The organism is Vibrio sp. R10-SF1-ISO8 (assembly GCF_059833805.1).
This window is the reverse complement of the sequence record NZ_JCBDHL010000019.1, coordinates 461,372-518,735: the sequence shown is the minus strand read 5'-3', so window position 1 is coordinate 518,735 and position 57,364 is coordinate 461,372. Positions and strand designations below refer to the sequence as shown.

Below are 57,364 nucleotides of genomic sequence, written 5' to 3'. Positions count from 1 at the left end.
TTGCCCCAATAGAGAAGCGAGCACTAAAGCTAGGAATAGCGGCTAACTTAGTGATGGCGTTCTCTGGTTGGGCTGCCTACAACTTGTCGGGCTCAGAGGCTTTGCTCCTTGATGGCAACATGTCTTTTATTCTCTTTCTGACGGCTATAGTGGCACTCAAAATCGCTCAGATAAAATCGCTGCGCAGCGAAACCTATCCTTTTGGTTTATACGTGACCGAGGCGCTATACAGCTTGATGAAAGGTTTATTGCTATTAGGTGTTGTTATATCTGCGATAGTGAGTAACGGTTCTAAAATTGTCAGTTACTTGAATGGTGCGCATTTAGCGACAATTAAAACCGGTGTGATTGTTTACTATGCCATTGCTATGGTCTTGATCTGTTGGGGGTTATCCGCTTTCTACTATTTCCAGAATAAAAAGATTGCCAATAGCAGCTCGATGCTCAAGGTCGATCAAAGATCTTCTTTTATTGATGGGGTGCTGTCCGCTTCGACTGGCGCTATTTTGGTTGTTATTGGTTACGTTCAAGTAGGCAGCCAACTTGATTTCCTGCTGTATATTGGCGATGCACTGTTAGTGTTAATTTTGGCACTACTGATGATAGGTCAGCCGATAGGCATAATTCGAGAGGCTTTTGTCGAGCTAGCAGGAGGTAAATTACAAAACGAACAGCAACATCAAGAGATCTCTGATTTAGTGACGGAACACTTTGCCAAGCAGGAAATAGAAAGACTCAATATTAGTAAAACCGGATCGAGCTATTTGGTCGTAATTGGTGTCTCATTGCAGCAGCTTCAACAACAAGACAATACTGTTTGGCGTGAACAAAAAGGTCAACTGACCAAAGTGCTAGCCAGTAAGTACCCCTTTGTGGATGTTGAAGTGGTCGTTGTTTAATACCAACCGGAACAAATATCTGGTCACCCCTGCTGGCTGAAATCGCTGATAGCATCGTTATAGCTATCTTTTCAAAGAATGGTGTAGGTAGAACAAGTAGCTAGCTGCAATCTATGCCTTGCTTTAAGCGATTTTTTCTGTGCAATTATCTGATCATCTATTTATCCCTATTGGTATAACGACAACTCGACACGGAAAAGTTTAAGATGCCAGCAACGGCTTTAATGCGTTTTTTTGATTTAATCTGATCATCGCAGCGACTGCGACAAACATAACGGTGGCGGCGAGCATAAAGCCATATTGAGTTGCGTCATTGTGAGCCAAAGCCGCGATGGCAACATAACTGATGCTTTGAACTGAGGTTGAGAACATTGCCAGCCCCCCATCCACTCGCCCACGTTGATTGACCTCAACGGTATGGTGCATCCAATTAGTACGTGCAATGCGATTTAATGCGTTAAAGAAGCCAAAAAACAGAGTGAACAGTAATATATAACCTGGATGTTGCGAAAAACTCATTCCAACTAGAGTGAATACGACCACGGCCATGGAATACTGCATGGTTGTTTGATGTGAGGTCAATGACAGCAATTTGCTCAGTAGCACACCTGTTAGCAGTGAGCCTAAGCCAAAGGTGATGTTGTATCCTGCATACCAATCACCTGAAACACCGTTCTCCGCAAACCAAATCGGAACCAATTTGCCTAAAAAGGTCAGTATCGGATAGGAAAGGCAAGAAAGCATAACGAAGGCGTAAAAGTGAGGTTCTCTTGCGAAAATGCTTTTGCTCTCTTTCATCTGTTCAATAAAGGGCACGTTGTGAGTACTACGTAACTTTCTTCGGTAGGGTGTCACCATATAGCTAAGCGCAGCGATGCCGGAGGCGCTAGCCGCAAAAGTAGCAAACTGCAACATTCCCCACTCTTGAAGTAATATGACTCCCAATGCGCCTGCACCGAGCGTCGTGCCTTGCATAACGATCTCTTGCTTGCCTGAAATAGAGGCGTATTCGTGCAGATCGTAGTTTTCTTGAGTAAACGCATTATTGGTTGTCCAAGCTAAATTGCTCGTTACCCAGAAGACAAGTTGTGCTGCGGCAAGTAACCAATGTGACCCATCATGCAACCAGTACGCAACGAAAACAGTTATAGCCGTAGTTGACTGAATTAATTGGACTAAAACCAAGAGTGATTTGCGCGAATGTCTGTCGATCAAAGTAGAGAAAAAAGGGGTTAAGACAAACGAGGTTGCGGTGCAGGCGAGTGCGATAAGGGCGACGAAGGTGCCCATGTTGTCCGACTCAAGCATGATCCAAGGCAGAGCCATCATAAACAAGCCTGACGAAATGCCATCAAAAAAGCGCCCGGAAAGATAAGGCAAGGTTCTGCTTTTTGCGAGTAGGTTCATTGAATTTTCCTTATGTATATTCACTAACTTGGGTTACTCTAAAACCTCAAGCTAACTTGAGGTAAAGAACTTTATTCAATTAATTTGGAGGCTTATATGGAAATGAGCGTAGGGGAAGTAGCAAAGCGTGCCGGAGTTAAAGTCTCGGCACTTCACTTCTATGAGCAAAAAGGTTTGATCCACAGTTGGCGAAATCAAGGCAATCAACGGCGTTATCACCGGAGTGTTCTGAGAAGAATTGCGGTGATTAAAGCTGCGCAGGAAGTTGGTTTAACGCTAGAGGAAATTGTCCAATCTCTTGACCAGTTGCCTAAGCATCAAGCGCCAAATAGGGAGCAATGGGATCGCATGGCTTCGGGGTGGAAAGAGATGCTTGAACACAGAATTTTGCAGTTAAAAGCACTTCAAGACGATCTCGGTGGCTGTATTGGTTGTGGCTGCCTTTCTATGGAATCTTGCGCCATCTACAATCCTCAAGACATTCGTGCTGAAACATTTAAAGGCAAAACCTTGCTGACCAACCCTGAAGAGTGGTCACAAGGAGAGAGCGAACCCGAGTAACAAGGGCAGAGTTAAAATACTAAAGAAATTGCCAAATAAAACCATTGAAGCCACCTTGGTGGGCTCTATATGAAAGCGCTCAGCGAACAAGTAGTTCATTACCGCAGGTGGCAGCATGGTGAAAAGTACCATCATTTGTAACTGCATCGTTGGTAGTGGAATAAAGAAGTAAATAACCGCGAAAGCAATCGCGCCAGTAAACAATGATTGTAGTGTGCATAGAATACCAACTTTCAGACCACTGAGTCTCATATTGCACATTTGAGCCCCTAAGGAGAGCAGCATAACTGGAACAGCAGCTTGACCGAGTAATGAAGTTGCTTCATACAGTGGAGACCAAACTCCAATGCCAGCTAAGTTTAGGATCAGCGCTGCGCTTGCCGCAAGAAAGATCGGCATCTTGATGATCTGCTTGAACGGATTCCCTTCACTGAGTAAAGCCAAGCCAAGGCTAATGTGGATACAGGCTGAAACCACAAACAGTAATACAGCGGAAGCGAGAGCAGTGTCGCCAAAGGTGTAAGTAAAAAGTGGAATCGCCAAGTTACCGCTATTGCGAAACATATGCGGTGGAGCCCAAGCTTTATATTTAAGTTTAGACAATTTGCACACTGGAATCATCACCAACCCCGGGAGCAATACCGCGACGAGAGATGCAGTTAGCAAAGGCACTTGCTGTGTATCCAGCGGCATTGCAACCAGTGAAGAAAAGACTAGGGCAGGGGTAAATGCATCCATGTTAATGCGGTTGATCGGCTTGAAGTCGGGTTTTAACCAACGTCCAACCGAGTAACCCACTGCTACCAATGCAAATACTGGAAAAAGTATCCCTACGACTTGTTGAAACATGTCCTGCCCTGAACCGTTTAAATCCTAGTCGCCAAAGTAACTGATTTTTAGACGATTAAACAGAGTAAGTTGGAAGTAATTAGACAAGAGCACATTGCTTAAATGATCGATTTTTCTTAGTGCTGCGTAACAGGTTTCCAGAGCAGGACTGTTGCTCAGTGAGGATCACCCTCCCAATCATTAAGGAAGAAACTATGTTCAAATATTCGCTAATTATTTCGACCGCTCTTATCGCTCTGTTTGCATTTGTGCTCCCTGCTCAGGCGCATGAACACGGTATGAAGAAAGCCGATATCGTTGATGTAGCGGTTGAAAACGGTTCATTTAACACATTGGTGGCTGCTGTTAAGGCCGCAGACCTTGTCCCAGTCCTCAAAGGCAAAGGGCCTTTCACTGTGTTTGCTCCAACGGACGAGGCGTTTGCCAAACTTCCCGAAGGGACAGTTGAGTCACTGCTAAAACCGGAGAATAAAGACAAACTCGTCGCGGTACTTACCTATCACGTGTTGTCAGGAAAAGTTATGGCAGCCGATGTCGTCACTCTTGAAAAGGCAATGACGGTGCAAGGGCAAGATATTAAGATCAAAACTATGAACAACAAGGTGATGGTTGATAATGCCAATGTTGTTGTGACCGACGTGGAAGCGAGTAATGGGGTGATTCATGTCATTGACCATGTGATTTTGCCCAAGTAACGCTGAACACCTAAACGTAAAAGGCAAAGCAATCAACGCTTTGTCTTATTCTTTTGTAAGACCGAACGAAGGTACTGTGATACATATGAGAGAAGAGCTACATATTAGTCGCAAGCAGTTTTCCTTAATGGAAGATAGATACCGAGCGAAGTTAGTCAACAGTTTAACTGGATTCAAAAGTGCAAACCTGATTGGCACTATTGATGATATGGGAAACAAAAACTTGGCAATTGTTAGCTCCGTATTTCACATTGGCTCCAACCCACCTTTGATGGGGTTTATTAGTCGACCTAATTCGGTTGAGAGACATACGTTGGAAAACATCTTAGCCACCAAAGCTTTTACAATAAACTCAGTAGACGCTGATATTGCAGCCATTGCTCATCAAACCTCTGCTCGTTACGGCAAGCAACAATCCGAATTCGAAGCTGTTGGGCTGACACCATTTATTGAAGATGGGTTTAAAGCCCCTTATGTATTTGAAAGTAGTTTAAAAATAGGTCTTAACTTGCAAGAACACCATGTAATAGAGGCAAATGGCACGGTTCTAGTCGTTGGGGAAATAGAACGATGTAGAATTCCCCAAAATGCGATTCAGGCTGACGGTTATGTAGATGCAGAATCGATGGATATCGTCGCGATTAGTGGTTTAGATAGTTACCATGTTACGCAAAGACTCTATCGACTCGGTTATGCAAAGCCCGATAGAGATCTAACCCCGTTGTCGGTTTCAGGCCAGATAATACAGTGGAGTACTAATAAGGCTGAATTAGACTGAGTGTTGTTCAATGATGGGCGAGTTAAGTGCTCGCCACATTAGGGTTTTCTATATTTTCTAAGAAGAACAATGGGAATATGGCAATAGTCATCGGGAAAGCGCGTTAATCTGTCTTGGTGTTCTTCATCGCTTTTGACGTAATTGGTCAGCGGTTTGACTTCGACGGCAATGCTTTCGCTGTCGGGGCGATTGGCAATATACTGTTTGGCGGCAATCAGATGAGCCTTGTTCCGGCTGTATATACCTGTACGATATTTTTCACCCACGTCTTCCCCTTGCTGATTGACACTGTAAGGGTCAATAATTTCGAAAAGATAATCCATTAACTGTTCGACAGAAACTTTATCGGAATCAAATTGGGTGCGAACGCACTCAGCATAGCCGTCATATTCACTCGAAGTGGTATCATTGGTTCCGTTGGCTCGACCTGCTTCGGTGCCTACTACACCAGGTAAGTGTTTCATAAACTCTTGAACGCCCCATAAGCAGCCTCCAGCAATGTATATTTCTTCTAGCAAAGTATTTATCCACTAACTATTTGCAGCGATCTTATTACAGAATACTTGGCTATTGAAAGTTGAAATTCCCTTTGATTCCCCAAGCCTTGCCTATAGCACTGAGTTGAACGAAATTATTTTTTGCATAAGCTCATCTGGTTAAATTGAAATAGGGGGGCTAGAGGTTCATTTTGATGCCTTAAATTAGCGATTTGAAGGGGTATTAAGTTGATGATTTTAAAAGGTTTGTTTTTGTGGAAAAACAGTAACTTAGAATGTTAGTCTTGCGTTCAACAAGGAGACACTATGATTACAAGCGACGCGATTTTTGAATTTGAAGACTTTAGCCACCAAGACTTACAAAATAGCCTATTTGAGCGATGTCAGTTTATTAAATGCACTTTTGACCGAGCTGATTTAAGAGAAGCTAAGTTTGTCGACTGCCGTTTCATTGAACCCCAAGCCCTAGAAGCATGCAGTTTTCAACATGCCAACCTAAAAGATGCGAGTTTTTCCAACTGCATGCTCGCCATGTGCCAGTTCAATGGAGCAGACTGTTTTGGAATAGAGCTACGTAAATGCGATCTGAAAGGCGCTAATTTTCAACGTGCTAACTTTGCGAACCATATTAGCCATAAAGCCTATTTCTGTTCTGCTTTCATTACGGGGTGTAATCTGATTTACGCCAATTTCGAAAGGGCGTTGCTAGAGAAATGTGAACTGTTTGAGAACCGTTGGAATGGTGCCAACCTATTTGGTGCTAGTTTTCTAGGATCAGATTTATCGAGTGGAGAGTTTAGTTCAGAGCAATGGGGGACGTTCAATATGGAACAGTGTGACTTAACCCATGTGGATCTAGAGGGGCTCAACTTACGCAGAGTTGCTATGACTGGGGTAAAAATCTGCGATTGGCAACAGGCTCAATTGTTAGAGCCATTCGGTCTGATTGTGGTTTAATGCTTATTTAAGCCGCATTTCAAGCGTCCAAAAGGCAGGTGGTAGCACACTTGCCTTTTACCTCGCCGCCTATATCTGAATAAAGGTAGCGTATTGCTCGGTAGTGAGCAGTAAATAGCCAAACAAGGCAACGAATGCGCCACCTACAAACTGAATCGCTTTAAACGAGTGTTTTGAAGGGATAAGTTCAGCGATTGAGTCTTTCCCTTTTACCGCTAGACAGGCTATAGCACTGGTGGTAATTGCGGTGCCAAGAGCCATCATAATCGCACTAATAATACCGACTTCCCGTAACCCCACCATATTCGAAAACAGTAGAATCATGACTGCGCCGGTACAAGGTCTAAGCCCGACAGCAGCAATTATGCCGTAAAGTCCATGTCTATTAATCAGCAGTGGTGTTTTTGAAACAGCTTTTATCATAAGAACTACACCAAGGCAGATAACGCAGAAATAGCTGATACGGATAGCCGACGCAATGGCGTTGTGTACTTCTCGCATGGTGGCCGAGAACATCGCTAACATGAATTCGACGATAACTATCGCTACGCATGCTTGTAGCATTGCTGTTGTAATGGTAATGAAGATCGCCTTGGATACGGTGCCGCGATTGGTGATCAAATAGGAGCTAACAAGCACTTTGCCGTGACCTGCTCCAAGCGAATGTAGCAGGCCGTAGCAGAAGCTGACGCCGATAAACCATAGCAAAGCACCTTGCTTGTTTTCTTCTATGTCGTAGATAAGTTCAGCTAGTTCATGGTTAAGAAGACGTTGGACATGAATCGCTTTGACCATAAGCACTGGCCAGTAGCTAATAACGGTATAGGCCAGTACGACGAGTAAACTAGCGAAAAGAATCTTTTTTTTATTCATTGTAATGACAGTCTATATAAACGGTTTCAGTGAAAAGCTGGCCGAGTGCCTCATCTGGGTCAGCATCTATGGGGAGTGCCATTGCGTAGGCCATCTGCTCGGGTGTTGGATTTGGCTTTTCAAGTCTGATATTGCACGCCATATTGTCACTTAAATGGATCGCAGTTGCGCTATTCCAGCTCATATCTACGTAGTATGTAGGGTCGAAAATGAGCAGCTTGAGGTTATCGCTGTTAAGTGGAACGGGCTTTGCCAGAGGAAGATCAAAACGTAGTGTGGCCTTTCCGCGTTTTAACGTGAGATCAGGGTCAATAGCCTTGCGATATTTGATCGGGTTTTCTTCTTGATAGAAGTAGGTGAAGTAATGGTGACCCAACATGTTTTCAGCAATCGAATTCGCTAAGCGTTTGAGCATAGTAGGATCTGACCTATCTTCTCCACCTAACATATAGGCGGTGGTTATTGCGTCGAACTCCCACACCATATAAAGGCTGGTAATCTCTTGTTCATTACCTTGGATATAGGTGTTCATCTCAATCCAAGAATGAGGGTGAGCGAATGCTTGAGCACAGCAAAACAGCAGGACTAAAGTGGCTTTTTTCATGATTTCTTATTGAATGTCAAAAAGATAAAGGCTGCAAACGCAGCCTTATACCAACTTAACGTTGCTTTAAACAGCTGGTTAAACTGTTCGAGATCGACTTCAAGAATGTAAAGTAGCTACCTTTCTCGACATCAATGTCAGTGCCTAATGGATCAAGAGAGCCAATCTTCGCGTTTGTACCGCGAACCGTGGACTCAATAACCGCAGGGGTGAACTGAGGCTCAGTGAAGACACATTGAACATTCTTTTCGTTGATGGTGTTACGAATCTTGTTAAGTTTTTTCGCGCCAGGCTTACGCTCTGGATCAACAGTAAAATGGCCAAGCTTCTTCGTTTTGAAGTAATCTTCAAAGTAGCCATACGCGTCGTGAAATACGTAGTAGCCATCATTTTTGAATGGCTTCAACTCAAAATTAATTGCCGCAGCAGTGACTTTTAGGTTGTATTGGAACTTATCAAAATTCTGCTGGTAGGAGGCGGTTTGTTCAGGATTAATTGCAATCAGGCGTTGCGTAATTAAGCGAGCCACTTCAATCGACTGGCATGGACCAAGCCAAATGTGCGGATCATAAGTGCTATTGTGGTGACCACAGCCACATTTCTTGCCGAACTTTCTTAGCTCAATCGACTCTTGTTCTTGTAGCGTTAAAGCATGGTCAATTTCTGCCATTGGCTTAACAAGAAAGCTTTCTAAATCTTGTCCGAACCAAACGACTAAATCACTCTGTTTAAGGCGGATAAGATCAGAAGGTTTAAGAGCATAATCGTGAGGTGAAGCATTCGCATTTAATAGCGTGCTGGTGGTATCGCCTTCAACGATGATCTCGTGAGCGATCATCTCGATGGGTTTTATTGTTGCAAGTACAGTGACTGCTTGGGCTTGCATTGATGCTACCAATAGGGCAGCGGCTGCTATACGTTTTATCATTGTGTTTTTATTCGATAAAAAAAGGCGGCACGATGCCGCCAAATAGGGGATTAAAGGCTTATCCAGCGGCTTTGAGTTGCTAGGTGTGCAAACAGGCTTTGATTAAGCTGGTAAGTAGAGAAGTTCTGAACATTGGTGCCGATAACTGTAAACATGGTTTCCTCGGTTGTGATAATGGATAACAAAAGACAAGCATTGCTGAGGATTAATAACCTTCCATATATTTCGGTAGGGCTGCTGCCGCTAAAATCCCTAATACGGCCACAACGACAACGAGTTCAATAAGAGTAAAGCCTCTTGCCTGTTTCATTTGCTTTTCTCCGATTAGTATTGGATAGGATCAGCCTAGCTGTTTGGCTACTCCATAGACTCTGATTTGATTAAGATTGAACGCCGCTTAGTTCAATAAGTAGCTGTTCTAATTCAGATAGGCTCTTTAGTGAACCTAGGTTTATGCGCTTATTGCCGTTAACGACAATCGTTGGGGTTGCGTTGATGTAGTATTGCTTGGTCAGCTGATCGAAATTTTCGATATCTTTACGGACATCTTCACAACCACTACGGAAATCTGTCGCGTCACCGCCGCAGCGCTCAATAAGGTCTGCCAAGTCTTCACGGCTTCTTGGCGCAGTGCTTGGACGCATATGAATGCTAGAAATCAACTCGCTGACGTAGTTATCACCAATGTTTTGGTGATTTGCCGTTGCGATGCTTGCCTGAATATCTTTACCTAGTGGACCAAAATCGACCGGAACATCGACAAAGGCAATACCAGCGCGCTCTGCCATAGTACGTAGTGGGGTATGAACAATGGCACATGGGCGACAGAACGGAGTGTAGAACACCTTAACTTGTGGCTCACTGGTCGTTTGTTTGTCGAGAGTGACATAATGAACATTCTCTTCAAAATTGCCCGCGTGCGCTTTTGAAGTGTGTTTTACTACAACGGCAAAGATAACCACAACGCAAAGTAAGTAAAATTGGGCAGTGTTTTTAACTTGCTTACTGAATTTCATAAATGACCTTTAAGGTAACAAAAAAGGCCCGTAGGCCCTTTGTCTAGGAAAAGAAGTGCCATCCATGGCACTCTAGCAGTTGCTCTTTACTTGAATGAGTAAGTTAGGCCAGCTGCAGCCATAGTGTCTGAGCTCTTGTTACCTTTGTTTGATTTAGCGTAACCAAATGAACCTTTAGCCATCCACTGTTTTTCGCTACCAAATGCGTAACCCACACCTACTGCGATTGCGTTAGAACCGTTGAAGTTCGCAACACCAGCACCAACACCAAAACCATCGCGACCGAATTGCATCTGAGTCATCGCACCAGCCATTGCTGCACCGTTCGATACGCGACCTTCAACGCTGTCGATTTTTGCGTCTAGGCGTGCTACTTCTTGCTTGAACTGTGTTTCAGCTTGAGCAGCCCAATTGTTAGCGTATGCTTCAGCTTCTTCGATAGTTGTTTCAGCTTCCATTACGTCGTTGTTGTAGTCCCAAGGATTTCCGCTCTTATCATCAGAAGGGCGAACGTCGTTGCCGTTGTTACCGTTGTTCTTGTTCTCTTCCATATCAACGTTACCGTTAGAATGGATTTTAGCTACTTTCTTGCCTTGAGCGTCGAATACATTACCTTCGCTATCTATGCTACCAGCTTTACGACCTTTAGAGTCACGAACAACACCATTAGAGATATCTAGGTGATGACCTTTCAGATCACCTTTGGTAAACGTTACGTCTTTACCGTTAATAGTTGCGCCGTTATCTTTGGCAATCTTTTCAATTTGGCTCTTACGACGTTCTGGATCAACTGGATCTACGAAGTGCTCAGAATCTTCCATTACATTGTTGTTTGGTTTCCAGTTAGAGCTGTCTTCTCCACTGATAACCACTTTTTGACGACCGTCAGCTTTTGCTTTGTAGTTTAGATCGATAACAGAATCGATTTCGCGCATCTTGCCATCGGTAGGGTTTGCGTCCGGTTTGTAGATTGTTACACGCTCATTGCCATTTGCATCACGTTCGATAGTAGCGACTGTTTGACCAGTCTTTGAGTCAATAATTAAGTTTTCGTTGTGTTCGTGAACTTCTACCCCATTTTCTTTAAGAACATCGCTGATGTAGTCATCGTATACGCCACGATCAATTTCAACGTAATCTGGAGTTGCTAGAGCTGCGCCAGAAAATAGAGTAGTTACAGTAAGAGCTAGAATTGTCTTTTTCATGATTTTTCCAATAAATATTTGTAAAAATGTAAGTGATTGAGTGGAGAGCTAGACCTCTCCTGTTTGAATTTCAAAAATGGAATTAGAAGCTATAAACAACACCGACTTTGAATACGTTGTCGTTTTTGTACTTGCTAGACATGCTGTCTGAATAAGTGTCAGTACCGTTTGAAACAGTGCCGCTGCCTTTTAGGTGAGTGCGAGCTTTGTACGTGTACTGTGCGTATGGCTTAAGGTCACCAAAGGAAGTTAGAACTGCTTTGATCTCAAGCTCTTGAGATTTAGCAGTTGTTTTCCCATTGCCGACTACAGTTTCAGTGCCTGTCATGTCTGCATTTAGGTAACTATTTACGTCACCGCGCTTAACGATGTAGTTTGCTGAAAGGTCGACGGTGTCCATTACGTTGTAGCCTAAAGTGAGGTCAACGCGGTGTACCTTAGATTTATGGCTGCCGTTACCATTTGCTTTGCCTGAGTTGTCGTAAGCAGAAAACTCACCTTTGCCATCAGAAATTTCGTAGCGGTAGCGAGCGGCGGTGTATAGGCCGTTGTCGAATGTGTAGCCACCCTTGATCCCGAACTTAGCAATGTTGCTGTCTTTGTATGTGGCTTCGCCGTTTACACCATCTACTTCTGGAGTAGCGGTGTACTTGTACTCTTTTGAGTAACCCGACGGTACGGTTAGGTCGAACGATGGCATGATGAATGCCTGACCCATATCGATTTTGTAGTCTAAAGAGAACGTAGTCTCTTTGTGGTGCTTAAGGTTTTCTGCACCGACGATTTCGATACCACCTGCTAGTCCGCCAATCACTTGATCGTGGAACTTAAGTGTCGTTTCTTTGTTGTTGCCGTGCGAAGCTTCAATATCTGTAGCTGCGCTTGAGAAAGAAGTTAGTGCTGCTAACACTGCTGTTGCGACTGCTAGTTTTTTCATGTTAATACCTATATTAATTTGATTATGAAAAAACCATCCTTGGGTGGCTCATGTTTGGGTATTTCCGCTCCCCTTTGTTTCATTCTTGAGCTCGAAAAGAATAATACAGTGTTCAAATTCGTTTGTGAACCCAGTGAATCTATAAATGAATCAAATTTGTTTAAAAATGATTAATTATGACATTTCTCTGACATTGTATTATCTTTGGTTTCAAAAGTGATTCTGTGTGTGGGGTTGGCACCGAACGGCGATTTTAATCAGCAAGAATGATCAGATAACAACTCTGGTTGGTGTAAAGCCAGATATGAAAGTACGTGAAATGTAAAAAGCCCTAGAGCGATGCGCTCTAGGGCTAGGAACAAATATATCGGAGGAGGTGGAATTGAGTTGTTGTAAACGTGAGCGATATTGGTTTATTGACTTTCACCAACGACTACGACATCACCGGTTTCTTCGTCAAGGTAGGCGCCAATTGGCTGTAGGTCTTCGTCACTTGCTTGAGCGGTATCATGTTCACCTACCACAACCACGTCACCAGTTTCTTCATCGAGATATGCGCCGATAGGTTGGAGATCTTCATCACTTGCTTGAGTGGCATCTTGTTCGCCGACTACAACGACATCGCCTGTTTCTTCATCTAAGTAAGCGCCAATGCCTTGTTGATCTTCGAGTACGAACTCGTAGCAGACGCGGGCTTCAAACACACCAGACATGCTATTTGAGTCGCCAGCAATTTTGCCCGGTTTGTTCTGTACTAGCCAGTCATTCGCCGCGCCGCGCAGTGGAGCTTCATCGCTTGACCCAAACACACCAGAATCTTGGTAACACGCCAGAATCTTGCCGTCACTAAAGCGGTGTTTAGCCACAATGTATTGATTACCGTCGGTCGCATTGAAGATAGAATCATTTGACGTTACATCGTAGGTGATCGCCTGACGCGCACCTTGTACATCATTATAGATAGAGCATCCGCCAAGAGTAGAAGTAGCGACAAGAGCAACAAGCAGTGTTTTAAAAGTAGTATTCATAATTGGTTCCTAAGAGTAGGTAGTAAGTTGCTAATGGATTTACCGAATCCAACTTAGCATTGCTGTTATTGGTTAGATTTTTTCAATCGGATAACTGAAAGCAAACGACGATAATCGTGTCATATGCAGTTAAGTCTGAAGTTCGAATCAAAAAATAAGCTCTACAACTCGGCCTAGCTGATATTTCATTTTGTCAGACTTGCGCTGTTGAAATAGATAGCGTTCATTCGCTTGTTGCCACCCAGAAGTGAGCAAGCAACTAGTATGGTCACCGGATTCTTTCGACGACTCTATACAGCTTTGGCTGATTGCATGACATTCGCTATAGCTTTGGCTGATCGATTGGTTTACCTCTTGGTAATAATCGGCACACGAGCTAAGGTATGAAGTGCTGACTGAAAATAGGCAGCACCCAACGAGTGCACCAGTCAGCGCAGTAGAAAATACGTTCATTGTTGATTCTCCGCCGCAATAGAGTGAGTCATTGAATTGACCATTTTTCACCTCGATGAACTATGATGATCGAGCGCGCTATCTTCGACTAACAAGATATAAGCGCACACCGGTAGCCATTCCTTCGAGTAATTTATCCATAGAGACAACGTCAATTTCGCCGCCAGATAAATCGCGTAGAGATCCATCGACTAGTTTTAAGCCTTTCTTTCCTTGTTGGATCGTTAATGGGATTCCCCAAATACCTGAAAATCTTTCTGCTTTAGCGCGAACCGTTTTTACGCGATGTTCGTCTATATGAGTCACAGCTAGCATGCCTCTTGTGGCTTGTTTTCGTCGGTCACGTCACTGGCTTGCTGTGAAATAGACTTCGTTGGTGCAAAAAGCAAAGCTAAACCGAGTAGTAGAGAGACGATACCAAATGCGGCATGAATGGCACTGCCAATTAGAACTGTGCCTTGAATGACAAGACTCGAAGCAGTGCCAATCTGGAATGCGGCCTTTAATCGAGCACTGACAATTGCAAAGCTAGTAATCATGCAAAAACTGTAAGGAACTAACAGTAGGGTAAAGGCTGCCATGTGTGAACGTGGCGTGACTAGGTTAACAGTTGCTAACACAATCAATTGGCAAACGACGAGGTTAAGTGCCATTAAGCCAAGATACTGTCGTCGACTTAGCGTCGAATTTTTAAAAGTAAACACAGACTGAACTAACTGTTTCATTGCTCTTCCCATTCTCAATTTACTTAACCTTGAATGCCGCGTGGTGCGCTCTTTAATGAAACCGTCTCAGTGGTTGGTGAAGTGTTTTGATCTTCAACCTGGTCTACCACATTTGAGGTAGGTGTTGCATTAAATAGGGCTAGAACGGCAAGAGTGATGATTTTCATACCTGTGTAATCCTGCGCATCTTGACTATCAAATAGATAAATCTGAGTTGCTTTTGTTTCAATACTTAACTGATGTTCGTACTATAATTTCAACTATGAATCTAAATGTCAGGAAAATGTCAATATCAATCACAAATGAAATGGTTTGTTAGTTTTGTATTAGATGTAGTGAATTGTTATAGGGGTAATTACTCATATTGATGATAAAAAAGAGTAGGTGGTCTCAGCAGAAAAACTGTGAAATGAATTGTTTTACAGAGGAAAGGCGTCGGCGTAAGCTAATTACCTAGTACTCTGGTTTTGTGCTTTATGTTCCAAGAACAAGGCGAACGAAAAAAGAGAACAGAGTAAGTGCCGAGATACTGAGTGACCATATAATCACAAACCAGATTATTCGAGATGTTTTGTTGCTCATCAATGATACCCCTCTCCATGCTTCAATCGTCCTCTAAATACCCAGTAAGAATACGCGCTATAGACGATAATCATAGGTACTAAAAAGACGGCGCCAGCTAATAAGAAATTGAGGCTTGAGTCTGGAGCCGCTGCATCATAATAAGTCAGCGAAAAGGGAATCAAATAAGGGAAGGTGCTAATTCCAAACCCAACTCCAGATATCACAAACAAACCGATACCAAATAGGTAAGCTTTAAGTCCTTTATGTTGCATGAGAGAAGCAAAAAGTTGCCAAATGAAGCCCGCAGCGCAGATTGGTATCAACAGGAACACCAATGTTTTGGGGAATGAAAACCATCTTTCAAAAATGAGTTCATTTATAAATGGAAGCCATATGCTCACAACCACGATACTTGTTGTCATTATTAAGCCACATCGTTTGGCTATAATGTAGTAGCGGGTCGTGAGGTCTTTAGGCATCTTAATTATAAGCCAGCATGCTCCAAGCAGTGAGTATGCAGAGAGCAAAGCGAAAGCACAAAATAAGCTGAAAGGGGTCAACCAATCAAACCAACTGCCACTAAAAGATCTTCCATCGATATCAATACCCTGAAGAAGAGCTCCTAGCATGACTCCCTGCATTAGGGTTGCGAGTAGTGAACCAATAAAAAACGCACCATCCCAGAGAAACTTACCCCGTCTAGTCCTGAACCGGTATTCAAAGGAAACCCCTCTAAGAATTAGCCCCAACAGCATAAGGATGAGTGGCGCGTAAAGCGCAGGCATAACAACCGCATACGCAAGTGGAAACACCGCAAAAAGACCACCTCCACCGAGTACAAGCCATGTTTCATTGCCATCCCACACTGGCGCAATACTGTTCATCATTAAATCTCGTTCGTTTTCACTATGAGCACCAGGAAACAAAATTCCAATGCCTAGGTCGAAACCGTCGAGAATCACGTAGATAAGTACAGCAAAGCTGATCAGTCCGTACCAAATCAATGCGGTATCCATAAGACTCTCCTAGGTTAAGTGATTGGAGTGGGAAACAGGGGAGGACTCAGTGCCATCTGGTAGTCGACTGTCGAGCGGTTGTTCATACTTAGTAGGCGATTTACGCATCAATCTTATTAGATAGAAGAAGCCTGCTCCAAAGACAATGAAGTACACTATGACAAATGCCGTTAAGGAGATGCTTATTGCTGCTGCGTCTATGGGAGATGCGGATTCAGAAGTGGTCAATAACCCGTAGACAGTGTAAGGCTGGCGCCCAACTTCAGTCGTTATCCATCCGGCTAGGACGGCTATGAAGCCAGCAGGGCCGAAATATACGCACATTTTGTGGAACCAAGCAGCCTTGAAAAGCTGGTTTTTTGTACGTAACCAAAGGCTTAAAACGCCAATAATTAGCATGCCAAAACCGATGGCGACCATCACTCTGAAACTCCAGAATACAATTTGTACTGGAGGGTGATCGCCTTCAGGAAATGCATCTAGACCTTTTACTTCGCCATCCCAGTCATGTGTGAGAATGAAGCTACCCAACTTTGGTATCTCAACAGAGAAGTCCACTTGCTTGGTACTATCGTTTGGGACTCCAAACAGTATCAAAGGAGCGCCTTTATGGCTTTGATAGTGTCCTTCCATTGCAGCTATTTTCGCTGGTTGATGCTCAAGGGTGTTAAGACCATGCACATCACCCGCTATGATTTGCACTGGGGTAACAACAGCTGCCATCCACATTGCCATAGAGAACATAGTTCTTGCTAATGGGTTGTGAGGTGCTCTGAGAAGATGGTATGCCCCAACAGCCGCCACGACGAAAGCGGTAGTTAAGTACGCTGCGAGCAACATGTGTACAAGTCGGTAGGGAAAAGAGGGGTTAAAGACAATTTCAAACCAATTTTCAGGAATGAATTGCCCCACCTCGTTGATCGAATAGCCAGCGGGCGTTTGCATCCAGCTATTTACGGAAAGGATCCAAAATGCAGAGAGAAAAGTCCCGAATGCGACGATACAAGTAGAGGCAAAGTGAAGTGTTTTACCCACTCTCTCCATACCAAACAACATCACGCCTAGAAAGCCCGCTTCTAGGAAAAATGCAGTGAAGACCTCGTAACCCATCAATGGACCAAGTATAGGGCCAGTCTTGTCGGCAAATACGCTCCAATTGGTGCCAAACTGATAGCTAAGAACGATCCCACTTACGACTCCCATACCAAAGCTTATCGCAAAAATCTTTAACCAGTACTTGTACAGTTGGATAAATTTGTTGTTGTTGGTTTTCAACCAAAGCCCTTCTAAAACAGCTAGATAGCTTGCCAATCCAATAGTAAAGGCAGGAAAAATAATGTGGAAGGAGACGGTAAAAGCAAACTGGAATCTGGCTAAGTCTACGGCAAGTGAGTCCATAATTTTCTCCTCTGTGTGCTCTCTTGCTTACGCTCAGTCGTCAAGCCCAGTTCAAATAACCACCAACTATTTTTGTTCTTCTTACTGATGAAGTGCGTAGAAATAAGGCGTAACAATGAAGATAAAGGTGTACTCATGAGTTTTAAAAGCCGTTTAGATAAGTTGGCACCTAAATTTGAAGCAGGTGGAAAGTACGAAAAAATGTATCCACTGTACGAGGCGGTAGCGACCATTTTCTATACACCTGGTTTGGTGAATAAAGGACAAACGCACGTACGAGACAGTATCGATCTGAAGCGTATTATGATTTTGGTTTGGTTAGCGACATTTCCGACCATGTTTTGGGGTATGTACAATATTGGTAACCAAACCTCATTGGCGTTGCTAGCAAGCTACTCTGCTGATGGGTTAGCCGATATAGTTAATGACAGTTGGCGCTTTGCTTTGGTATTTGGTGATGCCGAAGGCATAGCGAGCGCTTCTTGGTGGAGTAAACTCGTACTTGGGGCAAGCTATTTTCTCCCCATCTATGTAACAGTTTTTGTCGTGGGTGGTTTTTGGGAAGTGCTTTTCGCAATTGTCAGGAAACATGAAGTTAATGAGGGCTTTTTTGTAAGCTCAGTTCTCTTTTCTCTTATCTTGCCTCCAACGATACCATTATGGCAAGCCGCTTTAGGTATAACGTTTGGTATTGTCGTCGCCAAAGAAATTTTTGGTGGGACTGGGCGTAATTTTCTGAACCCAGCACTCGCTGGTCGAGCATTTCTTTATTTTGCCTACCCTGGCAACATGTCGGGTGGGTTGGTTTGGGTTGCGGCAGATGGTTACACCGGTGCGACCCCTTTAAGCCAGTGGTATGAGCAAGGAAACGCAGGGCTAATCAATAACGCAACTGGCGAGCCCCTTTTGTGGCTAGATGCGTTTCTAGGGAATCTACCAGGCTCGATCGGAGAAGGTTCAACGCTTCTTATAGCTTTTGCAGGGATAATACTTATCGGCATGAGGATCGCTTCATGGAGGATTGTTGCGGGGGTGATCGTGGGACTAGTCAGTACTTCAGTTCTTTTGAATTTTATTGGGTCAGACACCAACCCCATGCTTTCTATGCCTTTTTACTGGCATTTCGTCTTGGGTGGTGTGGCATTTGGTACTTTCTTTATGGCGACTGATCCCGTTTCTGCTGCCTTTACCAATAAGGCTAAGTGGGCATATGGAATACTCATCGGTGTCATGACTATCGGTATCCGGGTGCTCAACCCCGCCTATCCTGAGGGGATTATGTTAGCCATTTTGTTTGCCAATTTGTTTGCGCCCTTGTTTGATTTTATGGTGAAAGAGGCTGCGATAAAACGAAGGAATCAACGTCGTGCCTCATGAGATTAAGAAGCAGCATTTACCTGAAAAGGTTTGTGCTGCCTGTAACCGGTATTTTGCTTGGAGAAAAAAATGGGCAAAGTGCTGGGAAGACGTAAAGTATTGTTCAGAGCGTTGTAGAAAGAGTAGATAAAGCTAACGTAATTATTACCACGGTAGTGTTTTACCGGAATAATCGTAAAAGTTACCGCTTTCGTCGACGCTTTTCGACTCTATGATATCTATCAAATCTTTCGCGACTTTTTCTGGTCTAAATAACTTCTCTTTTGGCACGTTTGCTTGAAATGGTAGGGAAAGGTCGGTGTCTGTCGTTCCAGGGTGAAGTGATAAAACCGTTGCTTTAGGCATCCATCGTTTCCATTCAATTGAAATTGTTTTGATAAGCATATTGAGTGCTGCTTTTGAACATCTATAGCTATACCATCCCCCCAATCGGTTGTCAGATATGCTGCCGACTTTAGCAGACAGTGTTACAAACTTTGGAGCTCCACTAGATTTGAGTTGGGCTGAAAAGTATTTGGCGAGAAGCAATGTTGGCAGGGCATTTATAGCGATATTTTCTAAGAAAAACTCACTAGAGACTGAATTGAGGTTTTTCTCAGGTCCTTGATGTTCATTGTGTAGAAAACCAACGCAATTAATAAGCCAATCTAATTGGTAAAATTTTTCAGAGAAATGCTTTATCGATTCTTCTTCACGAATATCTAACTGGTGCCAATTAATTTGGTCGTCCTTGTATCCCGTGACTGAGTGAAAATAGGTACCATGTATTTCTGCGTCCACATATCTTGATAAACATTCACTAGCTAAAGCGGTTCCAATTCCGCCGCTTGCTCCGACTATTAGTACTCTCATTAGGTCTTCCAATTAAACTCATATAGTTGACTAATACGTTGTAGAGTTCTTCTGACATCAACAACCAAGTAGATAAATACACGTGTTCATTATTTAAGAACCTAATGTTGAATAAGCTTATTTTTGTGATCCAATCCAAATATTTAGTCCGTTTGTACATGAAGTTGATGGAAATGTGAGTAGTGGATGCAAATTTACATATTCATAGGCTAGATTTATATGTGCTAGGTTTCTTATAAGGGCTGGGTGTATCTAGAATGCCGGTTTTCAAAACTAAAAAATTGGCGCTTGGTGTATCTGTGTTAGTGCTATGCACTGTGGTTGCGGGCGTAATTATTGGGATGAAGGTTAATAAAAAGACCTCGTCTTCTCATATTAAAATAGGGGTGTCCTTAACGCCTTCCTCTTCGCCGTTTTTAATTGCCGAGCAGCTTGGCTTATTCAAACATTTTGGCCTAGATGCCACATTATTCCCTTGTTCTAGCGGAGCTGCTTGTACTCAGTTAATGCTGGATCAAAGTGTCGATTATGCCATTGCTTCGGAATCGGTAGTGATGTTTCAAAGTTTTGAAAGAGATGATCTGACCCTTCTTGCAAGCTTCGTTGAATCTGATAACGACCTAAAACTGCTTACGCTTGCCCCGGTTAATATACGCAGCGTTTCTGACCTTGATGGGAAGCGAGTGGGAATAGTAAAAGGGACGGCCAGTGAGTTTTACTTTGATTCTGTGCTAATTAGCAATAGCGCTCACGAGATTAAAGTTGAAAAGATCTACCTGCAGCCTCATGAGCTTGTGCCTGCTCTTCTCTCTTACCGCGTTGAAGCAATATCTGCATGGGAACCTATGGGGTTTGAAGCCAATTTATTGTCTGTCTCTGAAGTCTCCAACTTAGGTACAAAAGGCGTATATCAGCTCTCATTTAACTTAATTACGCGTTCCCCTTACCTTGAGTTTGTAGGAGATGAACCGATTAGATTACTGCGAGCGCTTGATATGGCTAACGAATGGATTAACTCCAACCCAGACAAGGCGCTACGTATCATCTCACAAAGGTTAGATATTCCGCTTAATCAAATTGAATGGTCATGGGACGACTATTTGTTTCGTCTGTCCTTGGGTAATTCGCTACTTTCCAATCTCCAGCTTCAATCACGTTGGGCGATTGAGAATGGCTTTGTTGAAGATACACCGCCTGACTTTCGTCAAGTCTTGTATTCCTATCCATATCAACAAGCCGTGGCATTAAGGGATTAAGCAATGTTGGACTCACTGTTTAAAAAGATGTTTATCTTGTCGACAACCACCATGATTTTGACTCTGTTTATTGTTGTTTCTTTCTTTAAAATCAATGAACAGCAAAAGGTTACTAAAGTCGAGCTTGATCAAATCATCGATTTACAGCTGTGTGTCGACTTGTTGAGGAGCCAGCTATGGGTCTTTAAACAGTTTGGTGACGGTTCTAGCCTTAACCAGGTAGAGTTGGCTCAAGCGGAGCTCTCAACAAAGCTTACTGCATACAAAGGGAGCAATATCCAACTCGACAATATTCAACGGATGAACCATAGCTTGCACACCCTTTTGATTAGGGAAAAGGAACTCTACTTTGTCGAAGCAGAAGGAGGTGTCGATGACGTTGCTTCCATTCTAACGGCAAGGAATCTGCTTCACTCACGCTACAATATGATAGTTCAAAACATGACGGAAGAATTGGCTTACGTTCACCGATTGGTGGTTAAGAGAAATGCTTCTTCGCTTGAAAAAGTCATGTCTACTGCAGCGGCTTGGCTAATCCTTTGTTCGATTTTAGTAAGTGTCACTGCTTGGCTAATTCTGTTCCGCTTTAAATCAGGTGCGGAAGCGATGAAAGCGGCGATTCTTAATTTAGCGCAAGGACGATTGGATACCAAAGTTGAAGCGGTCAAGATGGACAGTGAGTTTCGTGTGATCGCGAATTTCTTTAATCAGATGACGGTCTCTTTGTGTCACTCGACAGTAACGAAGCAAGAGCTAGAAGAAGAGATTATTCGACAAACCAAACAGCTCAAGCATAAGCAAGAACAGTTGCTGTTTTTATCAGAGCATGATCCTCTCACCAACTTAATGAATAGGAGAGCATTCGATAAACAGCTTGAGCAGTCGATTGTTAAGGCCAAGCGAACAGGGCATAAATTCGCGCTACTGTTTATCGACTTAGACGACTTCAAAAACGTCAACGACAATTACGGCCACGACGCAGGCGATTATGTCTTAGTTAAAATAGCCGAGCGCCTTTCAGATTGTGTTCGCGAGTCTGACATAGTAGGAAGATTGGGGGGCGATGAGTTTGTGGTTTGCCTCGATTTGCTAAAAGATTTGGAAGGTGTTCCGGGGAAAATAGAGCAAATTGGTGAAGTCATTAAATCGCCGATCGTGTTTGGTGGGCATTCATTAAGCGTAGGATCGAGTATTGGTATTGCTTGTTTCCCGGAGCAGGGTACAACCAAAGATGAGCTAATCTGTATTGCCGATAAAGCCATGTATGTTCAGAAAGAATGTAAGGATCAAGTACAGGCTGAGCAAGAAGAAAAATCTGAATCGAAAAAGACGCAAAACGTTGTAAAGCTGTTTGCGCAAGGTAATAAGCAATAGCTCAGTGTAAAATAGGATTAACACCTTCAAAACATGTGTTTTGTCACTAACTCTAGACTTCTTTATCAATAATCGACATTTTATGCAGGTTTGATTCACGCTTCTTTTGTGAATCGTAAAGGGATAGGAAGTCTAAGAATGGATAAAGAACATAGCATGCGCGAGAACTTACTCGCGTTGATTCTCGGTAGTGCCTTAGTATCTTTGGGTGTTATCTTTTTCAATAAAGTCGGTTTGTTAACTGGCGGTACAGCCGGTTTAGCGATCTTTTTAACCAAGGTCAGTGACTTTAGCTTTGGTCAGGTTTTTTTCGCACTTAACCTACCGTTTTATCTTCTCTCTATCACTCGTATGGGCTGGCGCTTTACGCTTAATACCTTTATTGCGGTAACGATCGTGTCTTTTGCCGTTGACCATTTGCATCATGTGATCGAAATTGCGCGAATTGACCCGTTTTATGCAGCCTTACTCGGTGGTGGCATGATAGGTATTGGCATGCTAGTTATATTCCGCCATAAAATGAGTCTCGGTGGTTTCAATATTCTTGCGTTGTTCTTACAAGAGCGATTTGGGATTCGTGCTGGAAAAGTACAAATGGCTCTTGACTGCTCCATTGTTGTCATGTCGCTGTTTATTGTTGATATCTCATTGATTCTACTCTCGGTGGTGGGGGCAATAGCGACCAACTTAATATTGGCAATGAACCACAAGCCAGGGCGTTATCAGCCACAGGCAACGACGGTTTAAGGCTACATATTTAAAAGGCTTAGCAACTTGCTAAGCCTTTTAATTTTCTACCTATTGTTCAACGCTTGATTAAACAGCGAAACCTCTTTGGAATCTATTGAGTATCCGTTATTGCAGGCTGCGTGTAGCGTTGCCGCGTATTCAATATTAAAGTAGCGAAAAAGTCCTTCAAAGAAGCTGTGAAAAATCGGACAGATCGCTTGTTTACCTGAACTGGTGAGTACAAAACCGCGTTTAGACTCTAGTGCTCTCGCTTTGGGTTTTAGGTCTGCAACATCTAACAGCTCTGTCATCCTATCAATTAGCGCCTTCATAGGGGCTGTTACTGAATACCAGTAGATGGGTGACGCAAAGACAATATTGTCTGATTCAAGCATCTTTTCAACAAGCGGATAAAAATCATCGGCTGGATAGCGGTTCTCGTATCGATAGGGGGTGATAGTAAGCGAGTCAATATCGACAACCTCGACAGTATGATCTGCTGCTATGTGTTCAATTGTCTTGGCGGTATTACCTTGTTTGTTCGCACTAGAGAAGAGTATTAATGTCTTCATTTATAAGTCCTTTTCAATGTTATCGAGATTCGATGAAAGGACTATAAAACCTCAACCATAGTTGAGGTAAAGCACTTATCTTAGGGTCTGTTGACCTTTTGAGCTGATTTTTGCAGCAGTTTGTGGGTTCTTTATGCAAGGCAGAGGCTTTGAATTGTAGTTGCCCTACCCGATAAAGCCGATAACACAGCAGAAAGGAGCCACAAACGCTGCCCGAAGGGTTCGAGCTGGGCGCCCCCGCTAAAACCGTTTTACTCTTTGTTGAGAGGTGTTTTGCTTAGAATGACTAGGCGACAAACCTCTCGCCGCGATTAAAACGCTTTTATCTCGAACAAAATTTAACCGCAAAAGGTCAACAGACCCTATTTAGCTGCTAACAATTTTGATAGACGCGAAACACTGTTAATGCCTTCTGGCACATGAGTGCGCTTAGGGTTGTAGTAAATCGCCTGCAAACCCGCTTCAAGCGCTGGGTATATATCTTTATCTATGTTGTCGCCAACCATCGTCACTTCTGAAGCGCTGTCACCGAGAGATTCGAGTATTGCTTGGTAAAACTCAGGGCTGTTTTTCTCAAGAGCTAAGTTCGCTTTACAGAAATAGCCATTGATATACGGGTCTAACCCGACACGTTCAAACGCTTGCTGAATTTCAGATTCGGTAGAGTCTTGCGCACTGGTTGCAACGTAGATAGTGTGATTTTTGCTCAGTTCTTTAAGTGTCTCTTCAGCTTCGTCAATAGCTTCGACTTGAGGCCAAAGATACATTTTTCCCTTTTGCTCAGCGAAGTCGACCATGAGGGTGTCCCCCCAATCGAACAGATAGACATGGCTCATCCTAAGCCTCCTATTAGCTTAATTGGTTTATCAAAATTCATTCTAACCTTAGCGAGGTAAATTTCACCACTAATTGTTTATATTTACCATGTGAATACTTCGAGTATGGTTTGGTTCGTATTAAGTGATTGTTTTATAAGATGTAGTGTGTTGGCATTCGATTTGCTCTTACTGCTGATATTATAAAAAAGAATTAGATGTTGGTTTATGTATCATTCATTTTTATAAATTTTGCAGGCTAGCCGGATAGTTTCGAGTAAATTGGTGTCGAAGCACTATCCGCACGTATAAATAACGATAATAGAAAACAAGGATTTCTGATGACGACTAAGCCGTTACGTTGGTTGCTACCTTTTATCATCTTAGGTGGTGCTTATGCTGGTTATTCAACCATTGCCTCTAGTGCGCCTGAATCTATAGAAAGTAAGCCCGCCAAGGCACCTCCAATCGTGAAAGTCTCGAAGGTTGCGTCGAGCGATCACAAAGTAGTGATTACTAGCCACGGAGAGCTTCAACCCGTTGAAGTTACGCAGCTTTCCTCTCAAGTGTCCGGTGAGGTGGTTAGTTGGCATCCGAACTTTGTTGTCGGAGGAATTGTTAAGCGTGGTGAAGTCCTGTTTCGTCTTGAGAGTGATAACTATCAAGCGGCTGTGCTCCAAGCTGAGGCGCAATTAGCGAGTGCTAGAGCGGCGTTAATCGAGGAGAAAGCAAAGGCTGAAGTAGCAAAACGTCAGGCTAAAAACCTGCCGCAAAAACAGGTGACAGATCTGTATTTGCGTAAACCACAGCTGCTTAGTGCTGATGCACAGGTGAAGTCAGCCTTAGCTGCGCTGAAACGTGCAAATCGCGATCTTGAAAACTGCAAGGTGGTCGCTCCCTATGATGCGCTAGTGGTAGCAAAAGATATTGGTGTGGGGCAATTCATCTCAGCGGGTGCTCACGTTGCGACGCTTAATAATGTGGAAGCAGGAGAAATTCACATTCCTATCGCAGGGTTCGACAGTGCGTTCTTACCACGAGATTACGCAGGTATCCCAGCTCAAATCATTCAGAGAGGCATCGTTAGTACCCGTCGTGAAGGCATCATTGATCGCGATTTAGGCGTGGTTGATAGCAGCACTCGAATGATAAACATGGTCGTCAGGGTTGATAACCCCTATGCAATTGATAGTGAACAAGCACCAATGAAGTTTGGCTCTTATGTCGAGGTTCAATTTGCAGGTAAAGAGTTAAAACATATCTACCGCCTTCCACAAGAGCTGGTCAACAATCAACAGGTATGGGTTGTGAATGAACAAAACCAACTTGAGCCACGCGTAGTCAACGTCTTGCGGGCAGAAAAAGAGTTCATGCTGATCAATCAAGGCTTAAGTGATGATGACCAAATCGTGTTGACTGTACCTGAGTATCCGCAAAAAGGGCTGCAAGTAGAAGTCGCGGTTCAAGATAGTTCATCGGATAGGTAGAGGCGAGTCATGGAAGAGAACAAACAGAAAGGTTTGATCGCCTATTTTGCCAATAACTCTGTCGCGGCAAACCTGCTAATGGCCTTTATATTGATCATTGGTACGGTTAGCTTCTTCTTTATACAGCGACAGATGTTCCCAAATATTGAAGTGAACTACATCAATGTCAGTGCTCAGTATCCGGGAGCTTCACCGCAAGAGATTGAAGAAAGCATCCTGATCAAGTTAGAAGAGTCGCTTAAAGATGTTACGGGCATTAAAAAAGCCGTGTCGAGTGCTTATCGAGGCAGTGGCAACATTGAGCTCGAAATCGGTGTCGATGAAGATATTGATGCTGTGCTTGATAAAGTGAAACAGAAGGTCGATTCGACTTCTAATTTCCCAGACGCAATGGAGCCGATTCAAGTTTATCAATATGAATGGCGACAAGATGTTATTGAGATGGCGTTAGTTGGTGATAGAACCCTGCTTGAGCTTAAGCCTATCGCCAAACAAATAGAAGATGAGCTTCTTCAGCTGAATAACGTTGCTCTGGTAGAGCTCGGTGCTCCGGAATATGAAATTGCTGTTGAAATAGAGCCTAAAGTTCTTCAAAAGTATAGCCTGACACTCAATGACGTCAGCAATGCAATCAAGCGTTACTCAGCGAACTACTCTGCTGGTGAAGTGAGAACCAATGCCGGAATGATATCGGTTCGAATAGAGAACCAGTATTACAAAGGCGAAGAGTTCAGAGCCATTCCAGTCAAGATTGGCGCAAATGGCGGTAAAGTGTTGTTGCAAGATATCGCAACGATCAAAGATGGATTTACCGAAGATGATCGATACTTCCGTTACTCAGGCCAAAACGCAATGTATCTCTCGGTTAAAGCAACCAAAGACCAAAATATGGTGACCGTTGCTGAGTCCGTCAAAGCTTACATCGAGCAGAAAAACCAAACTTTGCCGTCTGACTTAAAAATCAAAACACTGGTCGATATGACCTATTACCTTAACGCTCGCCTCGATATGATGCTCAAGAACCTATTGCAAGGTGCAGTCTTGGTTGCACTCATGCTAAGTCTGTTCTTGCGCGTTAAGCTCGCCATGTGGGTAATGATAGGGCTTCCGGTGTGTTTCTTGGGTGCGGTGATGATGATGCCTGCCATTGGCGTGAGCATTAACATCATTTCTTTGTTCGCATTTATCATGGTGCTCGGTATTGTCGTTGATGATGCTATCGTCATAGGGGAGAGCGCCTACAGCGAAATTGAGAAAAGTGGTGGCGGTGTTGAAAACGTGGTTCGTGGCGTAAAACGTGTCGCGACGCCGGCAACATTTGGTGTGCTTACGACTATGGCCGTGTTTGCGCCATTTTTAATGTCAAAAGGTATAGAGCGTGCGTTCTTCTTTGGTATCGCTTCCATCGTGATTCTATGTCTGTTCTTTAGTTTGATTGAGTCTAAGCTGATTTTGCCCTCGCACTTGGCACACTCTAAGTTTAAGCCGATCAAAAAAGGCAGTTGGCGAAATAGATTCAACACGCGTTTTTTTGGTTTTATCAATGGACCTTATAAAAGGTTTGTAAAGTGGTGTACCCACTGGCGATGGAGTGTGTTTGCCACCTTTGTTGGCGTGTTAGCGATCACCGTCGCTATGGTCATGGCAAGTTACGTCAGAATCGTACCATCACCGAAAGTGCCTCATGACTTTCCAAGCATTAAGTTGGTCATGAATGACAATGTTTCCAGTGAGCAAACCATAGAGGCGCTGAAGTTAATTGAGTCGACAGTTTTGACTATTGATCAAGAGATAGAACAAGAAACGGGTCAGAAGATGATTCGTGACATTCTTACTTTCAGCCAGGGAAGAAAAGAAGGTCGGCTTGTAATTCCGCTTGTCGATGAAGAACTGAGACCGTTTAACACCTTTGAACTAGCAAGGCGCTGGCGCGAACGTATACCCAGTATTCCGGGGCTGAAAATGCTCAACGTGTCCGATAACGTCAATGACGACGAAAAGGGCGATGAGTTCGGTTTCCTACTCTACGGTTCTGATATCGAGAGTCTGAATTCGGCGGGTCGTGAATTAATCCTCAACTTGCAACAACAGAAGGGCTTGTTTGATATCTCGTCGTCCATCGATTCTGGTAGTCGGGAAGTGTTACTTTCGCTCGCACCAGTAGCATACGATCTAGGGTTAGATCTGTTTGATATCGCGACGCAGGTGGGTGGTAGTTTCTATGGTGGTGAAGCACAGCGAGTTTTACGCGACGGTGAAGAAATCAAAGTCATGGTGCGCTATCCACAACTAACCCGTGAAGCTTTCTCTTCATTACGTTATGCAGTGATCACCACGCCTGAAGGCAAGAAAGTCATGCTAGGCGATGTGGTTGAGATTAACCAGAAACCCGGTGTCAGCAGTATTCGTCGGGAAGGGGGCTATCGAAGTGTGTATGTTTATGGCTCGATTGATGAAGAACTTGTCGAACCGAACCAAATCGTCGAGCAAATCAATACCGAGGTTATCCCTGATATTTTGACTGCTTACCCAGGCGTTAAAAGCGAATTGGGCGGAACAATCGAAGAGCAGCAAGCTCAACAAGACGAGCAAATCATCTTCTTTATCGCCGGTATGATTATTGTGTACATACTGCTAGCCGTTCCGCTAAAAAGTTACACTCAGCCATTAATCATCATGTCGGTGATTCCATTTAGCCTAACAGGCGCCATATGGGGTCACTATTGGTTTGGCTTAGATCTCAGCATGATGTCGACATTCGGTCTTATTGCAGCGGCAGGTGTTGTGGTTAACGACTCTTTGGTTATGACTGATTACGTCAACCAAGTAAGAGCGCGCGGTGTCGCAATTAAAGAAGCGGTCATTGAAGCAGGGTGTGCTCGTTTCCGAGCGATTACGCTGACGTCAATCACTACCTTTGTTGGTGTACTGCCGATCATGTTTGAAACAAGTCTGCAGGCGAAGTTTGTTATCCCAATGGCGGTGGCACTTGGCTTTGCGGTACTGTTTGCTACCTTGCTAACCCTGATACTGGTACCGTGTTTGTATCTCATGTTGGAGGATATCAAAGGGATATTTGCAAGGTTAAAGAGGCTGGTAACGCGAAGCAAAAGCCAAACTGAAATCTTGTCCTAACGTAAGAAGCGGGTCGAAGTGACCCGCTTTTTTTAGTTAAAGTTCTTCGTGCTTATGAACCAATCCAAAGTCTGCGAGGACGGCATAGGCGGCTGGAATCATAAACAACACGAGTAAAGTTGAGGCGAAGATACCAAAGACAATCGAGATAACCAAAGGCTGAATAACCTGAGCCTGCAAGCTAGTTTCCGTCAATAGCGGGAGCAAACCTGCAGCGGTTGTCATCGAGGTCAGGAAGACGGCTCTAAAACGTTCTCTACTTGCCTTAACAACGGAGTCATGCACACTATCGCCTTCATCAACGTGATGGCGTATGTATTGAACGAGTAGAATCGAGTCGTTGACCACGATACCCGCCAAAGAGACAAACCCCATCATACTAGGCATGCTGAGTGAGTGGCCGAGAAGAATATGCCCCCAAACCACGCCAATGAACGCCAATGGAATAGCTAACATAACAACAACGGGTTCTAGATAGCTTCTGAACTGATAACTCAGTATTGCGAACACCCCAAATAGCCCTAGCAGGAAGCCTTTACCCATTGAGGCGCCTGTCTCAGCGGTGTCTTTTGCTTCCCCTTCAAAATCAAAGCGCAATCCTGGGTACTTGGCTGTTAATTTAGGGGCTTCGTCGCGCTGGAATTGGGCAATAATTGCGGTTGAGTTCGCTTTGGTATTGTCAACGTCACCAAACACACTAATGGTTCTTAATCCGTCGATACGTTGAATTCGCACATAGTTTCGCTGGAAGTCTAGTGTCGCTATTGTTGCAAGCGGAATTTGGCTTCCATCAGACATAATGATGGGGAAATTAGCCAGTTGCTGGAGATCGCCTGCTTGCACTTTGTCTAAACGCACTTCGATAGAGATGTTTTCAACACCCACCTGAATCTCGTCTGCGGTTTGTCCAAAAAAGGCCGCACGAAGTTGGTTAGCGATCAGTTGTCCATTAATACCATACGTTTCTGCGCCCGGACGAAGCTTGACGAGCACTTCTTCTTTACCCATACGCATATCATCGAGCACACCGTGCACACCATCAAACTCATTCAGGTACTGTTGAATATCAATCGAAGCGGCTTTTAGCGCATCGAGATCGTCGTGTTTAGCTCGTATCTCAATCGCTCGTCCGCCCGGTCCCATTGTCGGCTGCTTGAAGACCAGAGAAATAGGGTCAGCCAGTTCACCGATGTCTTGTCTCCAAGCCGCAATAAAGTCATCAATAATAGTGTTACGGCTTTCTGCACCGAGTAAATCGAGTCTTACCGTCGCAATATGAGGGCCTGATTCGTTGGCATCGGCATTCGAATTAAACTGACTGGTAATGTGTTGAATGAGAGGTACACCGTTTTCGACTTTCTCTGTCCATTCCTTATCTAGCTTTTGCGCAGACGCCACTATTCTATCGACTACCGCTTCGGTTTGAGCCAAAGATGAGCCAGGAGGAAGAATGATACGAGCTTCTGCTATGTCTCCGTCTAACTCTGGGAATGGTTGGAACTTAAGCAATCCACCCGCTATTGTCGCGACCGAGACAAGAAGTAGCGCTACTACACCACCTAAGAAGGCATATCGAAATTCAACAACTCTCTCGACCGCGCTAACCAGTGTTGTATTTCTAAAGTTTTCAAATCCATCGAGCAGTTTATTCTTAAACTTCGCTGGTGGCTTCTCTTTTTTCTCTTTATGTAGAGAGTGAGAGAGGTGATTCGGTAGAATTAGGAAGGCTTCGACCAGGCTCAGTGTTAATACCAGAATTAACACTTGAGGCACGGCTTTAAGCACGGCGCCCATTTCACCTTGCAAGAATAATAGACTACCGAAGATGCAGACTGTGGTTAAGAAAGAAGAGATAACGCCCGGGAGCACTTTCTTCACGCCTTTGCTCACCGCGTTGTCGACGTCTTCACCTCGGTCCAAGTGTGCCGCGATTGACTCCGCAATAACGATTGCATCATCCATCATAATACCGATTGCCATCAGTAGACCGACTAAAGACATGATATTGATGGAAAGACCCAGCTGCGCCATCAAAAACAAGCCACCAAGGAAAGCGACAGGCAAGCCCGCAGCAACCCAGAAAGAGTAGCGCAAACTAAAGAATAGCCACATAGTCGCGAAGACAAGAATGATACCCTGCCAACCATTACTGACCATCATGGTTAAGCGATCCCAGAGTACAGAAGAGAGATCGTTGGTCAGCTCTAACTTGACACCATCAGGCGCGATAGCTTGTTGCTCTTCGACAAATTGCGCCACACGCTCTTTAATCCGTAACGCATCATCCTCTTTGTTCTTACTGACTTTAAGCAGGGCGGAAGGGTGTCCATCGAATAATACCTTCTGCTCATCGAGCTCAAAGCGATCTGTGATGGTCGCAATATCCTTAAGGCGAATGAGCGAGCCGTTTGGACCAGAGCCAACGACAATACTTTCCAGTTGCTGCGGTGTAATGCGCCTTTCATCAAAGCGGATCAAAAAGTTTTTGTCTGGCGTCTCAACATTACCGCTCGGTAGCTTGATGTTCTGGCGGCCTATTTGCGTCGCAATATCACCAACACTTAAACCTAACTGACGCATTGCTTGAGAGTCTAACTCGACGCGGAACTGGTGATCAGAAAATCCAGCCACATCGACAAGAGATACGTCATAGTCAAGCTTTAACGTTCGTTTAAGCTGTTCGGCGTAGGCTTTAAGCTCCGGCCATGTGGTATCGGCTGTGATGGCGACATCAACAACAGGTTCGTTCCAATCGAGTTCTTGAACAACCGGCGACTCTATTTCTTGTGGGAAATCATTGATGGAGTTGATCTGCGTTTGCACATCAACCAACATACGACCAATGTCTGCTTTCTCGTTCAGTTTAAGGATCAGTCTTGCAGAGCCTTCAATCGCTTCACATTGGGTCTCTTCAATATTGGCAAGACCATCGACTGCATCTTCCATTCGAACACAGATGCTTTCTTCCACTTCTTGTGGTGAAGCGCCTGGGTAAACCACACCCGCCATGATGTATGGAGGATCAAACTCAGGGAAGGTTTCCCTTTTGATATTGGGCAGCGATGTGATACCCAAAACGAGCAAGCCGAGCATCAGCAAGTTAGCTGCCGTCGGGTGTTTAGCGAAGAATCTAATCATTGTGCTGACTCCTCTTTAGTCACCGTTGCCTCTTTAAGCAGCATGCCGTTGATAGCAGGCAGTAGGTCATTAAGGATTAGCCTGTCACCTTGGCTCAGGTCACCATCAATAATGACTTTATTGTCGCGACGGTAAAGGACGGTGACAGTTTTGATGGACAGCTTATTCGCTTCATCCATTAGGTAAATTTTGTCACCGTGAAGTGCACGCTCAGGAATCACCCAGCTTGGATTTGCTTGACCTTCAATAAATGCACGAACAAACATCCCATTCACGAGTGGAGGTACACTGTTAGGGTTTAGATTGCGGTAGTCTTGCTGAATCTCCAAGATTACCCCAGCAGTCGCTTGATTGGGGTCGACGGTTTCACTGATTCGACTTACTTTTGCGGGCCAAGTTGCTTTCATGTTACCGCTGCTCAGTTCAATACTAGCATTGATAAAGGTCATGTCTGGTTGAGGGATACCGGATTCGTCACGGCTAAATTCGCCGATGCTAGAAGCAAGCGTGTGCATATCATGAATAGAAAGTTGAGCTTCTACTTCCATCACATCCATACCATGCGCAGTCACCATGGTTTGCTGTAGGTTCACCACCTGATTCTGTTCGATATCAACGGCGGCAATACGTAAGTCGTAAGGCAGCGTGATAATGGTTTTTTCTAACGAACGGTGTGCCTCTTCGACCTTAGAGGTGTTGACTTTAACTAAAGCTTCAGCAACGCGTTTTTCATCGGGCATCAAACCGATTTGGTTTTCAATATCGAGAACTAGTTTTCGTTGCGACAACGCACTTTGCTCTTGCTGATCAACATCAGACTGTGAAGTGAGCCCTTTTTTGCGCAGGTTCTGTTTACGTTGTAGTTCTTTGTTAGCGATAACCAGACGATTGCTTTCAATTTTGAGTGTCTGTTTAAGGTTATCTTCTTCTTGGTAAAGCTTAGCTAAAGAGGTTTGAGCAGATTTGAGGTCAGCTTGAGCTTGTACCAGTTTCAACTCGTAATCGAGTGGGTCGATACGCAGGATTTCTGTCCCTGCTTGAAGCACCTGTCCTTTTTCTAGCCTTGGGTGGCGATAAACGACTTTCCCTGTCACTTCCGCGATCGCTTTCCATTCAATTTTGGGCGCAACTTTACCAAAGCCAATCGCTTTTGGTGCGATAGCTTGTAGCTCCAAAGTCGTGGTTTCTACCAAGCGCGCTCGGTCACCCGCGGGTTTAACCGGTAGATCGGGTTTCATTTTTACAGCTAACACTAAGGCGATGACACCAACGGCTAGCGCTGGAAAAAACAGTAGCTTCTTATTTATTTTCATCATTGTTGTTCCTGCTGGTCGTTGGAGGTAAGAAATCCATGTGTCATTAATTTGATATTGTGTTCAAACAATTGGTTGAGAAACTCTTCATTCAGCTCAATTCCGTGGACGGCAAGTAGGGCTGGGGGAGCAATAAAAGGAAAGACCATCAAGCTAATATAAGAGACTTTACATAGCTTGGGGTCTGCATCTGCTCTCAATATTTTGCTGTCGACAAGCTTTTCAAACATCACCATTTGCATTGGTTGGCTGATGTCGAAGAACACTTTCTCTAATAACTTCCTTTGCGTATCAGAGGCATCCATATGCATCACTTGGGAAACCAAACGTGGAAACTGGGGCACTTTGATCATTTCGCGGTAGTAAGTTCGCATGATATCGAGAAAATTCTTTTGCGAGCTATCTTTAACCAGAATGTCCATCTGTTGTTTCATTGGCGCGAGGGTTTCTCGCAACATAGTTTCAAACAGACCTTCTTTGTTACCAAAGTAGTAGCGGATCATTGCTACGTTAACGCCCGCTCGATTGGCAACAAGGCGTGTTGAAACCTTGTCGTAAGCCATCACTGTAAAAAGTTCACGGGCGTGATGAATCAAATTATGCCGAGCGTCAATGCTATCGCTGGGACGACCTGCTTTCCTAGGTGTCGTTGCCACGCTTATTACCTCAAAAATTAAACATTCGATTAATTATAGAGTGCACGCTAAGTATTCGATATGACAAAAATTAATCAATATTTAAACAAGTGATTAATTCGAGTGAATTGTTGAGTGGAATAAGAATAGTGGACAGAAAAATGCCCGCATAGCAGCTACTAAGCGGGCGAAAAGTCAAAAATAGTTGTTGTATATTTGGAGGTTGTTGGTTCTATATCCATATCTGAGCTGTTATGAAGATTCTGTGGTTATTAGCAGATCTTTATATCAGTGTAACCAATACTGATTAAGTTAACACTTTTGTCATGAGCTGGTAATTATTAAAAGTGCAAAGATAATTTTCAATTATGAAACGTACGGGCTACAGCTAGAAAGCCCTTTTTGAAGTGAGGTTCGTACTATAGTGGTGGCAAATCAAGTAGTACAGGTATTGATAGCTATGCCTATTTTCAGAACCTTTTTTAAGCGCAGAGCGCTACGGAAAATGATTGCTCAAATGACCCCTGCCTTGGTTAAGGGGTATGGTTCACGAGACTTTTACTCTGCTGGTCAAGTTTTACAGGCTGCAATATCTGTTGGGGCTTCCAAACGTTACTTTCACTATAACCTTGCGCTGTTTTGTAATGAGCTCACTAGCGAGCAATGTGACCAGTTTGAACTTAGCCAATTTCAGTTAGATGCTTTACGTAAAGAGCTAAGCTATAAAATTTTTGCCGGCGTGGAATACACGGCGATAGATGTCCTTAAACTAGCGAGTCCTTCTTCTTGGAAAGGTGGAAGCATAGAAGACAGCATGGCGAATCACTATGGAATGAATAGCCGTTACTAAGCAGTAAGCTTGACCGAAAAAGGATTAATACAGTGGTATTAATCCTTTTTTCGTTATTACTTCAGTTCTAAAGGCTTCCACCTCATTACTTTATTGCCTTCGAGCAAAGCCAATATAGACTGTGGCTCAAGTTTGTACTTGGCTAGTTCAACTTCTTTGTTTGAAAAGTTGGCGATTATCTTACTGCCATCAGAAAAGGTCGTTTGCTGGACCTTGCCATCTTCAGTTAACCATTCAAAACGGTTTAACTGCTTATCCCAAAGCGCCTGATGTAGAGGCTTAAAACCTGATTGGTAGTGTTTAAGTTGCACTAATCTCTTGCGGTTTGGTGACGATACTTCGTCTCTACTGAGGTGAACCATCGCGGGAACATTGTAAAGCATAGCTGTTAGGTCACGCTCGATTTTAACATCACTGAATTTAAGACTATCAGAGTGCCAATGGTGACTGTTAATCACCTCATTGTGAAAGACGGCTTGATAAAGCGGAATACGATATTGAGGCGCAAAAAGTAATGTTTTATAGGGTTCTTTGATTTTTGCAGGTTTGAAAAAGAAATCTGGTTTGTGGTTTGGATACCAACGACCCAGATAGTAGGGTGAGCTGGCATCGCGTTTCATCTCTTTATCACTCCAGCCAAACCCAATGGTTTCTAAACCATGGGCAAAAGCAATGCCCGAGGTGGTGAGTGCGTTGCCATCCTCTGATCCGAGTACGACGTTGTTCTTAGCGACAATTGACTGCATTCGCGAGTTAAACCCAAGTAACATATCAGGTTCACTTGTCTTTAAGTTGTAGTCTTCACGCGCCATAGCAGTAGCATCGACATCAATGAACAAACTGTCGAACTGACCAAATCGAATAATGTCTGAAACTCGTTTGCTTACGTATTCTGTTTCACAAAGTGGGTTGAGGTAATAGCCGTTACCACGAAAGCCCTTTTTCTTTGAACCATCTGCCAGTTCGATAGCGCAGGAATGACGAAGTTGGTTAGGGAGTTGCGCGGTAAGCCACCCATCGTTGAGTCCAAGGGGTATTGCAGTATTGTATGAGTCATAAGTACCGACTAAATACCCGGCTTGCTTAGCTCGTTGAATAACTTCTGGCTGGTAAAAGGCGGGCATCCAGTTATCAAACCCGAGCCATAAATGGGTTAAACCTGAAGCTTTAAGGTTCTTTACCATATCGGTTGAGATAGCTTGTCCCCATCGCTGTGGATCAATGAGGTATTGCCCTGCATGAATGCTTAACCACTGCTTCTTTTGTTGTGCGGCTTTAAACTGCGCTTCAATGGCGTTGTCGACCATAGTTGGTGTTGGTGCGTTAAACTTTTTATCAAGGGCGAGGTTGATAGAGTCTACTAGCAACTGTTTGTTATAGTGACTCAGCCAATCTTTGCCTTTGAGCAGACCTTGTAACTCTTTTCGAGCTGACTTTTCTATCGCAAGCTGAGCACGCTTAAACAACCATGAGTGTAAACCCCACCAATCACTGACATCTTGAACACTAATTCCATCAGAACCAAATAGATACACCTGACTAGCGCCAATAAGCTTTTCGATGTTTGGGTTAGCTTGTTTTTTCTCGGCCAACGTAGAACTAAAACCATTATCGATTCGCCATAGGCGATACTGCTTCGCTCCACTTAACCAATCATCACCAATACTAATGGAGACGGTAAAGGGCTGTTTAGAGTTGAGAGAGGTAAATTGATGCGCAGCCCTCATATCGAGTTTTTCAGCAGCTTGGTGAAAAGATAGCGAATTATTGGTTGCGGTCACCATGTGCCAGGTAATGTATAGAGAGCCCTGCTTAGAGGTCCAAAAGGGCATTTTTAGATCTTGAGTGGTGTTAGAGCCATCGCGGCTATCAGATAGGTATTTGATCCATGCAGGGTTTGCGGTTGGAACCCGCATGCCTTCACTAAAAGGTAAATAAAGCTCCTGTACCTCTTCTTCCGCTAGATTATACCAACTCAGGGTAATAGGTTGGTCTCTTATCACGGTTTGATTTTCAGCAAGGCGGAAAGACAAGCTCAGAGTTGATGCTAATTTTGCGTCTACACGGATGTTGCTCGGCTTAAGAGTCCATTGAAAGTGTGTGCTAGAAAGCTGCTCAAGCTGTACGGCTTGCTGACTGACACCATCAATTTGTAGACCTGCTTGGTTGACCGATTGATTGTTCCACTTTATTGCCAGTGAGCTTGGGTTGATGTTCACTAATTGTGAGTTAGCAGTGAGTGAAATGCCGTCAACTGATGTTGCTAGTGAAGCGGAGGAGAACAATAGGCCAGCTATGGTTGATAGGATTAAGGTGGTTGGTTTATAAGGCATATTTAACTTCGTGTTGTTTTCAATATGCCTATTACAGCTTAATGGTTGTATATATTTGTCACCTATTTGTCTCTATTTGAAAAGGGTAACGAGATACGATGAATGTACTCAATTTTTACCCCGGGCTGATACTCAAAAATGAGAGTAGAGGCACTTAAGTGGTGAGCATTTGTAGGCGGTTGCAGTTGCTCTAGTCTTATTTGATTGTTTGTCACTTGTAGTGCTTTTTTGCTCCCTACTTGATTGTAGCGGGAATCAAACCATTGGAGATTCACAACAGGTTTCGCGCAGCCGTTATTGAGTTGAGGAAGGCTTGCCTGAACCTGAGAACTATCAATTGTTGAACGATTAAGCCAGTGGTTGCTATCGTAATGAGAAACAACAACAGGCAACTCGCTACGATTGTATTTCAAATAGTAGAGTCCCGTATCAGGAGCAGTAATGAGTTCGTTGGTTTCCCACTCTTGATAGTTCTTGTGAGGCTCAATCTCTCCCGACAACAGAGTAACCCCTTGTTGATTGACGAGCGAGAAATGACCACCTTGTTGTGTTTCTTCTGTCGATACCTTGACTTGGTAGCCGCTGCTAGAGAAACCGCTACGACTGATAAAAGAGAGCGTTAAGCGAGTTGGTATTGCAGATACAATGTAATCAAGCTGGTGACCACAGTTTGATTGCGCCAATATGGCCTCTTTAACAGGTTGCCAATGTTTGGGGTCAATGTGATTCTGACTCAGGGAGAGAGTGAGTTCTTGCCATGCTTGTTTAGGTTGCTTTTCGAGCACAGCCTCCATTGTCGACTGCATTGGTGTATCGCGAAACCATGGAGTGTTGTTTGCCGCGCAAAAAGGAGCAACGAGAGCAATCAGCAATGGTGGAACCATCCAAGCCTTATGTTTCATGAGCTTTCCACCAATCGATATCCTATACCACGATGTGTTTCTATCTCTAAACACGGTAAGGTATTCCGCAGCTTCAAGATATGGTTGTCTACGGTTCTCGTTGTGGGAAAAGCTTGGTAACCCCAGATCTTATTGAGCAGCTCTTCACGATGGAAAACACGACCTTGGTTTTGTATTAAGAGAACGAGAAGCTGGAACTCCTTCGGTTTCAGGGTGACTGGTTTATCTTGGTCGAGCACCTGTCGCATAGATACATCAATAGAAAGGGTTTTATAAGCGATCGTACTTGAGCCCAGAGGACGAAGTTGGGTAACGATACGGGCTAAGAGTTCTTCTTGTGCAAAGGGCTTAGTCATATAGTCTTTCGCACCACACATTAACCCATCGACGCGTTGCTCAACCTCGACTTTGGCCGTTAGCACGATGACAGGCAGTGCTTTTGTTTGAAGCCAATTAGGTAAATTTCGAAGGCTGTCGCCGTCTTGAAGCTGTCGATCCAACACCACGAGATCGGCGCCAAACCAATGCTTTTCGGCCTCTTTAGCGTTAGTAACCCAAATACAGCGATAGCCATTGGATTGCAAAAACGCTTGGACTCCTTGACCGAGCAGTTGATCGTCTTCAACGAGCAGGATTGAATTCATAGAGGCAGCTCCAAAGTAATGCGTGTTGGATTGGTGTTGATGGTAAGTTTCCCACCGAGGTGAGACATCAGATGGCGAACCAAACTTAGGCCGATGCCCATATTACTGTCTTGGTTGGTGTTTTTTCTCACTCTGATACGATCCCAATAGGAAGGGAATTGTCCAGCATCCGAAACGGTAATACAGAGCTTCTCATTGGCAGAAACATGGACTTTGATTGGAGATTCACCATGTTGTTTGGCATTTATTATCAGGTTGTTCAAACAGATACTGAGCCAATAGAAGGGGAGTGTGAGTTGTTTGTCTTCATCCAAACAGAAGTCAACGCTCTGCCCAGAGCAAGTATGATCTAACCATTCACTTAAATAGGCTTCTTGATTGGCGTCGTTGTAGCTTTCTTTTGAACTCAAGTACCCTTTGCTGGCTTCGGTGAGCTGAGCTAGTCTTTGATAGTCTTCTAACAAACGCCACATTGCCTGTTGCGAGTTATCACTCAACGAATCAAACTCTTGGCGAAAAAGGTCGACGGTCATACCGAGACTGGCAATGGGAGTACGCAGCTCATGTGTCAGTAGCTGTAAGATAAAGCGCTTGTTTCGGTTTTGCTGACGTTTTAGATAAAGAGTGCGAGCTAAGATCAAAGCCAATACTAAAGAAAAGGCGTAAGCGATTATCGCCGCTATATATCCATTGGATTGAGCCTTAGCGATACACAGGTTGCTATAGCGAAAGTCACACTGGTGGCCATTAATCGTGATCGCAAACTGCTGTGCAATAGGCTGCCAATCTTTGTTGAGAATCTTCTTCCAACCTTGTTCTCCATTTAGCCATAGAGCGTCAGGCTCTAGCCAAGCCCGGTAACCTTTAAGTAGTGCGTCTCTTCCAGTCTCTGAAATCTTGTTGAATGCACTTCGCAATGGGTGTGATGGGTTGTCGCCAGATAACCAAACCACTAGTTGGTCGTTAACTGGCTTGATGCTTTCGAAGTAGCGGTCGACAAAAGTGCCTCCAGCAGGGTGGCGTTTCGGATTTTCCTTAAACCATGAGTCCGGGATCGCCTTCTCGTTGCAAATATAAAGCTCAAACTCAATCGCGCTTTTCAGAGAAGGACTATAAATTAAAGGAGCCTGACATTGTGTTGCGACTTTAGAAAGTGTTTCAAGGTCTAACCACGAAAACTGGCTAAAATTGGGATATTGGCTGTCCGAAGTGAGCAACTCATGAGGATACTGAGAGAGTTCTTCTTGTGACAATGTCACTTCACTTATAGACCATGCGCTTTGATAAAACTGTTGCCAAATCTGCTGCAAAGATGCATTTGCATCGAAGGCAAATAAGCCAAAGAATAAAGTAGCGTATAAGCGTAGGGCCATGAAAAACCATTAACCAAATGAAGGAGGTCCTACAAATGTTAGCGACTTTTTAGCGAGATTTGTAACCTCAGTGTCAACAAAATTACGTGAACTATAACTCAGTATACTTTTCTGCCAATTGTGCAATGGGCATTGGCCTTTCAATAAGGTAGCCCTGCAAAATATCGCATCCATATTCGATCAGTACGGCTTTCTGCGCTTCAGTCTCCACGCCTTCAGCAACAACCCTCATCTTGGCGGACTGCGCGATAGCGAGAATGGCTTTGACCAAAGAGTCACTTCGTTCAGAGCTCAGCATCTTATCGACAAAGACTCGGTCAATTTTGAGTTCGTCCAACGGTAGGTTACTCAAATAACTCAAAGATGAATAACCGGTACCAAAGTCATCAAGAGAAATCGTAAAGCCGAGCTCTTTTATCTGATTAATAATAGGAGTCACTTTAGGTAGGTCGCTGATTAACACATTTTCCGTTATCTCTAACGTGATTCGACTGCTTGGTAAGTTGTTAGTTTCTATAGCTTTTATCAGTTGGCTGATGAAGGCCTTATCCATTAACTGCATTGGGGAGATGTTAATCGATAGGGTAGAGTTGTACTCTGGAGATGGAAAGACACGGGTAAACTCTTCACAGGCTTTGTTTAGTACGAACTCTCCGATCTGACCTATGAGTCCGATCTCTTCGGCGAGTGAAATAAACTCTAATGGAGACACATTTCCAAGTTGTGGGTTATACCAGCGCAGTAGGCTTTCAACGCCATGCAGCTCACCCGTTTGGGCGTTGACCTGAGGTTGATAGCTGACGGTCAGCTCGTCACGTTCGATGGCTTCTCTTAATTCTCTCTCAAGCAAGAAATCGTACTGCACCTGTTTATTGATGGAGCTGTCGAAGAACAGAACATCGCCTTTTTGACGTGCCTTAGATTTATAGAGAACGATATCGGCCTTTGAAATCAAATCCTCAGGCTCCTCTCCATCTGATGGATACATGGAGACGCCAATAGAGCAGCTGGCAAAAATAACCTTACCATCGATAACAAACTGTTGTTTAAACACGTTTTTTATCTTGTCGACTTTCGATTCGGTTTCAGAAAGGTTTTTCAGCTTAGAGAAACAGAAGATAAACTCATCGCCACCAAAGCGAGCGACGAAGTCATTTGGACCTAAGAACTCATCAAACTTCTTACCGATCTCGCTGAGTAACTTGTCGCCGGCACTGTGTCCGTATAAGTCATTCACTTTCTTAAAGTCGTCTAGATCAACAAACATCACTGCTAATTGACAACATGCCTTTTCGGAAAGTTGAATACCTTGTCGAATATTGTTGTGAAGTTGGGCTCGGTTAGGCAGTCCGGTTAACTCGTCGTGACTTGCCATGTATTCGAGTTTGTCCTTGGTATCTTGTAAATCATCAAAATCGCGGTTAATTCTTTTTTCAAATCGCTTGAATCGATTAGCGATAAGTCTGCTAAGCACTAAAGACAAAGCAGCGACAACGAATATCGTGAATCCACCAATTACGAGCATTTGCTGTAGTGTTGCTTTTTGTTCTTGTTCAGCTTGTTGAGCACGGCTGGCCAAATATTGATTGTTTAGTTCGTTATAAATACCTGCACCGATTGTCCACCCCCAGTTTTCATCTTTGACGACGTAACTGGTTTTAGAGTAGTTAGAGATATTAGAAGGGCCAACAGGCGCGATGTATTTCACAATGCCCTTGTTGGTTTCCATGATACGCTTCGCGCCTTCTTTAACTTCTTCACTACCAATATCAAAGATGCTTTTGCCAATTAACGACTGATCTAAATGAGAGAGAACTTGACCGTTCTCATCAACGACAAAGACATAGCCGTGCTCACCAAATCTTAAGTTTTTTAACCATTCGAGCGAAGTCGCTTTGATGTCATTTTCCACGTCGACAACATAGTCACCCGTACCAATAAACCAATCATAGGGTGCAAAATATTTACCGAACCCAATTTTTTCAAACTCATGATTCTTGTTATTGGGTTTTACAAACCACCAGCGATAAAAGTCTTCGCCCTTAGCTTTAACTTGTTCGCCCATTTCTCGGACAATGTAGCTACCGCGTACGTCTCTGAAATCCCATAAAGACGTCCCTTCCACTCTAGGGAGCAGAGGGTGCATAACATTGAGGCCTTCTGTCTTATAGATAAAGAAGTAGCCGCGTCCGTTATTGAAGCGAATATCTCTTAAGGCGTCAGTGATGAGCTTAGTGACTTGTTTTTCAGGGAGTTGTTTGTTGTTTTCGTAGATGCGAGTGGCGATAGCGTGTGCTTCGTAGATTCGTTCTTTAATCGTACTTTCTAGTTGTTGTTCTGTTTGGTCACGGGCGAACTCAATTTGCTGTGTGACGTACTCTACGCGGTTGGTCAATTCGACAAGCTGTCTTTGCTCATAGTCGTGTTGGAGTGAAGCGAGGTCTTCTTGAGAGCTTAGGATGGTGTCTCTAACGGTAAACGATACCCATAATAGGGTAAAAAAAGCAACGATTGTAGCGGGAGCATAGGTGATAAGATTGATTAGTTTTTTGTCCGTTAGCTTACTCATATCACTCCTTGAGAGGGTTAGCTCTGTTCGATAAGTATAGCGTTATTGATTTTATAGTTTCATTCACATTCTCCAATATTATTGATTGTTATCGAAATTTGAGAGTTGGCTATAACAAACTCGCTGCTTAAGATTGAGACAATCTAGAGAAAACTACCCGTTGTAGACCATACTTACTAAACCTTATCTTCTAGAGTGAGCATCGGTGAGAAGAGCAGTTATTTGGTTTATTGTGTTTATTCCAGCACTGGCTTGGGTGAGTCTGTCTTTCTACGAATCAACGTGGTGGATAGAAAACATTGTCGCTTTTCCGGCTATTTTCCTGCTCGTTTATTGGCTAATGAGTGTCGCTTTTTGTTTCAGCAGGCAATGGCTACAAGCGGGTGTTTGCTTAGTCATTTCTAGCGTGTTCTTTCTACTGACACCTAAGTCGATTCGTGTGCTTACTACCAATTGCGTCAACCCAATCACAGTGACTCAATTTAACCTTTACTACGAGAACGACAATGTAAATGGGTTCATTAATTATTTGCTCGCCAATCCAAGTGATTTGGTGGTTCTCCAAGAGGTGGCTCCGGAAATAGGTGAGAAGCTTAAAACCCTTGATGACGTTTACCCTTATTACTATGGCGGTCAAGAGGGAATAGGTTATCCATCGAGTCAGATGGTGTTAAGTCGCTCACCACTAAAAGATATGTCGGTTTTTCTCACGCCTGATGAACAAGCGATTATTCGTGGGACATGGCACCCAAACAAACATCCTAATATTACGCTTATGGTGGCGCACCCCACCTCCCCGAGGACCAAAGAGCTATGGTATCGACGCAATGCCATTATCCGTACTATTGAGTCCTTAAATCAGTTGTATATCAGTGACGAAGTGTTGGTTGTCGGTGACTTTAACCTCTCTTCTGTGAGCCTTCGATTTGGAAAAATGTTCCCTAGTTTTCAAACCGCCCCAGTCGCGAGTTGGCCAAATTGGGTGGATCAACTTCAAACCCCGGATTTTACTATGATTGCGATCGATCATTTATGGCTAAAGTCGAGTCAAAGTGGCAGAAGGATCTGTGAGCGTAGGAGTGTAGAAAAGCCGAATGGTTCCGATCATAAGATGGTCGTGACGAAAATTGGTTATTGATATCGATTCTCACTTACAAACAGAGTATGCTTGCTCACCTAATTGTTTTTTGCCAAGGGAAAGGGTGCTCACTATGAGTAATTTAGCCATCACAGAAATCAAATCGTTTATTCCAAGTAAAGACTTCGATGAGTCACAACGATTTTATCAGGCTCTGGGCTTTGAGGTCGCTTCAGTTTTTGGTGATGTTGCTTATTTAAGGCGTGAAGGCCACGCTTTTCTGCTGCAAAACTACTATAACGTTGAGCATGCAGAAAACACCATGATGCACATACTGGTTGAGGACGCGAATAGCTGGTTTAGTCATGTTAAAGACTCGCAGATAGAGCAAAACTTTAGTTGTAAAGTGACTGAGTTGATTGAGCAGCCGTGGGGAATGCTGGAGTTCTGCGTAATTGATCCATCAGGCGTATTGTGGAGAATTGCACAAAATATTCGCTAATTTTATATCAGTTGAAGTCAAGCAGAGCTAGCTATAGAATTGCCGCTCCTTTCACATCTCATTTGTTTGAGGACATATGAACAGTGCACAAGTTGCGGCGCCATTCTCGCAAGCAGCCGTTTCACCTAAGCGTGAAGTGATGCTAAGAGAGTTTTTGGCGTTAGCAAAAATGGCATCGGCGATTGCCTTACCATTTTTGCTGTTGTCTCTGGCTTGGATTTAGTCTAGAGCACACAACACAAGGATGTGTGCTTTCTGTTTTGACCGACCAAATACGCTATTCAGCGACACCACCTTTGGTCAACTTCGTTGGGTTCAACAAACGTTCTAGTGTTGCACGATCTAAATCGGTTTCACGTTCAGCAACATCAATAATCGCTTCACCTTCTTTGTAGGCCTTTTTCGCAATCTCTGCTGCTTTCAGGTAGCCAATCACTGGGTTTAAGGCTGTCACCAGAATTGGATTTTTCGCCAATGCGATTTCGAGGTTGTCTTCGCGGACCTTAAATGTGGCGATTGCCTTATCTGCTAGTGCAGTTGCGCTGTTAGCGAGTAGCTCAATGCTCTCCAGTACGTTGTGAGCAATCACTGGTAGCATAACGTTAAGCTGAAAGTTTCCTGACTGACCGGCCACCGTGATTGTCGTGTCGTTACCAATTACTTGAGCCGCTGCCATTGCTGTTGCTTCTGGAATTACAGGGTTAACTTTTCCTGGCATGATTGATGAACCAGGCTGAAGACCTTGCAGTTCAATTTCACCTAAACCTGCCAGTGGGCCAGAGTTCATCCAGCGTAGATCGTTAGCAATCTTCATTGTTGCTACCGCGGCCGTTTTTAACTGACCTGAAAGCGCAACAACGGCATCTTGGCTGCTGAGGTTGTAGAAGAAATTCTCGCTAGAAGCAAAATCAATACGCGTCGCTTGGGCGAGATTGTCTGCAAACTTAGCCGCGAATCTAGGGTCAGCGTTAATACCTGTGCCAACAGCCGTACCACCTTGCGCTAAGGCTTTGACTGCAAGCAGAGAGTGTTCAATGCCAGTTTTCGCTTGTTCTATTTGGAACTGCCAGCCACCTAATTCTTGGTCGAATGTAATTGGCATCGCATCCATCAAATGCGTTCGGCCAGTTTTAACACTGTCGCCAACTTCAGCTCGCTTATCGTTTAGCACTTTAGATAGATGGTTTAACGCTGGGATAAGCTGCGTTTCTATCGCTAATACCGAGCTAATTTGGATTGCAGTAGGAACAACGTCGTTACTGCTTTGCCCCATGTTAACGTGGTCGTTAGGATTCACATCGCCACCAAGTAATTTTGAGGCGAGCGTTGCGATCACTTCATTAGCATTCATGTTTGAACTGGTGCCAGACCCTGTCTGATAGACATCGATAGGGAAGTGCCCCATGTGCTCACCATCAATGATGGTTTGTGCTGCATCTGCGATAGCCTGTGCGATATCACCTTCTAGTAGTCCTAGTTGGGCATTGGTCAAAGCGGCGGTTTGCTTAATGTAGGCCAGTGCTTTAATAAAGCCTTCTGGCATCACATGTTTGCTGAAGTGAAAGTTATCAACAGCACGCTGAGTTTGAGCTTGGTATAGAGCATTAAGAGGTACTTTTACCTCTCCCATACTGTCTTTCTCGGTACGAAATTCTTGTGCAGTAGGGCGTTGAGTCATCATTGGGTCCTTTTGAATTAGTCTAATGGCGCTTGTATGCGCTGTAATTGTTGTTTTAGGTGTAAAAACTGAACGTCACCATCTTCCCATTGATAGTAGTAGCGTTTTAGGCACATCAATGGGGTATGGATAGAGTCTAGGCAGACTCGACGAAAAATTCGGCTGCGTATTGGATCTTGAATTGCATCAAGCAGATGAAAATAGAGCTGGCGCAGGAAAAGCTCACACAGAAGTGGGTTTTCATTGTTCGCTCCAGACTCATATTGGGATGCCAACAACATACCCCAATGTATGTAGTCATGAATGACATCAGGTTCAAACCCACACTGAGTATAACGATCAAGAAATCGATCCTGAGATTTGTAGAATGCGTTATAAAGTAGCTGTTGATTATCCATATGCACCTCAACTTAATGTAATGATAATTATTATCAATTAAATTTGTCGAATCAACCCTTAGTTTTGTGGTTGATTTCGATTGTGAGGGTTAGGACTGAATAGTTAGGTATCTATAAAATAAAAGCCCCACTAAATATTTAGTAGGGCTTTATGGATTGTATTGATTAGGGTTAAGGTTTTAGTGCCAGTACTTTATCAATATCTTCAGCACTGTGACGTTCAGGAACTTGCTCCCAATCCTCACCCCAAGAACGGTTAACAATGCGACCGCGCTGCACAGCTTCTCGGGCTTCAATTTGCTCTGCCCAGCGTTTCAAGTTTTTGTAGCTATCAACGTCTAGGAATTCTGCGGCATCATAGGTCTTACCTAACACTAGGTTGCCATACCAAGGCCAGATTGCGATATCAGCGATACTGTACTCTTCACCGGCGATAAAGGTGTTGTTTGCCAGTTGTTTATCAAGAACATCTAACTGACGTTTTGCTTCCATGGCAAAGCGATTGATCGGGTATTCGAACTTCTCTGGGGCATAAGCATAGAAGTGACCAAATCCGCCACCTAGATAAGGAGCAGAGCCTTGAAGCCAGAATAACCAGTTCATGACTTGAGTTTTAGCCGCAATATCACTTGGAAGAAAGTGACCGAATTTCTCTGCGAGATAGAGCAAGATATTGCCTGACTCAAACACATTAATCGGTGCATCGCCCGATTGGTCAACTAATGCGGGAATTTTTGAGTTTGGGTTTATCTCTACGAAGCCAGAGCCAAACTGGTCGCCCTCGCCAATCTTAATTAAGTATGCATCGTACTCAGCCTCTGTCACGCCAAGTGCAAGCAACTCTTCGAGCATGATTGTGACTTTCTGACCATTCGGAGTACCCATAGAGTGGAGCTGGATAGGGTGCTGACCAACAGGTAACGCTTTCTCATGACGAGCACCAGAATCAGGACGGTTGATACTCGCCCATTGGCCGCCGTTCTCGTCATCCATTTTCCATACTTTTGGTGGTACGTATTGGTTTGTCATTGTTATTCCTTATTCAGATTGTTATCCGGCAATAATAAACATTGGGATACATAAGTCGGATAAAAAGCCCTTAAGGAATTTTTTATTAGAACAACTGGTTATTGAAAATTGGGAAAGGATATAAGGGATTACTAATAAACAAACAGGCTTAGTTGGTCTAAGCCTGGATGGCGATTAGTGATCTGCTTTTAAATAAGCAAGGACATCAATTAAGGAAGGCTGGATCTGATGACCCAATGCGGCGACCTCTTCGCAAGGCTCAACAAGATCGGGGATTTGGAATGTCGTCATATGAGCTGCGACGGCACTGCGAACGCCATTATTGGAGTCTTCAAATGCAAGGCAGTGTTCTGGCTGTACATCTAGGCGCTCAGCTGCAAGTAAGTAAATTTCTGGGTCAGGTTTACCGTGTATGACCTCACAGCCGCAAGTCAAATTATCAAAATACTTAGACAAACCAGCGAGTTCGAGTTTAATCGTAGCGACTTCACGATGAGTGGAGGTCGCCACTGCAGTTGGAACATTGTTGCTTTTCAACCACTCTAGTAGCTCAACAACACCATCTTTTACCGGTATTGCCTGATGCTTGACGATGGCATCGTAATTTATGCGCCATTCTGCATGCAGCCTATCAAGATCGTCACCATATGCTTGGCGAAGAATCAGATCAATGCCCGCAGAGTTTCTACCGATGATTGATAGATACACGTCTTCATAGAAAGGGAGATTGACATTTTCACAGGCTTGCTTAAACACACGCATACAAACGCGTTCAGTGTCGAGTAATAGCCCATCCATATCAAAGATGGCAGCTTGAAATTTCATAGGTACGACTTAATCCATAACAGTGTGGTCAGACATTCTTACACACAAAATAATTATAGTAAAAGCCAAGGTTTAGGATAGCGGTCTTAGGTGTCTAGAGGTTAGTTCAAAGGCCTAAGCGATGATTAGGCCTTTGAGATGGTGTACTGCTACAGCTTCCACATTCTAGCGGTGCGTGCGGGTACAGTAAATTGGTGGTAACGTGAGTTAACTGTTGTCGTATCTGAGCTTAAGACATCTTTATACGCAACGTGCCAGTTAAACTCATTCTGGTAGGTATCAACAGTGATTGTTTTACTTTCACCACATTTATTGATTCCGACAACCCCTTCTTTGCCACGCTTGAACAGCAAGGTACATTGATCACTGTGTAGCATGGTCATTGATTTACCTTGCATCGCATTGTGGAATTTGAGCATGTTGATCATGGTTGAATCTTTCCAAACATCTGCCCATCGTCCATTATCTTTATCTTCGCTGTCAGGCAGTTCATCACTGTAGATAAGAGGCGTTCCCCCATCTTTGCCTAGAATGTAGGCGTAGGCGAGTTTTTCGTCGGTAGGGTCCATAATTTGGTAACGGAAACCATCATTCGTCGGGATATCGTGGGTGATAGTAAAGGTAATCGCGCGTGCATCTTCTAATGCTTGACCATACGCCTGCGGATCATGCAGTTGGTTTAGCCCACCACCAAAAGAGAAAGCACCTCGAATAGAAGCAAACAGTGGGAAATCGTATGCAGCATGATTGGTGTTGTTAAGGTATGGGGCTAAGAATGCTTCGTAACCGGAATCACCTTTGCCGCCACTAGTAATCACCTCACCAAACACGTGCATTCCGGATGTAATGTCAGAAGAGAAAATTTGATCGATCTGATATTGGCTCATATGTTTAACCGCATCAATACGGAAGCCTTTGATACCCATCGACTTTAGCGCTTTAAGGTAACTTTTTTGTTGTGATACAACCCAGTTGTTCGGATCTAAGTCTGGTAGACCGGTATCACCATCCGCGCCACATAGTCGCCAGTACTGAACGTGACCTGGATCGTTCCAGTTAGTGATACATCCTGCAGGGTGAAAGTCTGATGCTGAGAACAGGTTTTGGCTCAAATCACCAAACAGTTTTTGATTTGCGTAATAACTAGCGCGAGATGAGTAGTCATTTAATACGTCGGTACCAGGGTAATTGAGGTCGCTGCGTTTCCAAGATTCATTCGCCATGTGATTCAGAACGACGTCAGCATAGACATCAACACCTTGCGCTTTAAGAGCCGCAATCATAGCCTCTAGGTCTTGTTTGTTCCCTAGCGGTGAGTCGATAACACGGAGGTCTTGTGGTTGATAGCGTGCCCACCATTGAGTCCCACTTGACTTCATTGCTGGTGAAATCAACACTTTCTTATAACCGTTGGCAGCAATTTGTTGTGCATTCTGAGTGACATCGTAGTATTTCCAATTGAATGCATGAAGTATTGCCTCGGCACTGGCAACTTGAGGAATACAGAGTGCAGCTGTGGCAGCGAATATTGATGTTATTTTTTTCATAGGGTTTTCTCGTTATTGATATTCACAATAATGATATTTTTGCCGCTCTCTATTTGTAGCGATTAAATGTAAACCCGGAATTGTGCTCACGCTCTGTAGGGGTCAAATTTATAAAATACATACCAAGGTAGCATTTATGATCGGGTGAATGGCATCAATGCAATTTGATTTTTCTCCAGCAAAGATTGGCAAGAGGAAAGTTATATGTTTTCATTTGACCCGCAACATTATGCAATTGAATTTATTAAACTTATTGGATAACCATTGAGCGACGCGAACTTACGTAGACTCCAGCAGCTACTATTAAAATATGAACCTGATAAGGTTTACCACTTGGCGATCGAAGAGTTGGAGAACGCTTTTTCAACCTCGCGTAGAAATACGTCAAACATCATTAAAAGTTTGTCTGAACTGGGGTGGATCTGTTGGATTCCTTCGAAAGGCAGGGGCAATTTGAGCCAGCTGCAAATCAAAGTGACGCTATGTTGTGTGCTAGAAAAGTTATTTGTTGCAGAGCTTGAACATGGCCGTTTTTCGAACATTACTCGGATGATGGAACTCTTCGGAGAAACTGCCGTTAAAGCGCTAACGTTAGCCACTGAAAAACAAAATCAACTCAATGAGGAGTGTGGAAATTTACTGATCACTCAATACCCTTGGGTTGATAAATTACAACCAGCTAAAACTTATAGATTGCCCGAACTACAAATTCTACGCAGTATATACAACACCTTACTTGTGCAGGACAAAGAAGGAAAAATTCAAGCTGGGCTAGCACACTGTTGGCAGCTAGAAGGGCGATCCATACATCTTTGGTTAAGGCCAGAGGTCGTATGTCACAACGGTAAAAGATTAGAAGTCACTCATGTTGTGGATTGCTTAAATCAACTCATGTCGATAGATGGGCCTGTTAAATACCTATTTGAGCAAGTTTGTGACATCAAGGTGGTGAGTCGAAACCAACTGACGATTGAGCTTTGTCAATCAAATCCGCTTTTTCTATATATCTTATGTCTACCTCATACCTCGATATACAGTGAGGATAAAGCTGAGTTCGCGAATGGGTTAAGTGTAAACGTAGGGACTGGACCATTTTTCGTCAAAGAGTGGGACAGCGAGCGCTTGGTTTTAAAACGGCATGGTAAGTACTATGGGCATAGTGCGCTACTTGATCAAATTACGCTGACGGAAGCTTCAGAGTTACAAGATTACAATTTGAGCTTTAATCGTAAAGAAGGTGTGGTGGAAGAGAGTATGATCAATGCTCTTTCTTACTTAGCGATCAATTATCGAAATGGCGCTGAAATTACCCAAGCGACCATTAAAAAGCTTATTGATTATGTGCAGAGCCAACGAAAGCTTTTTGACTCCGATTTAGTCGTTGATGACCTAAGTTTTTCGCAATATGAGCACAAGATAATGCAGGCGGTACCACCTCGATTAGAAGGGCACCTAGTAATCACCAAGCCTAAACTAACGATTCCGCTGTTAAAGAAAACGGTCGCTTGGCTGAAAGATGTCATTGAGAAAACGGGTGTCACAGTGGATATAAAAACACTTGAAGATATCAGTGACCCCGGCGCGATGAGAGATCAGGCTGATATCTTGTTCATAGAGGAAATTATCGAGCAACCTCAAGATTTTGGGCTATATGATTGGCTACTTGCCTCATCAGGATTGAGGTTTATTTATAATGATGAAGCAATGCAAAAACACTGTGAAGCTGTTAAGAAGGCAGTAAGTCACCAAAACCCATACCAAGCGTTGAAAGAAATTGAGCAATCTTTATATCGCCACCAACAGTTATTGCCATTATTTCATGGGAAAGAAAAGGTGACATGCAGTGTGGAAGTTCAAGGCGTTGAAATAAGCAAAGGCGGCTACAGCGACTTCTACAATCTTTGGATTAATAAAAATACTTGATAGAAAACATGCACTATTCTTCCTAATTCCTTTCATGTTTTTTCTTGTCGAAGATAGTTAGTATCAGACTCGCGTCCATTACTGCCATGACGCCGCGCGCCATCCCCCCAATGGCGCGTTTTTGTCTCTACACCTTTCTTATTAACGTTTGTACACCTCAACCAAAGTTCGATACTTCTACAATGGCTTGCTGAAAAAGTTTTTAGTCAAACAAACGGCTAATGTTTAGTAGACTATCTCTCTAACTATAAAATTCAAAAGGAGATAGGGATGAGTCAGCAGAAAGTAGCCTTTATTGGTTTAGGTGTGATGGGCTATCCAATGGCTGGGTTTTTAAGTAGAGCAGGCTATGAAACTAAGGTATTCAATCGTACCAAAGCTAAAGCAGAGCAATGGGCTAATGATTACCAAGGCACAGCGTGTGAGACGCCAAAACAAGCCGCACAGGATAGTGACATTGTATTCGTCTGCGTGGGTAACGATGATGACGTGCGCAGTGTTATCTACGGTGAAGATGGTGTACTTGCAGGGCTAAAGGAAGGGGCAGCCTTAATCGACCATACTACGACGTCCGCTGAACTAGCGGTGGAACTTGCCAAAGCGGCTCAAACCAATGGCAACCACTTTATTGATGCGCCAGTGTCGGGCGGCCAAGCAGGGGCTGAGAATGGTGTACTTACCATAATGTGTGGTGGTGAACAGGCTATATTTGATCAAGTTGCACCAGTGATGGATGTTTATGCCAAACAGATGACCTTGCTGGGTGAAAATGGTCAAGGCCAGCGCTGTAAAATGGTTAACCAGATTTGTATCGGTGGTATCTTGCAAGGCTTAAGTGAAGCGCTGTTACTTGCGCAGAAGTCAGGTTTAGATGTCGAGCAAGTCGTTGAAACATTAAAGCATGGTGCGGCAGGCTCGTGGCAGATGGAAAATCGTGCCGTGACAATGTCACAAGATAAGTTTGATTTTGGTTTTGCGATTGATTGGATGCGTAAGGACTTGGGCTTCTGTCTTAAAGAAGCAGAGCGCGTTGGGTTAGAGCTACCTTTAACTAAAAAGGTGGACGAACAATACGCCGAACTGCAGCAAGATGGCTTCGGGCGTATGGATACGTCGGTACTGATGAAAGCGGTAGCGAAACATCAGTAATAGATGAATAGTTCTTTGGTGTCAAACAACTTAAAGAAATCGAAGCCTTTCATAACCAACTCTCCTCACTGGTAACACTTACTTTATAGATTATGAGGCGTTATATGCGCCTCATTTCTTAATCTAGGTTACATCATTAAAACTAGTGCAACTTGGGCGATTTTTCCAAGCGATTAGCCGCTTTCAATAGTTCGTTTGTGCCTCCACTACTCGCTGAAGAGAGTGGAGGCGATTCAAGTTACTGTTTTAAATCGAAACGGTCTGCGTTCATGACCTTAGTCCATACATTGACAAAATCTTGAACAAACTTCTCTTTGTTATCGTCTTGTGCGTATACCTCGGCGTAAGCACGCAGGATTGAGTTAGAGCCAAATACTAAGTCAACGCGAGTTGCAGTCCACTTTTCTTCGCCGCTTGCACGTTCAACGATTGAGTACGAGTTGCGACCTGTTGGCTTCCACGTATAACGCATATCCGTCAAGTTGACGAAGAAGTCGTTTGTGAGTGTTCCAATCTTGTCTGTGAATACACCATGTTGAGTGTCTGAGTGGTTTGTGCCGAGTACTCGCATACCACCAATTAGTACTGTCATTTCAGGTGCAGTTAAACCCAACAGTTGAGCATGGTCTAGCATCAGTTCTTCAGGGCTGACAGCGTAGTGTTTCTTCTGCCAGTTTCTGAAGCCGTCAGCCACAGGCTCAAGCACCTCAAATGATTCGATATCAGTTTGTTCTGCTGTTGCGTCACCACGACCAGCAGCGAAAGGAACCGAAATATCCATGCCACCAGCTTTAGCCGCTTGCTCAATCCCGACGTTGCCAGCTAAAACAATGGTATCTGCAACGCTAATACCGAACTCATTCGCAATGCCTTCTACTATTGGTAACACTTTAGCCAGCTTCTCCGGCTCGTTACCTTGCCATTGGTTTTGAGGTGCAAGGCGAATACGTGCGCCGTTAGCACCGCCACGTTTATCAGAATTACGGAAAGTGCGTGCACTATCCCATGCCGTAGAGACCATCTCACTGATGCTTAAGCCACTTTGAGCGATTTTGGCTTTTACTGCCGCAACGTCATAGTCAGCTTTCCCTACTGGAACAGGGTCTTGCCAAATTAGTTCTTCAGCTGGAACGTCTGGACCAAAGTAGCGAGATTTTGGTCCCATATCGCGGTGAGTCAACTTGAACCATGCACGGGCAAAGGTTTCTGAGAAGTACTCTGGATCGTTGTGGAAACGCTCGGAAATTTTACGATAGTCAGGATCAAATCGTAGAGCCATGTCCGCGTCAGTCATGATCGGGTTATGACGAATACTTGGATCTTCTACATCGACTGGCTTATCGTGCTCTTCAATATGGGTTGGCTCCCATTGCCAAGCGCCCGCGGGGCTCTTTTGAAGCCACCAATCGTAATTCAGCAGCAAGTGGAAGTAGCCATTGTCCCATTGTGTAGGATTGGTTGTCCAAGCACCTTCGATACCACTTGTCACCGTATCGCGACCGACACCGCGAGAGGTATGGTTGTTCCATCCTAAGCCTTGCTCTTCTAACTCTGCACGCTCAGGCTCCGCACCTAGTTTTGACGCATCGCCGTTACCGTGTGCTTTTCCGACAGTATGTCCACCCGCTGTAAGGGCAACGGTTTCTTCATCGTTCATCCCCATACGTGCAAAAGTCACGCGCATGTCTTGGGCTGTTTTAAGTGGATCTGGGTTACCGTCGACACCTTCTGGATTGACGTAGATAAGTCCCATCATCACAGCTGCTAGTGGATTCTCTAAATCGCGTTCACCAGAATAACGACTATTATCTGAATCGCTGGTGGCTAGCCACTCTTGCTCTGCACCCCAGTAGATGTCCTTTTCTGGATGCCAGATATCTTCACGGCCGAAGGCAAAACCAAATGTCTCTAATCCCATTGATTCATAGGCCATGTTACCCGCAAGAATCATAAGATCAGCCCAGCTGATTTTGTTGCCATATTTTTGTTTGATTGGCCAAAGTAGGCGGCGAGCTTTATCAAGGTTACCGTTATCTGGCCAAGAGTTAAGAGGAGCAAAACGCTGATTACCTGTATCCGCGCCGCCGCGACCATCGCCAATGCGATACGTACCAGCAGAGTGCCATGCCATACGAATCATCAAGCCGCCGTAGTGTCCCCAGTCTGCAGGCCACCAATCTTGGCTGTCCGTCATCAATGCTTTCAGATCGTTTTTAAGCGCGTCTACATCCAGCTTTTTTAGTTGCTCTCGATAGTTAAAATCAGCGCCCAATGGATTAGTTTTTTGGTCGTGTTGATGAAGGATGTCGAGGTTAAGCGCATTTGGCCACCAAGCTACATTGGATGAATTTGAAGAGGTTGCGCCGCCGTGCATTACTGGGCACTGACCGCCATTGTTACCATTTTTGTGTTCCATGATTTTGCTCCTTAGTGTCGCGTACTTTCAACTGTCTGGTTGATTCTTGTTTTGTCGGTGACAGTCGAATTGTTCATGTTTAACAAGTCTTGCAGGACCGTTTATCTACGACAGAGAATAGTAGGCAGGAGCTTAGATATAAAACTGATTGTAGCTATGTTATCGATAGATAATTTCTATCTTGAGGGATGCTAAGAGGATAGATAGAACATTAAAGGCTAGGTAATAAGCTGCCAAACTGAGTTTGGCAGCTTGAAAGCGAACAGGTTATAAGAACTTGATTTCTAGTTGCTGCGCTTTTTGCCATGTTTCATGGCTAGCGAGTTGCTCTGCATAGCGAGTGATATTGGAATAACGCTCTAGCAAACCAAAGTTGGTGAGAATATCGACGATGAAAGACATCATAATATCGGCACCAGTGAGTTTGTCAGCAACTAGGTAACGCTTACCTTCAAGTCGTTGATTAACATAACTCATCACTTTATCCAGTTCGATTGCCGCGTAATCAGGTAAAAAATTCATCGCAGCGCCATCTTTTTCAACGAAAACCTTCAGTAACAACGGCAGAGCTGCGGAGCTCTCAGCAAAGTGAAGCCATTGTAAATAATCTAAGTGGTCGTCGGTTCCTCTTGCCGGCGCCAGTGTATCTGCCGCGTATTTGTCTATCAGATACTCTGTAATAGCACCCGACTCAGTGATCACTCTCCCTGCTTCTTCAATAACCGGAGACTTCCCTAGTGGGTGAATAGACTTTAGCTCTGGCGGAGCTAGAAATGTCACACTATCACGACGATAAGGAACGATCTCATAGTCTACGCCGAGCTCTTCAAGCAACCAGATAATACGCTTGGAACGAGATTGATTTAAATGGTGTAACTTAATCATGTTAGTTCCTTATAGTGCGTCGTTGGTCTTGATAACCAGTTTGCCAAAATTCTTACCTTCTAATAGGCCGATAAATGCTTCAGGAGCCTTATCAAAGCCTTCTACGAGGTGCTCACGGTAATGAATTTTTCCTTCGGCAAGCCATTGACCCATATCTGATGCAAACTCTCCGTAGCGGTGCCCATAATCGTCAAAAATAATGAATCCCTGCATTTTGATTCGTTTGATCAAAAGCTGGGCCATCAGCATCGACATTCTGTCTGGACCTTCAGGTAAAGAAGTAGCGTTGTACTGAGAGATAAGGCCACATAGAGGAACACGAGCACCAGTGTTGAGTAGCGGCATAACAGCATCGAACACCTTGCCACCCACGTTCTCAAAATAGATATCGATACCGTGATTACACGCCGCTGCTAATTGCTGTTCGAAGTTATTTGCTTTGTGATCGAGACAAAGATCAAAACCCAACTTTTCGACTGCGTAACGGCACTTTTCTTCACCACCGGCCACACCAATAACGCGGCAGCCTTTTAGCTTACCAATTTGACCGACCATAGAGCCTACAGCCCCAGTTGCCGCAGCGACCACAAGAGTGTCACCTGCTTTAGGTTGGCCAATATCAAGCAGTCCCATGTAAGCGGTAAAACCAGGCATTCCCATCACGCCTAGCGCATAAGATGGGTGAGTAGGGTTCTTGCCCAATTTAATCAGCCCTTCACCGTCTGAGATACCGTAGTCTTGCCAACCAGTAAAGGCTAATACCCATTCACCAACTTCGTAATCTGGATGATTTGAAGCTTCAACTTGGCAAACGGTTCCCCCAACCATTACTTCATCTAGGGCAACAGGATCAGCGTAGGATTTAGCATCGCTCATACGACCACGCATATAGGGATCCAGAGATAGATAGACGCTGCGAAGCAACATTTCGCCTTGCTGAGGTCGTGGCTTCTCAGACTCTTCTAGGCGGAAGTTTTCAGCTACAGGGGCACCTGTAGGGCGAGAGGCGAGTACAATACGTCGGTTTACGTTATTAGTCATTGAGTGATTTTCCTATTATTAGACCAGTCGTCTAGCTGCTGTTTCAAAAAATTCCCGTAGGACATTTCAACTACGGGAATTGTTCTTGTTTGGTTGATATTAAATCTTTAGTAGTGCTTTGGTTGTTTCTAGGCTGTGTTCAAGATGGG

Annotated in this window: 55 protein-coding genes and 1 pseudogene (2 of these 56 cut by a window edge); 18 read left to right on the top strand and 38 right to left on the bottom strand. The window is 44.0% G+C overall.

From position 1 onward, the window contains the following. Positions 1–899, top strand: the 3' portion of a protein-coding gene (locus tag AC6R00_RS17305) for a cation efflux transmembrane domain-containing protein (protein ID WP_500641333.1). The gene continues 13 nt to the left of window position 1, outside the view; only the last 899 of its 912 coding nucleotides appear in the window; its start codon lies beyond the left edge, outside the window; the stop codon is at positions 897–899. Between the two features lie 201 nt (positions 900–1,100). On the opposite strand, the gene AC6R00_RS17300 is transcribed toward AC6R00_RS17305, so the two are convergent. Beyond that, complete coding sequence (locus tag AC6R00_RS17300; RefSeq protein WP_500641332.1) at positions 1,101–2,306, bottom strand: MFS transporter; 1,206 nt, start codon at positions 2,304–2,306, stop codon at positions 1,101–1,103. A 96-nt stretch (positions 2,307–2,402) separates the two neighbouring features. Here AC6R00_RS17300 and soxR point away from each other — a divergent pair, with 96 nt between their 5' ends. Further along, on the top strand, positions 2,403–2,867 hold the full coding sequence (gene soxR, locus AC6R00_RS17295; RefSeq protein WP_500641331.1) for a redox-sensitive transcriptional activator SoxR: 465 nt from the start codon (positions 2,403–2,405) through the stop codon (positions 2,865–2,867). Here soxR and AC6R00_RS17290 read toward each other — a convergent pair. Further along, positions 2,841–3,716 carry an AEC family transporter gene (locus tag AC6R00_RS17290; RefSeq protein ID WP_049845980.1) on the bottom strand — a complete coding sequence of 292 codons (876 nt, stop codon included), beginning with the start codon at positions 3,714–3,716 and terminating at the stop codon, positions 2,841–2,843. The genes soxR and AC6R00_RS17290 overlap by 27 nt on opposite strands. Positions 3,717–3,910: 194 nt before the next feature. On the opposite strand from AC6R00_RS17290, the gene AC6R00_RS17285 reads away from it, so the two are divergent. Both AC6R00_RS17285 and AC6R00_RS17280 read left to right on the top strand, forming a co-directional pair. Beyond that, the gene (locus AC6R00_RS17285) at positions 3,911–4,411 is read left to right on the top strand and encodes a fasciclin domain-containing protein (protein WP_500641330.1); all 501 of its coding nucleotides are present in this window, start codon (positions 3,911–3,913) and stop codon (positions 4,409–4,411) included. An 85-nt stretch (positions 4,412–4,496) separates the two neighbouring features. After that, a complete protein-coding gene (locus tag AC6R00_RS17280; RefSeq protein ID WP_500641329.1) occupies positions 4,497–5,189 on the top strand; it encodes a flavin reductase family protein in 693 nt (230 codons plus the stop codon). 38 nt (positions 5,190–5,227) lie between these two features. On the opposite strand, the gene AC6R00_RS17275 is transcribed toward AC6R00_RS17280, so the two are convergent. Beyond that, positions 5,228–5,707, bottom strand: a complete 480-nt coding sequence (locus AC6R00_RS17275; protein ID WP_500641328.1) for a peptide-methionine (S)-S-oxide reductase — start codon at positions 5,705–5,707, stop codon at positions 5,228–5,230. A 285-nt stretch (positions 5,708–5,992) separates the two neighbouring features. On the opposite strand from AC6R00_RS17275, the gene AC6R00_RS17270 reads away from it, so the two are divergent. After that, positions 5,993–6,643, top strand: coding sequence for a Qnr family pentapeptide repeat protein (locus AC6R00_RS17270; RefSeq protein ID WP_500641327.1), 651 nt, complete (start codon positions 5,993–5,995; stop codon positions 6,641–6,643). Positions 6,644–6,712: 69 nt separating this feature from the next. Here AC6R00_RS17270 and AC6R00_RS17265 read toward each other — a convergent pair whose 3' ends face one another. The 15 genes and pseudogenes from AC6R00_RS17265 to AC6R00_RS17195 all read right to left on the bottom strand — a co-directional run bounded on the left by AC6R00_RS17265 (position 6,713) and on the right by AC6R00_RS17195 (position 17,390). Continuing rightward, positions 6,713–7,516 (bottom strand): nickel/cobalt transporter, encoded by an 804-nt coding sequence (locus AC6R00_RS17265; protein WP_500641326.1) that lies wholly within the window; start codon positions 7,514–7,516, stop codon positions 6,713–6,715. Continuing rightward, positions 7,509–8,120, bottom strand: a complete 612-nt coding sequence (locus AC6R00_RS17260; protein ID WP_500641325.1) for a DUF1007 family protein — start codon at positions 8,118–8,120, stop codon at positions 7,509–7,511. Before AC6R00_RS17260 ends, AC6R00_RS17265 begins: the two co-directional genes overlap by 8 nt. Positions 8,121–8,175: 55 nt before the next feature. Further along, the gene (locus AC6R00_RS17255; protein WP_500641324.1) at positions 8,176–9,048 is read right to left on the bottom strand and encodes a zinc ABC transporter substrate-binding protein; all 873 of its coding nucleotides are present in this window, start codon (positions 9,046–9,048) and stop codon (positions 8,176–8,178) included. Between the two features lie 220 nt (positions 9,049–9,268). Continuing rightward, positions 9,269–9,358: pseudogene (locus tag AC6R00_RS17250) on the bottom strand (type IV pilin protein); the annotation flags it as partial. A gap of 70 nt (positions 9,359–9,428) precedes the next feature. Continuing rightward, positions 9,429–10,064, bottom strand: coding sequence for a thioredoxin domain-containing protein (locus tag AC6R00_RS17245; protein WP_500641323.1), 636 nt, complete (start codon positions 10,062–10,064; stop codon positions 9,429–9,431). A gap of 86 nt (positions 10,065–10,150) precedes the next feature. Next, positions 10,151–11,269 carry a YadA C-terminal domain-containing protein gene (locus tag AC6R00_RS17240; protein ID WP_500641322.1) on the bottom strand — a complete coding sequence of 373 codons (1,119 nt, stop codon included), beginning with the start codon at positions 11,267–11,269 and terminating at the stop codon, positions 10,151–10,153. 82 nt (positions 11,270–11,351) lie between these two features. Continuing rightward, positions 11,352–12,206 carry a hypothetical protein gene (locus AC6R00_RS17235; protein WP_500641321.1) on the bottom strand — a complete coding sequence of 285 codons (855 nt, stop codon included), beginning with the start codon at positions 12,204–12,206 and terminating at the stop codon, positions 11,352–11,354. A 413-nt stretch (positions 12,207–12,619) separates the two neighbouring features. Continuing rightward, on the bottom strand, positions 12,620–13,234 hold the full coding sequence (locus AC6R00_RS17230) for a hypothetical protein (RefSeq protein ID WP_500641320.1): 615 nt from the start codon (positions 13,232–13,234) through the stop codon (positions 12,620–12,622). Positions 13,235–13,381: 147 nt separating this feature from the next. After that, positions 13,382–13,687, bottom strand: a complete 306-nt coding sequence (locus AC6R00_RS17225) for a hypothetical protein (RefSeq protein WP_500641319.1) — start codon at positions 13,685–13,687, stop codon at positions 13,382–13,384. A gap of 78 nt (positions 13,688–13,765) precedes the next feature. Further along, positions 13,766–14,002, bottom strand: coding sequence for a hypothetical protein (locus tag AC6R00_RS17220; protein WP_500641318.1), 237 nt, complete (start codon positions 14,000–14,002; stop codon positions 13,766–13,768). Further along, positions 13,996–14,412 carry a hypothetical protein gene (locus AC6R00_RS17215; protein WP_500641317.1) on the bottom strand — a complete coding sequence of 139 codons (417 nt, stop codon included), beginning with the start codon at positions 14,410–14,412 and terminating at the stop codon, positions 13,996–13,998. The genes AC6R00_RS17220 and AC6R00_RS17215 overlap by 7 nt, the downstream gene beginning before the upstream one ends. A gap of 23 nt (positions 14,413–14,435) precedes the next feature. Then, positions 14,436–14,579, bottom strand: a complete 144-nt coding sequence (locus AC6R00_RS17210) for a hypothetical protein (protein WP_500641316.1) — start codon at positions 14,577–14,579, stop codon at positions 14,436–14,438. 307 nt (positions 14,580–14,886) lie between these two features. After that, a complete protein-coding gene (locus AC6R00_RS17205; protein ID WP_500641315.1) occupies positions 14,887–14,994 on the bottom strand; it encodes a DUF2474 family protein in 108 nt (35 codons plus the stop codon). After that, the gene (gene cydB / locus AC6R00_RS17200; protein WP_500641314.1) at positions 14,994–15,992 is read right to left on the bottom strand and encodes a cytochrome d ubiquinol oxidase subunit II; all 999 of its coding nucleotides are present in this window, start codon (positions 15,990–15,992) and stop codon (positions 14,994–14,996) included. Before cydB ends, AC6R00_RS17205 begins: the two co-directional genes overlap by 1 nt. 9 nt (positions 15,993–16,001) lie before the next feature. Next, complete coding sequence (locus tag AC6R00_RS17195) at positions 16,002–17,390, bottom strand: cytochrome ubiquinol oxidase subunit I (protein ID WP_500641313.1); 1,389 nt, start codon at positions 17,388–17,390, stop codon at positions 16,002–16,004. 135 nt (positions 17,391–17,525) lie between these two features. On the opposite strand from AC6R00_RS17195, the gene AC6R00_RS17190 reads away from it, so the two are divergent. Both AC6R00_RS17190 and AC6R00_RS17185 read left to right on the top strand, forming a co-directional pair. Further along, positions 17,526–18,767 (top strand): NADH:ubiquinone reductase (Na(+)-transporting) subunit B, encoded by a 1,242-nt coding sequence (locus AC6R00_RS17190; protein ID WP_500641312.1) that lies wholly within the window; start codon positions 17,526–17,528, stop codon positions 18,765–18,767. Continuing rightward, positions 18,757–18,897, top strand: coding sequence for a DUF2256 domain-containing protein (locus AC6R00_RS17185; protein ID WP_500641311.1), 141 nt, complete (start codon positions 18,757–18,759; stop codon positions 18,895–18,897). The genes AC6R00_RS17190 and AC6R00_RS17185 overlap by 11 nt, the downstream gene beginning before the upstream one ends. Positions 18,898–18,911: 14 nt before the next feature. Here AC6R00_RS17185 and AC6R00_RS17180 read toward each other — a convergent pair whose 3' ends face one another. After that, entirely contained in the window at positions 18,912–19,619 is a 708-nt protein-coding gene (locus AC6R00_RS17180) for an SDR family oxidoreductase (RefSeq protein WP_500641310.1), read from the bottom strand. A 257-nt stretch (positions 19,620–19,876) separates the two neighbouring features. Between AC6R00_RS17180 and AC6R00_RS17175 the strand changes: the two genes are divergently transcribed. From AC6R00_RS17175 to AC6R00_RS17165, 3 genes are all read left to right on the top strand, one after another. Beyond that, positions 19,877–20,875, top strand: coding sequence for an ABC transporter substrate-binding protein (locus AC6R00_RS17175; protein WP_500641309.1), 999 nt, complete (start codon positions 19,877–19,879; stop codon positions 20,873–20,875). A 3-nt stretch (positions 20,876–20,878) separates the two neighbouring features. Then, complete coding sequence (locus AC6R00_RS17170; protein ID WP_500641308.1) at positions 20,879–22,249, top strand: diguanylate cyclase domain-containing protein; 1,371 nt, start codon at positions 20,879–20,881, stop codon at positions 22,247–22,249. Positions 22,250–22,387: 138 nt separating this feature from the next. Then, positions 22,388–22,996 carry a YitT family protein gene (locus tag AC6R00_RS17165; RefSeq protein WP_004748620.1) on the top strand — a complete coding sequence of 203 codons (609 nt, stop codon included), beginning with the start codon at positions 22,388–22,390 and terminating at the stop codon, positions 22,994–22,996. A gap of 47 nt (positions 22,997–23,043) precedes the next feature. Here AC6R00_RS17165 and AC6R00_RS17160 read toward each other — a convergent pair whose 3' ends face one another. After that, the gene (locus AC6R00_RS17160; RefSeq protein ID WP_500641307.1) at positions 23,044–23,550 is read right to left on the bottom strand and encodes a flavodoxin family protein; all 507 of its coding nucleotides are present in this window, start codon (positions 23,548–23,550) and stop codon (positions 23,044–23,046) included. Between the two features lie 362 nt (positions 23,551–23,912). Beyond that, on the bottom strand, positions 23,913–24,386 hold the full coding sequence (locus AC6R00_RS17155) for an HAD family hydrolase (RefSeq protein WP_500641306.1): 474 nt from the start codon (positions 24,384–24,386) through the stop codon (positions 23,913–23,915). A gap of 320 nt (positions 24,387–24,706) precedes the next feature. Here AC6R00_RS17155 and AC6R00_RS17150 point away from each other — a divergent pair, with 320 nt between their 5' ends. Both AC6R00_RS17150 and AC6R00_RS17145 read left to right on the top strand, forming a co-directional pair. Beyond that, the gene (locus tag AC6R00_RS17150; RefSeq protein WP_500641305.1) at positions 24,707–25,852 is read left to right on the top strand and encodes an efflux RND transporter periplasmic adaptor subunit; all 1,146 of its coding nucleotides are present in this window, start codon (positions 24,707–24,709) and stop codon (positions 25,850–25,852) included. 9 nt (positions 25,853–25,861) lie between these two features. Continuing rightward, positions 25,862–28,987 carry an efflux RND transporter permease subunit gene (locus AC6R00_RS17145; RefSeq protein WP_500641304.1) on the top strand — a complete coding sequence of 1,042 codons (3,126 nt, stop codon included), beginning with the start codon at positions 25,862–25,864 and terminating at the stop codon, positions 28,985–28,987. A gap of 36 nt (positions 28,988–29,023) precedes the next feature. On the opposite strand, the gene AC6R00_RS17140 is transcribed toward AC6R00_RS17145, so the two are convergent. Genes AC6R00_RS17140 through AC6R00_RS17130 form a run of 3 tightly spaced genes read right to left on the bottom strand, consistent with a single transcriptional unit; the run spans position 29,024 to position 34,094 of the window. Further along, positions 29,024–32,125: an efflux RND transporter permease subunit gene (locus AC6R00_RS17140; protein ID WP_500641303.1), complete on the bottom strand. Its 3,102-nt coding sequence runs from the start codon at positions 32,123–32,125 to the stop codon at positions 29,024–29,026. After that, the gene (locus AC6R00_RS17135) at positions 32,122–33,438 is read right to left on the bottom strand and encodes an efflux RND transporter periplasmic adaptor subunit (RefSeq protein WP_500641445.1); all 1,317 of its coding nucleotides are present in this window, start codon (positions 33,436–33,438) and stop codon (positions 32,122–32,124) included. The genes AC6R00_RS17140 and AC6R00_RS17135 overlap by 4 nt, the downstream gene beginning before the upstream one ends. Beyond that, positions 33,438–34,094 carry a TetR/AcrR family transcriptional regulator gene (locus tag AC6R00_RS17130; protein WP_500641302.1) on the bottom strand — a complete coding sequence of 219 codons (657 nt, stop codon included), beginning with the start codon at positions 34,092–34,094 and terminating at the stop codon, positions 33,438–33,440. Before AC6R00_RS17130 ends, AC6R00_RS17135 begins: the two co-directional genes overlap by 1 nt. A 439-nt stretch (positions 34,095–34,533) precedes the next feature. On the opposite strand from AC6R00_RS17130, the gene AC6R00_RS17125 reads away from it, so the two are divergent. Further along, positions 34,534–34,923 carry a DUF6559 family protein gene (locus AC6R00_RS17125; RefSeq protein ID WP_500641301.1) on the top strand — a complete coding sequence of 130 codons (390 nt, stop codon included), beginning with the start codon at positions 34,534–34,536 and terminating at the stop codon, positions 34,921–34,923. A gap of 56 nt (positions 34,924–34,979) precedes the next feature. Here the strand turns inward: AC6R00_RS17125 and AC6R00_RS17120 are convergent, their stop codons facing one another. From AC6R00_RS17120 to AC6R00_RS17100, 5 genes are all read right to left on the bottom strand, one after another. Continuing rightward, entirely contained in the window at positions 34,980–37,256 is a 2,277-nt protein-coding gene (locus tag AC6R00_RS17120) for a glycoside hydrolase (protein WP_500641300.1), read from the bottom strand. 62 nt (positions 37,257–37,318) lie between these two features. Continuing rightward, positions 37,319–38,158 (bottom strand): DUF2861 family protein, encoded by an 840-nt coding sequence (locus AC6R00_RS17115; protein ID WP_500641299.1) that lies wholly within the window; start codon positions 38,156–38,158, stop codon positions 37,319–37,321. Continuing rightward, positions 38,155–38,802: a response regulator transcription factor gene (locus AC6R00_RS17110; RefSeq protein ID WP_500641298.1), complete on the bottom strand. Its 648-nt coding sequence runs from the start codon at positions 38,800–38,802 to the stop codon at positions 38,155–38,157. The genes AC6R00_RS17115 and AC6R00_RS17110 overlap by 4 nt, the downstream gene beginning before the upstream one ends. Continuing rightward, entirely contained in the window at positions 38,799–40,175 is a 1,377-nt protein-coding gene (locus AC6R00_RS17105; RefSeq protein ID WP_500641297.1) for an ATP-binding protein, read from the bottom strand. Before AC6R00_RS17105 ends, AC6R00_RS17110 begins: the two co-directional genes overlap by 4 nt. Before the next feature lie 91 nt (positions 40,176–40,266). Then, a complete protein-coding gene (locus AC6R00_RS17100) occupies positions 40,267–42,744 on the bottom strand; it encodes a bifunctional diguanylate cyclase/phosphodiesterase (RefSeq protein ID WP_500641296.1) in 2,478 nt (825 codons plus the stop codon). A 205-nt stretch (positions 42,745–42,949) separates the two neighbouring features. On the opposite strand from AC6R00_RS17100, the gene AC6R00_RS17095 reads away from it, so the two are divergent. The 3 genes from AC6R00_RS17095 (at position 42,950) to AC6R00_RS17085 (ending at position 44,547) form a co-directional block, all read left to right on the top strand. Then, entirely contained in the window at positions 42,950–43,882 is a 933-nt protein-coding gene (locus tag AC6R00_RS17095) for an endonuclease/exonuclease/phosphatase family protein (RefSeq protein ID WP_500641295.1), read from the top strand. Positions 43,883–43,955: 73 nt separating this feature from the next. Then, positions 43,956–44,324 (top strand): VOC family protein, encoded by a 369-nt coding sequence (locus AC6R00_RS17090; RefSeq protein WP_500641294.1) that lies wholly within the window; start codon positions 43,956–43,958, stop codon positions 44,322–44,324. Positions 44,325–44,400: 76 nt separating this feature from the next. After that, positions 44,401–44,547 (top strand): hypothetical protein, encoded by a 147-nt coding sequence (locus AC6R00_RS17085; protein WP_500641293.1) that lies wholly within the window; start codon positions 44,401–44,403, stop codon positions 44,545–44,547. Between the two features lie 54 nt (positions 44,548–44,601). Here the strand turns inward: AC6R00_RS17085 and AC6R00_RS17080 are convergent, their stop codons facing one another. From AC6R00_RS17080 to AC6R00_RS17060, 5 genes are all read right to left on the bottom strand, one after another. Then, a complete protein-coding gene (locus AC6R00_RS17080; protein WP_500641444.1) occupies positions 44,602–46,002 on the bottom strand; it encodes a class II fumarate hydratase in 1,401 nt (466 codons plus the stop codon). Positions 46,003–46,019: 17 nt separating this feature from the next. After that, positions 46,020–46,400 (bottom strand): hypothetical protein, encoded by a 381-nt coding sequence (locus AC6R00_RS17075; RefSeq protein WP_171320846.1) that lies wholly within the window; start codon positions 46,398–46,400, stop codon positions 46,020–46,022. A 171-nt stretch (positions 46,401–46,571) separates the two neighbouring features. Then, positions 46,572–47,429 carry a glutathione-dependent disulfide-bond oxidoreductase gene (gene yghU, locus AC6R00_RS17070; RefSeq protein ID WP_500641292.1) on the bottom strand — a complete coding sequence of 286 codons (858 nt, stop codon included), beginning with the start codon at positions 47,427–47,429 and terminating at the stop codon, positions 46,572–46,574. A gap of 174 nt (positions 47,430–47,603) precedes the next feature. Beyond that, a complete protein-coding gene (locus AC6R00_RS17065) occupies positions 47,604–48,254 on the bottom strand; it encodes an HAD family hydrolase (protein WP_500641291.1) in 651 nt (216 codons plus the stop codon). Positions 48,255–48,403: 149 nt separating this feature from the next. Next, entirely contained in the window at positions 48,404–49,801 is a 1,398-nt protein-coding gene (locus tag AC6R00_RS17060) for an alpha-amylase family protein (protein ID WP_500641290.1), read from the bottom strand. Between the two features lie 264 nt (positions 49,802–50,065). Between AC6R00_RS17060 and AC6R00_RS17055 the strand changes: the two genes are divergently transcribed. Together AC6R00_RS17055 and AC6R00_RS17050 are read left to right on the top strand one after the other, a co-directional pair. Then, complete coding sequence (locus AC6R00_RS17055; RefSeq protein WP_500641289.1) at positions 50,066–51,724, top strand: ABC transporter substrate-binding protein; 1,659 nt, start codon at positions 50,066–50,068, stop codon at positions 51,722–51,724. A gap of 270 nt (positions 51,725–51,994) precedes the next feature. Further along, positions 51,995–52,873 (top strand): NAD(P)-dependent oxidoreductase, encoded by an 879-nt coding sequence (locus tag AC6R00_RS17050; protein ID WP_500641288.1) that lies wholly within the window; start codon positions 51,995–51,997, stop codon positions 52,871–52,873. Between the two features lie 238 nt (positions 52,874–53,111). On the opposite strand, the gene katG is transcribed toward AC6R00_RS17050, so the two are convergent. The 4 genes from katG to AC6R00_RS17030 form a co-directional block, all read right to left on the bottom strand. Continuing rightward, on the bottom strand, positions 53,112–55,289 hold the full coding sequence (katG, locus tag AC6R00_RS17045; protein WP_500641287.1) for a catalase/peroxidase HPI: 2,178 nt from the start codon (positions 55,287–55,289) through the stop codon (positions 53,112–53,114). A 267-nt stretch (positions 55,290–55,556) separates the two neighbouring features. Next, positions 55,557–56,174, bottom strand: coding sequence for a glutathione S-transferase family protein (locus tag AC6R00_RS17040; protein WP_500641286.1), 618 nt, complete (start codon positions 56,172–56,174; stop codon positions 55,557–55,559). A 9-nt stretch (positions 56,175–56,183) separates the two neighbouring features. After that, positions 56,184–57,215, bottom strand: a complete 1,032-nt coding sequence (curA, locus tag AC6R00_RS17035; RefSeq protein WP_500641285.1) for an NADPH-dependent curcumin/dihydrocurcumin reductase — start codon at positions 57,213–57,215, stop codon at positions 56,184–56,186. A 99-nt stretch (positions 57,216–57,314) separates the two neighbouring features. Beyond that, positions 57,315–57,364 carry the end of a TetR/AcrR family transcriptional regulator gene (locus AC6R00_RS17030; RefSeq protein ID WP_500641284.1) on the bottom strand. The gene runs 535 nt beyond the window's last position, so only the last 50 of its 585 coding nucleotides appear in the window; its start codon lies off the right edge, out of view — the gene reads right to left on this strand; the stop codon is at positions 57,315–57,317.

Excerpts from the sequence above, each read along its gene's own strand:
- cydB (WP_500641314.1), bottom strand. The coding sequence starts at position 15,992 with ATGGATACCGCATTGATTTGGTACGGACTGATCAGCTTTGCTGTACTT.
- AC6R00_RS17110 (WP_500641298.1), bottom strand. The coding sequence starts at position 38,802 with ATGAATTCAATCCTGCTCGTTGAAGACGATCAACTGCTCGGTCAAGGA.
- AC6R00_RS17240 (WP_500641322.1), bottom strand. The coding sequence starts at position 11,269 with ATGAAAAAGACAATTCTAGCTCTTACTGTAACTACTCTATTTTCTGGC.
- AC6R00_RS17065 (WP_500641291.1), bottom strand. The coding sequence starts at position 48,254 with ATGAAATTTCAAGCTGCCATCTTTGATATGGATGGGCTATTACTCGAC.
- AC6R00_RS17075 (WP_171320846.1), bottom strand. The coding sequence starts at position 46,400 with ATGGATAATCAACAGCTACTTTATAACGCATTCTACAAATCTCAGGAT.
- AC6R00_RS17160 (WP_500641307.1), bottom strand. The coding sequence starts at position 23,550 with ATGAAGACATTAATACTCTTCTCTAGTGCGAACAAACAAGGTAATACC.
- AC6R00_RS17225 (WP_500641319.1), bottom strand. The coding sequence starts at position 13,687 with ATGAACGTATTTTCTACTGCGCTGACTGGTGCACTCGTTGGGTGCTGC.
- AC6R00_RS17230 (WP_500641320.1), bottom strand. The coding sequence starts at position 13,234 with ATGAATACTACTTTTAAAACACTGCTTGTTGCTCTTGTCGCTACTTCT.
- AC6R00_RS17145 (WP_500641304.1), top strand. The coding sequence starts at position 25,862 with ATGGAAGAGAACAAACAGAAAGGTTTGATCGCCTATTTTGCCAATAAC.
- AC6R00_RS17220 (WP_500641318.1), bottom strand. The coding sequence starts at position 14,002 with ATGCTAGCTGTGACTCATATAGACGAACATCGCGTAAAAACGGTTCGC.
- AC6R00_RS17040 (WP_500641286.1), bottom strand. The coding sequence starts at position 56,174 with ATGATTAAGTTACACCATTTAAATCAATCTCGTTCCAAGCGTATTATC.
- AC6R00_RS17175 (WP_500641309.1), top strand. The coding sequence starts at position 19,877 with ATGCCGGTTTTCAAAACTAAAAAATTGGCGCTTGGTGTATCTGTGTTA.
- AC6R00_RS17260 (WP_500641325.1), bottom strand. The coding sequence starts at position 8,120 with ATGAAAAAAGCCACTTTAGTCCTGCTGTTTTGCTGTGCTCAAGCATTC.
- AC6R00_RS17085 (WP_500641293.1), top strand. The coding sequence starts at position 44,401 with ATGAACAGTGCACAAGTTGCGGCGCCATTCTCGCAAGCAGCCGTTTCA.
- AC6R00_RS17180 (WP_500641310.1), bottom strand. The coding sequence starts at position 19,619 with ATGAGAGTACTAATAGTCGGAGCAAGCGGCGGAATTGGAACCGCTTTA.
- yghU (WP_500641292.1), bottom strand. The coding sequence starts at position 47,429 with ATGACAAACCAATACGTACCACCAAAAGTATGGAAAATGGATGACGAG.
- AC6R00_RS17155 (WP_500641306.1), bottom strand. The coding sequence starts at position 24,386 with ATGAGCCATGTCTATCTGTTCGATTGGGGGGACACCCTCATGGTCGAC.
- AC6R00_RS17300 (WP_500641332.1), bottom strand. The coding sequence starts at position 2,306 with ATGAACCTACTCGCAAAAAGCAGAACCTTGCCTTATCTTTCCGGGCGC.
- AC6R00_RS17135 (WP_500641445.1), bottom strand. The coding sequence starts at position 33,438 with ATGAAAATAAATAAGAAGCTACTGTTTTTTCCAGCGCTAGCCGTTGGT.
- curA (WP_500641285.1), bottom strand. The coding sequence starts at position 57,215 with ATGACTAATAACGTAAACCGACGTATTGTACTCGCCTCTCGCCCTACA.
- AC6R00_RS17285 (WP_500641330.1), top strand. The coding sequence starts at position 3,911 with ATGTTCAAATATTCGCTAATTATTTCGACCGCTCTTATCGCTCTGTTT.
- AC6R00_RS17100 (WP_500641296.1), bottom strand. The coding sequence starts at position 42,744 with ATGAGTAAGCTAACGGACAAAAAACTAATCAATCTTATCACCTATGCT.
- AC6R00_RS17280 (WP_500641329.1), top strand. The coding sequence starts at position 4,497 with ATGAGAGAAGAGCTACATATTAGTCGCAAGCAGTTTTCCTTAATGGAA.
- katG (WP_500641287.1), bottom strand. The coding sequence starts at position 55,289 with ATGGAACACAAAAATGGTAACAATGGCGGTCAGTGCCCAGTAATGCAC.
- soxR (WP_500641331.1), top strand. The coding sequence starts at position 2,403 with ATGGAAATGAGCGTAGGGGAAGTAGCAAAGCGTGCCGGAGTTAAAGTC.
- AC6R00_RS17255 (WP_500641324.1), bottom strand. The coding sequence starts at position 9,048 with ATGATAAAACGTATAGCAGCCGCTGCCCTATTGGTAGCATCAATGCAA.
- AC6R00_RS17195 (WP_500641313.1), bottom strand. The coding sequence starts at position 17,390 with ATGGACTCACTTGCCGTAGACTTAGCCAGATTCCAGTTTGCTTTTACC.
- AC6R00_RS17245 (WP_500641323.1), bottom strand. The coding sequence starts at position 10,064 with ATGAAATTCAGTAAGCAAGTTAAAAACACTGCCCAATTTTACTTACTT.
- AC6R00_RS17170 (WP_500641308.1), top strand. The coding sequence starts at position 20,879 with ATGTTGGACTCACTGTTTAAAAAGATGTTTATCTTGTCGACAACCACC.
- AC6R00_RS17125 (WP_500641301.1), top strand. The coding sequence starts at position 34,534 with ATGCCTATTTTCAGAACCTTTTTTAAGCGCAGAGCGCTACGGAAAATG.
- AC6R00_RS17120 (WP_500641300.1), bottom strand. The coding sequence starts at position 37,256 with ATGCCTTATAAACCAACCACCTTAATCCTATCAACCATAGCTGGCCTA.
- AC6R00_RS17060 (WP_500641290.1), bottom strand. The coding sequence starts at position 49,801 with ATGAAAAAAATAACATCAATATTCGCTGCCACAGCTGCACTCTGTATT.
- AC6R00_RS17205 (WP_500641315.1), bottom strand. The coding sequence starts at position 14,994 with ATGAGCAACAAAACATCTCGAATAATCTGGTTTGTGATTATATGGTCA.
- AC6R00_RS17210 (WP_500641316.1), bottom strand. The coding sequence starts at position 14,579 with ATGAAAATCATCACTCTTGCCGTTCTAGCCCTATTTAATGCAACACCT.
- AC6R00_RS17105 (WP_500641297.1), bottom strand. The coding sequence starts at position 40,175 with ATGGCCCTACGCTTATACGCTACTTTATTCTTTGGCTTATTTGCCTTC.
- AC6R00_RS17050 (WP_500641288.1), top strand. The coding sequence starts at position 51,995 with ATGAGTCAGCAGAAAGTAGCCTTTATTGGTTTAGGTGTGATGGGCTAT.
- AC6R00_RS17090 (WP_500641294.1), top strand. The coding sequence starts at position 43,956 with ATGAGTAATTTAGCCATCACAGAAATCAAATCGTTTATTCCAAGTAAA.
- AC6R00_RS17190 (WP_500641312.1), top strand. The coding sequence starts at position 17,526 with ATGAGTTTTAAAAGCCGTTTAGATAAGTTGGCACCTAAATTTGAAGCA.
- AC6R00_RS17150 (WP_500641305.1), top strand. The coding sequence starts at position 24,707 with ATGACGACTAAGCCGTTACGTTGGTTGCTACCTTTTATCATCTTAGGT.
- AC6R00_RS17235 (WP_500641321.1), bottom strand. The coding sequence starts at position 12,206 with ATGAAAAAACTAGCAGTCGCAACAGCAGTGTTAGCAGCACTAACTTCT.
- AC6R00_RS17270 (WP_500641327.1), top strand. The coding sequence starts at position 5,993 with ATGATTACAAGCGACGCGATTTTTGAATTTGAAGACTTTAGCCACCAA.
- AC6R00_RS17215 (WP_500641317.1), bottom strand. The coding sequence starts at position 14,412 with ATGAAACAGTTAGTTCAGTCTGTGTTTACTTTTAAAAATTCGACGCTA.
- AC6R00_RS17140 (WP_500641303.1), bottom strand. The coding sequence starts at position 32,125 with ATGATTAGATTCTTCGCTAAACACCCGACGGCAGCTAACTTGCTGATG.
- AC6R00_RS17115 (WP_500641299.1), bottom strand. The coding sequence starts at position 38,158 with ATGAAACATAAGGCTTGGATGGTTCCACCATTGCTGATTGCTCTCGTT.
- AC6R00_RS17080 (WP_500641444.1), bottom strand. The coding sequence starts at position 46,002 with ATGACTCAACGCCCTACTGCACAAGAATTTCGTACCGAGAAAGACAGT.
- AC6R00_RS17265 (WP_500641326.1), bottom strand. The coding sequence starts at position 7,516 with ATGAATAAAAAAAAGATTCTTTTCGCTAGTTTACTCGTCGTACTGGCC.
- AC6R00_RS17290 (WP_049845980.1), bottom strand. The coding sequence starts at position 3,716 with ATGTTTCAACAAGTCGTAGGGATACTTTTTCCAGTATTTGCATTGGTA.
- AC6R00_RS17165 (WP_004748620.1), top strand. The coding sequence starts at position 22,388 with ATGGATAAAGAACATAGCATGCGCGAGAACTTACTCGCGTTGATTCTC.